Consider the following 55,241-nt stretch of genomic DNA (forward strand, 5'->3'; position numbering starts at 1 on the left):
TCGCAGCACAGCCCACACCGGCAGCGCCGGCACCGGCGGCGCCCGCCCCCGCGGCGGCCGCTCCCGGACCGCGTCCCGGCGCACCCGTGCCCGCCGCACCGGCACCGAAGCCGGCTCCCGCCGCTCCGGCCGCCCCCGTGGCACCGGCCGCGAGTGCCGCTCCGGCTCCCGCGCCGTCGGCTCCGGGTCCGAAGCCCGGTCCCAAGGCGCCGCGCGTTGCGAACAACCCGTACTCCTCGGCCCCGGCCGAGCGTCCCGCCCCGCGTCCGGCACCCGGTGCCCCGCGTCCCGGCGGACCGCGTCCGGCTCCCGGCCAGGGCGGTCCCCGTCCGGCTCCGGGCGCCCCGCGTCCCGCCGCAGGTCCGGGCGGACCGCGTCCGGCCCCGGGTCAGGGCGGTCCCCGTCCTAGCCCCGGCTCGATGCCTCCTCGCCCGAACCCGGGCGCGATGCCCGCACGTTCGGCACGTCCGGCCCCGGGCGCAGGTCGTCCCGGCGGCGGACGTCCGGGCGGACCGGGCGGACGTCCCGGTGGCGCCGGCGGTGGCGGTGGCTACCGCGGTGGCGGTGCCCCCGGTGCCGGTGCAGGTGCACCCGGTGCAGGTGGAGCTCCCGCCGGCGGTTTCCGCGGTCGCCCCGGTGGCGGCGGTGGCCGTCCCGGTCAGCGCGGCGCAGCAGCAGGTGCCTTCGGTCGTCCCGGCGGAGCAGTGCGCCGTGGCCGTAAGTCGAAGCGGGCGAAGCGCGCCGAGTACGAAAGCATGCAGGCGCCCGCAGTCGGCGGCGTCCGGCTGCCCCGCGGCAACGGCGAGACCATCCGTCTCGCTCGCGGCGCATCGCTGTCGGACTTCGCGGACAAGATCGATGCGAACCCCGCAGCACTCGTGCAGGCGCTGTTCAACCTCGGCGAGATGGTCACGGCCACCCAGTCGGTGAACGACGAGACCCTCGAGCTGCTCGGCGGCGAGATGAACTACGTCGTGCAGGTCGTCAGCCCGGAGGACGAGGACCGCGAGCTGCTCGACAGCTTCGACCTCACCTACGGCGAGGACGCGGGCACCGAGGAAGACCTCGAGTCCCGTCCGCCGGTGGTCACCGTCATGGGTCACGTCGACCACGGCAAGACCCGCCTGCTCGACACGATCCGTAAGGAGAACGTCGGCGAGGGCGAGGCCGGTGGCATCACCCAGCACATCGGTGCCTACCAGGTGCTCACGCACCTCAACGGCGAGGATCGTCTGGTCACCTTCATCGACACCCCGGGTCACGAGGCCTTCACGGCCATGCGTGCCCGTGGTGCGAAGGCCACCGACATCGCGATCCTGGTGGTCGCGGCCGACGACGGCGTCATGCCGCAGACGGTCGAGGCGATCAACCACGCCCAGGCGGCCGACGTGCCGATCGTGGTCGCGGTGAACAAGATCGACAAGGAAGGCGCGAACCCGGACAAGATCCGGCAGCAGCTGACCGAGTACGGACTGGTCGCCGAGGAGTACGGCGGAGAGACCATGTTCGTCGACATCTCGGCGAAGCAGGGCACCAACATCGATGCGCTGCTCGAGGCCGTGCTGCTCACCGCGGACGCCTCGCTGGACCTGCGGGCCAACCCGGACATGGACGCCCAGGGTGTCGCCATCGAGGCGCACCTCGACCGCGGCCGTGGCCCCGTTGCCACCGTGCTCATCCAGCGCGGAACGCTGCGGGTCGGCGACTCGATCGTGGCCGGCGACGCCTACGGACGCGTCCGTCGGATGGTCGACGAGCACGGCGACGACGTGCTCGAGGCGCTGCCCTCGCGTCCCGTCCAGGTGGTCGGCTTCACGTCGGTCCCCGGTGCAGGCGACAACCTGCTCGTGGTCGACGAGGACCGCATCGCCCGGCAGATCGCGGACCGTCGCAATGCGCGTAAGCGCAACGCGCTGGCCGCACGCAGCCGCAAGCGGATCAGCCTCGACGATCTCGATGCAGCGCTCAAGGAGACGAGTCAGCTCAACCTGATCCTCAAGGGCGACAACTCGGGCACCGTGGAGGCGCTCGAGGAGGCCCTGCTCGGCATCCAGATCGACGACGAGGTGCAGTTGCGCGTCATCGACCGCGGTGTCGGTGGCGTGACCGAGACGAACGTGAACCTGGCCTCGGCCTCGAACGCGATCATCATCGGCTTCAACGTCCGGGCCGAGGGCAAGGCAACGGAGCTGGCGAACCGCGAGGGCGTCGACATCCGGTACTACTCGGTGATCTACCAGGCCATCGACGAGATCGAGAAGGCCCTCAAGGGCATGCTCAAGCCGATCTACGAAGAGGTCGAGCTCGGCCGGGCGGAAATCCGTGCCATGTTCCGGTCCTCCAAGATCGGTAACATCGCGGGCTGCCTGGTCACCTCGGGCATCATGAAGCGCAACGCCAAGGCGCGCCTGATCCGTGACAACGTGGTTGTCGCGGAGACGGTCACCATCTCCTCGCTCAAGCGGGAGAAGGAAGACGCGACCGAGGTCCGCGAGGGTTACGAGTGCGGTCTGACGGTGACGTACAGCGACATCAAGGTCGGTGACGTGATCGAGGCGTACGAGCTGCGCGAGAAGCCGCGCGACTGACCGTCGCAGCGCCGTGAGGTGTGCGTCCCCGCGGGTCTTCGGACCCGCGGGGACGCACACCCCGCACAGGCCCGGTCCGACCGGCTGCCGCCGGAAGGGAGGCGCTGGTGTACCTGGGTGCGCTGGAACTGGACATCCTGCTCGGCGACGTGCGCTCCCTCAAGGAGAAGCGGTCGATCGTCAGACCCGTCATCACGGCACTGGCCAAGTACGGGGTGTCCGTCTCGGAGACCGGTGATCAGGACGTCTACCGCCGCTCGCTGATCGGGGTGGCCGTGGTCAGCCCGGACGTCGACCACCTCAACGGGGTGCTCGACACCTGCGAGCGTCACGTGGCGTCGCGGCCGGAACTGCAGTTGCTGGCCGTGCGACGCAGGATCTTCGGTCCAGAAGACTGAACGAGAACACACACATACTTCGGCGGCACTGCCGCCACGCACATCGGACGGCGACGCCGTCGGCACAACTTGACGGCACCGCCGTCGCGAAGAAGGGACATCCCGTCATGGCAGATCCGGCGAGGGCGCGGAAGCTGGCCAAGCGAATCTCTACGATCGTCGCGACGGCGATCGGGGGAGAGATCAAGGATCCCCGGCTGGACTACGTCACCATCACCGACGTGAAGGTGACCGCAGACCTGCACGACGCGACCGTGTACTACACGGTGCGCGGCGTCGATCTCAACACCGAGCCCGACATGGAAGGTGCGGCGGCCGGCCTGGCCAAGGCCGCCGGTTCGCTGCGGTCCAAGGTGGGCGCCGGCACCGGCGTGCGGTTCACACCGACCCTCGCGTTCGTCCCGGACACGGTGCCCGAGGCGGCGCGCCACATGGAGGAGCTGCTGGCCCGTGCACGGGCGGCGGACGACGAGGTCGCCCGGGCCCGCGAGAACGCGACCCCGGCCGGCGACGCCGATCCGTACAAGGAACCTCGCGTGGTCGACGAGGGTGACGACGCGGTCGACGAAGCCGAGTAGGGCCTTCGGTGACGACAGGACTTCGGGCATGACCGAGACCGTGCCGCCCGCCGCGGCCGGCGGCACCGAGACGGACTTCGAAGGCGCGCTCGCGCTGCTGTCCGAGGCGACGTCGGTGACCGTGCTGTGCCACGTCCACCCGGACGCGGACACCATCGGCAGCGGACTCGCGCTGGCCCAGGTGTTCAGCCGCCGGGGAACACCCGTCCAGGTCTCCTTCGCGCAGCCCGACGAGCTGCCGGAGTCGATGCGCGACCTGCCCGGGGTCGACCTGCTGGTCCGGCCGGACCAGGTCGCGGCCGAGGTGGACCTGGTGGTCACCGTCGACTGTGGCAGCCGCGGTCGGCTCGGCGTGCTCGGCAACCGTCTCGACGGTGCCCGCACCAGCCTGGTCCTCGACCACCACCGGTCCAACACCCGGTACGCCCAGTTCAACCTCGTGGACGACTCCGCGGAGTCGACGACGGCGATCCTGGCGCGTCTGTTCGACGCCTGGGGTGTGGAGATCGACGCGGACCTGGCGCACTGCCTGTACGCCGGACTGGTCACCGACACCGGTTCGTTCCGCTGGGTGCAGCCGGGCACCCACCGGTTGGCCGAGCGGCTGATCGACACCGGCATCGACTCCACCGCCATCGCGCGTCGGCTGCTCGACACCCACCCGTTCGGCTGGCTGCCGATGCTCTCGGCGGTGCTCGGCACGGCCCGGCTGGTGCCCGACGCCGTCGGCGGCCGTGGCCTGGTCTACGCGTTGGTGCGGAACGCCGACACGGCGGGCATGGGCGCCGAGGAGATCGAGAGCGTCATCGACATCGTCCGCACCACCGCGCAGGCGGAGGTGGCGTCGGTCCTCAAGGAGATCCGGCCCGGCGAGTGGTCGGTCTCGCTGCGCTCGAAGTCCGCGGTCGACGTGTCCGAGGTCGCCGAGGGGCTCGGCGGGGGCGGGCACCGCTTCGCATCGGGCTACACCGCGTTCGGCGACGCCGACGAGGTCGTCGCCGGGCTGCTTGCCGCGTTCGGGTGAACCGTCGCGTTGGCTGAACCGTCGTCGCGGCGCATCCTCGGGCTGGCCGTCCCCGCGTTGGGGGTACTGGCCGCCGAACCGCTGTACCTGCTCTTCGACATCGCGGTGGTGGGCCGGCTCGGCGCACTCCCGCTGGCCGGCCTCGCCGTCGGCGGGCTGATCCTGGCGATGCTCAGCACCCAGCTCACCTTCCTCTCCTACGGCACCACCGCGCGGGCCTCCCGTCGGCACGGCGCCGGCGACGAGCGCGGCGCGGTCGCCGAGGGGGTGCAGGCCACCTACCTGGCGGTCGGCATCGGCCTGGCGGTGGTGGCCGCCGTGTACGCCGTCGGGGGCCCGGTCACCTCGGCGATCGCCGGCGGCGGCGACATCGCCGCCGAGGCGCTGTCGTGGCTGCGGATCGCCGTCTTCGGCGCGCCGCTCATCCTGGTCGCGATGGCGGGCAACGGATGGATGCGCGGGGTGCAGAACACGCTGCGGCCGCTGCGGTTCGTGCTGGCCGGGCTGGGGCTCTCGGCGATTCTGTGCCCGGTCCTGGTGCACGGCCTGCTCGGCGCGCCGCGCTGGGAACTGGCCGGGTCCGCGGTGGCCAACGTGGCCGGCCAGACCGTGACCGCGGCCTGCTTCGTGGTGGCGCTGCTGCGCGAGCGGGTGCCGATGCGCCCGCACGCGTCGGTGATGCGCGCGCAGGTGGTGCTGGGCCGGGACCTGATCCTGCGCAGCCTGGCCTTCCAGGCCTGCTTCCTCTCCGCGGCGGCCGTCGCGGCCCGGTTCGGCGCCGCCGCCGTCGCGGCGCACCAGGTGGTGCTGCAGCTGTGGAACCTGGTGGCGCTCACGCTGGACTCGCTGGCGATCGCCGCGCAGACCCTGGTCGGGGCGGCGCTGGGGGCCGGCAACGCCGCGACCGCCCGGGAACTGGCCGGCCGGCTGACGCGGTGGTCCACGGTGTTCGCCCTGGCCCTGGCCGGCGTGTTCGTGCTGGCCCGCTCGGCGGTGCCGGGCCTGTTCACCGACGACCCGGCGGTGCTCGACCAGATCGGCACCATCTGGTGGATCTTCGCGGCGATGATCCCGGTCGCCGGTGTGGTCTTCGCCCTCGACGGGGTGCTGCTGGGCGCGGGCGACGCGGCGTTCCTGCGGAACGCGACGCTGGGCTGTGCGCTGGTCGGGTTCCTGCCGCCGATCTGGCTGTCGCTCGAGTACGACTGGGGTCTCACCGGAATCTGGGCGGGGCTTACGGTGTTCATGGTGCTGAGGATGCTGGCCGTCGTGTGGCGGACCGCGTCCGGGCACTGGACTGTGACCGGCGCCGACATACCGGCGGGAAGGCGGAACGAGTGACGCGCAAGTTGTGGGCGGTGAGCGACACCCACGTGGGGCATCGCGGGAACCGCCCGATCACCGAGGACCTGTACCCGGAGTCCCCGCAGGACTGGCTGATCCTGGCCGGTGACGTCTCCGAGAAGACCGACGACATCGCGTGGGCACTGAAGCTGGCGCGCAGCCGGTTCGAGAAGGTCATCTGGGTGCCGGGCAACCACGAACTGTGGACCACCGCCAAGGACCCCGTGCAGATCCACGGCGCCGCCCGCTACGAGTACCTGGTCAACATGTGCCGGGAACTCGACGTGGTGACCCCCGAGGACCCGTACCCGGTGTGGGAGGGGGAGGGCGGCCCGGCGACGCTGGTGCCGATGTTCCTGCTCTACGACTACTCGTTCCGGCCCGAGGGCACCACGAACAAGGCCGACGCCCTCGCCTTCGCGCGCGACAAGAACGTGGTCGCCAGCGACGAGTTCCTGCTCTCCAGCGAGCCGTACGCCACCCGCGAGGCGTGGTGCCACGCCCGGGTGGAGTCGACCAGGGCCCGACTTGACGAGCTCGACCTGAGCATCCCGACCGTGCTGATCAACCACTTCCCGCTGGTCCGCGAGCCCACCCGAGTGCTGTTCTACCCCGAGTTCTCGCTGTGGTGCGGCACCGAACTGACCGCGGACTGGCACACCCGCTACAACGCGATCTGCAGTGTCTACGGGCACCTGCACATCCCGCGCACCACCTACTACGACGGCGTCCGCTTCGAGGAGGTCTCGCTCGGGTACCCCCGCGAGTGGCAGAAGCGCGGGCTCCCGGAGCGGCTCCTGCGGCAGATCCTGCCCGTCCCGGAGTACCCGCCGGGAACCCTGAACAAGTGGGGTGGGCACTTCCACATCACCCCACAGCAGGAAGCGGAGTTCGAGGCGATGAAGGCGGCCCGGAAGTGATCGAGCAGATTCTGCCCACGGGGGTCGTCGCGGCCGAGTTGTTCGAGGACCCGCCCGGCCTGACGGTGCACCCGCAGGAGGAGGCGCTGATCGCGCGTGCGGTGGACAAGCGCCGCCGCGAGTTCACCAGCGCGCGGCACTGCGCCCGCGTCGCGCTCGGCAAGCTCGGCGTGGAGCCGGCACCGATCCTGCGCGGCGAACGGGGCGTGCCCCGGTTCCCGCGCGGGGTGGTCGGCAGCCTCACCCACTGCGACGGCTACCGCGCCGCGGTGCTCGGCTTCGCGATGCAGGTGCGCTCCGTCGGTATCGACGCGGAACCGCACGGGCCGCTGCCCGACGGCGTCCTCGACGCGGTGAGCCTGCCCGAGGAGCGCGCGGTCCTCGCCGCCCGGACCGACGGCTCGGTGCACTGGGACCGGCTGCTGTTCTGCGCCAAGGAGGCGACCTACAAGGCCTGGTTCCCGCTGACCGAGCGGTGGCTGGGCTTCGAGGACGCGCGGATCACCTTCGCGACCACCGAACCGACGAGCGACGGCGGCGCCCACGGCACGTTCCACTCCGAGCTGCTGGTACCCGGCCAGACCCTCGACGGGCCGCCGCTGGCGTCGCTCGACGGGCGCTGGCTGGTCTCCGACGGCCTGGTCATCACCGCGATCACCGTCCAGTAGGCTCGAAAATCGTGTCTTCTCACCGCAAACCGTCCTCCGGCCTCGATGGCGCCGGGCTGTTGGTCATCGACAAGGACGCCGGCGTCACCAGCCACGACGTCGTCGCACGCTGCCGCAAGATCCTCAACACCCGCAAGGTGGGCCACGCGGGGACGCTGGACCCGATGGCCACGGGCGTACTCGTGCTCGGCGTCGAGCGGGCCACCAAGCTGCTCGGACTGCTGGCGCTGACCACCAAGGCGTACACCGCGACGATCCGGCTGGGTCAGGCGATGACCACCGACGACGCGGAGGGCGAGGAGATCTCGCGGGCCGACGCGTCCGGGGTGACCGACGCGGAGATCGCCGCGGTGATGGCGACCCTGACCGGTGCCATCGAGCAGGTGCCGTCGAGTGTCAGCGCCATCAAGGTCGACGGCCAGCGCGCGCACAAGCTGATCCGGGCGGGGGAGGAGTTCGAGCTCAAGGCGCGTCCGGTGACCGTCGACCGCTTCGAGCTGACCGCGACCCGCCGCGGCGTCGACTCGATCGACCTGGACGTGGAGGTCGAGTGCTCCTCCGGGACCTACGTCCGGGCCCTCGCCCGCGACCTCGGCGCGGCGCTCGGCGTGGGCGGGCACCTGACCGCGCTGCGGCGCACCCGCGTCGGTCCGTTCACCCTCGAGCACGCCCGGACCCTCGAGCAGCTCGCCGAGGACCCGGCCGTCAGCCTGGACATCGACCACGCCGCGCAGACGGCGTTCGCGCACCGGCAGATCAGCACGGAGGAGGCCGAGGCGATCAGCCAGGGCCGCTGGCTCGAGCCGGTCGGCATCCCCGGCGTGTACGCGGCGATCGACCCCACCGGCCACACCATCGCGCTGCTGCAGGAACGCGGCCGTCGGGCCAGCTCGGTGATGGTGGTGCGGCCGGCGACCCTGCGCGGTCTCTGAGGCCTCCGCCGCGCCGGCACCCACCCATTCGCCGCGTCACACCCGCGTTGTACGTGGAACAGGTGGGTGATCCCGACAACGGGTGTGTGCCGTGTGCGGCGGGCGCCTACCCGCGGTTCTGGGGCCCCGATGCGAGGTTGCGGCGGTCGGACCGCCAGTCGAGCAGGAACCACACCAGCACCACCGCGTAGACGGCGGTCCACCAGCTGCCCTCGGCGATCCCCGACACCAGCAGGAACGCGAGCGCGGCCAGGAACACACCGCGGAAGAGCGACGCGCCGAGGGAGGGGCGGGCGTTCACTGCTCGACCAGCCAGATCGCCTCGGCGGCAGGGTTGCCGAGGTCGACCGTGCTGATCGTCGCCCCGTCGGCGCCGTCGCCGAGTCGCACGGAGACGGTGCCGGCGTAGTCGCGACGTTCGACGACGGTGATCGTCACGTCCAGCGCGATGCCGACGGAGTCGAAGTAGCGCAGCATCGCCGGATCGGAGTCGGAGATCCGCGCCACCGTGCCGTGCTCGCCGTCCGCGAAGTCGCTGAGCTGGCGGGCCGGCGGGGTGGGGATGGAGCCGTCACGGCTCGGGATGGGGTCGCCGTGCGGATCTCGTTCCGGGTGACCGAGTTTCGCGTCGATCCGGTCGACCATCAGCTCGGAGACTGCGTGCTCGAGGACCTCGGCCTCGTCGTGCACCTCGTCCCAGCCGTAGCCGAGTTCGTTGACGAGGTAGGTCTCGATCAGCCGGTGCCGGCGCACCATCGCGACGGCGGCGGCCCGGCCGGAGTCGGTCAGCGAGATCGAGCCGTAGCGGGCATGGTCCACCAGACCCTGGCCCGCCAGCTTGCGGATCGCCTCGGACACCGTCGAGGCGGACACCCCGATCCGTTCGGCCAGCATCTTGGTCGTGACCTGCTCACCCGACCATTCCGCGGCCGTCCAGATCACCTTCAGGTAGTCCTGTGCGACCGTCGTCAGGGTCTCGGTTCGATCGTTTCCGGTCGTCGGGTCCGGTTCACCACTGCGCTCGCCCACGATCATGAGCTTAGGCAATCGGCCGCGGGTCGCCCACTTCGCACCCGTGTACGGGAATCCGCGCGTGACGGCGTCGGAGGCGGGCCGTAGGCTGCCACTCGTGCAGAGATGGCGAGGTCTCGACGAGGTACCTGCCGATTGGGGCCGTTGCGTTCTCACTATCGGCGTTTTCGATGGCGTGCACCGAGGTCACGCGCAGCTGATCAGTCGTGCCGTGAAGGCCGCCAGCGAGCGCGGAGTCCCCAGTGTGGTCATGACTTTCGACCCCCACCCGATGGAGGTCGTGCGGCCGGGCAGTCACCCGGCGCAACTGACGACTTTGGCGCGCCGCGCGGAGCTCGCGGAGGAACTGGGCGTCGACGTGTTCTGCGTCATCCCCTTCACCCCCGAGTTCATGAAGCTGAGCCCCGAGCGGTACGCCCACGAGATCCTGGTGGAGCGGCTGCACGTGGCGGAGGTCGTGGTCGGCGAGAACTTCACCTTCGGGAAAAAGGCCGCGGGCACCGTGGACCTGCTGCGGCAGATCGGTTCCCGGTTCGGCTTCGCCGTCGACGGCGTCAACCTGCTGGCCGAGCACGCGGTGACTTTCTCGTCGACCTACATCCGCTCCTGCGTGGACGCCGGCGACGTCGCGGCCGCGGCGGAGGCACTGGGCCGGCCGCACCGCGTCGAGGGCGTGGTGGTGCACGGCGACGGCCGCGGCCGCCTGCTCGGCTTCCCGACCGCGAACATCGCGCCGCCGACGCACTCGGCGATCCCCGCCGACGGGGTGTACGCGGCGTGGTTCACCCTGCTGGGTCCCGGTCCGGTGGCCGGCACCGTCGAGTCGGGGGAGCGCTACCAGGCCGCCGTGTCGGTCGGCACCAACCCGACCTTCTCCGGTCGCACCCGCACCGTCGAGGCCTTCGTCCTCGACGCCGAGGCGGACCTGTACGGCCAGCACGTGGCGGTCGACTTCGTCGACCGGGTGCGCGGCATGGAGAAGTTCGACTCCGTCGACGCGCTGGTCGAGGAGATGGGCCGGGACGCCGAGAAGGTTCGCGAAATCCTCACCCGCGCGGACCTGCAGCAGCACGGCTGACGGTCCGGCCCGTAGCCCCTGGTAGGATGCTTCCTGGTGTGCGCTGCGGTCCGCGGTGGCCGCGCCGGCGTGGTGCGCCGCCCCTTTCCGGGGTGGCGGTCCTCGTTCCAGTTGCGCGGACGTCAGTGATCAGGAGATTCACAGTGGCTTTGACCACCGAAGAGAAGAAGACCGTTCTCGCAGAGTACGGCCTGCACGAGACCGACACCGGCTCGCCGGAGGCGCAGGTGGCCATGCTCACCAAGCGCATCGTCGACCTCACCGAGCACCTGAAGATGCACAAGCACGACCACCACTCCCGCCGCGGCCTCCTGCTGCTGGTCGGACGCCGTCGTCGTCTGCTCAAGTACATCCAGAAGGTGGACATCGCGCGTTACCGCTCGCTGATCGAGCGTCTGGGTCTGCGTCGCTAGTTTTCCGACGCGCCCTGCCGACCAGTGCGGCTTGACCGGTAGCCAGCGAGGCCACGCATAGAATGAGCCTCGCTGGCTACCTGCGTATGAGGGGGCCGCGGTTTCCGGTTCCACCGGTTGCGCCGCCCCGCCAGTTCCACCAAGAATTGCCAGCAGGACAGAGTTTCAGCAGCACAGAGTTTCAGAGCAACCAGGTTTCACCGCAGCACCGAGTTGCAGTAGGACCAGGATCCACGAGATCCAGCCGTACGCACCCGCCAGTCGTGGCGTCGGTCCTCGGTAGTGGCCACTCGGCAGGTCGTCAAACGTGACGACCGCCGGAGGGCTTCGATCGATGACCGCCTCCGCGCAGAGGGAACGCCCTCGCCCAAGGTGCGTCGTCGCCGCCGTCGATGGCAGCGACGATCACGCGGATACGGCAAAGACGAGAGGACGAGAAGAGAAAAGATGTCAGAAAACACCGCAGTAGAGGTCGACGAAGGCGTGTTCGAATCCACCGCCGTCATCGACAACGGGAGCTACGGCACCCGCACCATCCGTTTCGAGACCGGCCGCCTCGCGCAGCAGGCCGCCGGCGCCGTCGTCGCCTACCTGGACGACGAGACCATGCTGCTGTCGGCCACCACGGCCAGCAAGCACCCCAAGGAGCACTTCGACTTCTTCCCCCTCACGGTGGACGTCGAGGAGCGCATGTACGCCGCGGGCCGCATCCCCGGCTCGTTCTTCCGTCGTGAGGGTCGCCCCTCCACCGACGCGATCCTGACCTGCCGCCTGATCGACCGGCCGCTGCGCCCGTCCTTCGTCGACGGTCTGCGCAACGAGATCCAGGTCGTCGTCACGGTCCTGAGCCTGGACCCGAAGGACCTCTACGACGTGGTCGCGATCAACGCCGCCTCGGCGTCGACGCAGATCGCGGGCCTGCCGTTCTCCGGTCCGGTCGGCGGCGTGCGTGTCGCGCTGCTCACCTCGGACGAGAACAAGGCCGGCCAGTGGGTCGCCTTCCCGACCGTCGAGCAGCTCGAGAACGCCGTCTTCGACATGGTCGTCGCCGGCCGCGTCGTCTCCGGTTCCGGTGACAACGCCGACGTCGCGATCATGATGGTCGAGGCCGAGGCCCCCGCACACGTAATCAGCCTGATCGAGGGCGGCGCGCAGGCGCCGACCGAGGCGATCGTCGCGCAGGGCCTCGAGGCCGCCAAGCCGTTCATCGCCCGCCTGTGCGCCGCACAGCAGGCGCTGGCCGCCAAGGCCGCCAAGCCGACCGGCGAGTACCCGGTCTTCCCGGCGTACCAGGACGACGTCTTCGCCGCCGTCGAGGCCGCCGCGTCCGCAAAGCTGACCGCCGCGCTGTCCATCGCCGGCAAGCAGGAGCGCGACGACAAGACCGACGAGGTCAAGGTCGAGGTCCTCGAGCTGGTCGCCCCGAACTTCGAGGGTCGCGAGAAGGAGATCGGCGCGGCGTTCCGCTCGCTGACCAAGAAGCTGGTCCGCCAGCGGATCCTCAAGGACCACTTCCGCATCGACGGCCGTGGCATCACCGACATCCGGTCGCTCTCGGCCGAGGTCGCCGTGATCCCGCGGGCGCACGGCTCGGCGCTGTTCGAGCGTGGCGAGACCCAGATCATGGGCGTCACCACCCTGGACATGGTCAAGATGGCGCAGCAGATCGACTCGCTGGGCCCCGAGACCAGCAAGCGTTACATGCACCACTACAACTTCCCGCCGTACTCCACCGGTGAGACGGGCCGCGTCGGTTCGCCGAAGCGTCGCGAGATCGGCCACGGCGCCCTCGCCGAGCGCGCCCTGATGCCGGTGCTGCCGAGCCAGGACGAGTTCCCGTACGCGATCCGTCAGGTCTCCGAGGCGCTCAGCTCCAACGGTTCCACCTCGATGGGCTCCGTCTGCGCCTCGACGCTGTCGCTGCTCAACGCCGGTGTGCCGCTGAAGGCCCCGGTCGCCGGCATCGCGATGGGCCTGGTCTCCGACCAGGTCGACGGCGAGACCCGGTACGTGGCGCTGACCGACATCCTCGGCGCCGAGGATGCCTTCGGCGACATGGACTTCAAGGTCGCGGGTACCAAGGACTTCGTGACGGCCCTGCAGCTGGACACCAAGCTCGACGGCATCCCGTCCAAGGTCCTGGCGGGCGCGCTCTCGCAGGCGCACGACGCCCGCACCACCATCCTGGAGGTCATGGCCGAGGCCATCGACACCCCGGACGAGATGAGCCCGTTCGCCCCGCGCGTCACGGCCATCAAGGTGCCCGTCGACAAGATCGGCGAGGTCATCGGCCCCAAGGGCAAGATGATCAACTCGATCACCGAGCAGACCGGTGCCAACATCTCCATCGAGGACGACGGCACCGTGTTCGTCGGCGCCACCGATGGTCCGTCTGCGCAGGCCGCGATCGACATGATCAACGCCATCGCCAACCCGCAGCTGCCCAAGGTCGGCGAGCGTTTCCTCGGCACGGTCGTCAAGACCACCGCCTTCGGCGCGTTCGTCTCCCTGCTCCCGGGCCGTGACGGGCTGGTGCACATCTCGAAGCTGGGCAACGGCAAGCGGATTGCCAAGGTCGAGGACGTCGTGAACGTCGGCTCCAAGATCCGGGTCGAGATCGCGGACATCGACAACCGCGGCAAGATCTCGCTCGTCCCGGTCGAGGACGACGCCGCCGCGGCGGCGGACGCCCCGGCCGCCGAGGGCACCGACTCGGAGTAGTCGCGCCCCGCGTCAACACATGTCAGACCCGGCGCCCCCGCACACTTCGTGCGGGGGCGCCGGTGCGTCCGGGTGCACCCGCAGCCGGACGGAGCGCACTGCACCGGCGCCGGTCGTGACGGCCGCGCTGTGTACTCTGTGATGCTCTACGCCCACACAGCTCAGAGGAACCGCTGACCACATACATGGCCGACATCGAACACCACCGCACCACCGCGTCGACCCGGAAAGTGGGAGCTCGCACCGAGGACTCCGGCGTCCGCCGCACCGTTCTCCCCGGTGGCCTCCGCGTCGTCACCGAGTACATGCCCGGGGTGCGCTCCGCATCGGTCGGCGTCTGGGTGGGGGTCGGCTCCCGCGACGAGAAGCCCACCGTGGCCGGCGCCGCGCACTTCCTCGAACACCTGCTGTTCAAGTCGACACCCACCCGCAGCGCGCTCGAGATCGCCCAGGTGGTCGACGGCATCGGCGGCGAACTCAACGCCTTCACCTCCCGCGAACACACCTGCTTCTACGCGCACGTCCTCGACGAGGACCTGGCGCTGGCGGTGGACCTGGTCAGCGACGTGGTGCTGCGGGGGCGGTGCCTGTCCGACGACGTCGACGTCGAGCGCCAGGTGGTGCTCGAGGAGATCTCGATGCGCGACGACGACCCCGAGGACCTGCTCGGCGACGAGTTCCTCACCGCGCTGTTCGGCGACCACCCGGTGGGCCGGCCGGTGATCGGCAGCACCGAGTCGATCGAGTCGATGACCCGCGCCCAGGTGCACTCGTTCCACGTCCGCCGGTACACCCCGGAGCGGATGGTGGTGGCCGTCGCGGGCAACGTCGACCACGACGAGACCGTGGAACTGGTGCGGCGCAGCTTCGCCGGGCACCTGAACGACAGCGCCGTGCCCGCCCCACGACGCGAGGGCACCCTGCGGCTGCGCACCGCGCCGGAGCTGACCCTGCTCAACCGGGACAGCGAACAGGCCCACCTGTGCCTCGGCGTGCGTGGCTACGGCCGGCACCAAGGGCACCGCTGGGCGCTGTCGGTCCTGAACACCGCGGTCGGTGGTGGCCTGAGTTCCCGTCTGTTCCAAGAGGTTCGGGAATCGCGCGGGCTGGCGTACTCGGTGTACTCGAGCGTCGACACCTTCGCGGACACCGGTGCGTTCTCGGTGTACGCGGGCTGCCAGCCCGACAACCTGGCCGAGGTGACCACACTGATCCGCGGGGTGCTGGCGGACGTCGCCGCAAACGGCATCACCGACGCCGAGTGCGCGCGGGCCAAGGGCTCGATCCGCGGCGGCATGGTGCTGGGCCTGGAGGACTCCGGGTCGCGGATGCACCGGATCGGCCGCAGCGAACTGAACTACGGCACCCACCGCACCATCAGCGAGACCCTCGCCCGGATCGACGCGGTGACCACCGAGGAAGTGCGGGCCATAGCCGCGGAACTCCTGTCCCGGCCGTTCGCGGCCTCCGTGGTGGGCCCCTACCGGCGTAAGCGGGACCTGCCGGCGGTCGTGCGCGGGATCGTCTGAGTGTCGGTGAGCGTGCCGGGCCGCCGGTCGTGGCCGCTGCTGGCGGCCTTCGCGGTCACCCTCGTGATGCTGTTCTCGCCGGGGTCCACGGTGCCGAGTGGGCCGCCGAACTCCGACAAGCTCACGCACTTCCTGATGTTCGCGGTACTGGTCTTCGCGGCCCGGTACGCCCGCCACCGGGTGCTCGCCGTCGCGTTGTGGGCGGCGGCGTACGCCGTGGTGAGCGAGGTGCTGCAGGGCCTGCTGCCGATCCATCGCAGCGCCTCGGTGTGGGATGCGGCGGCCGACCTGCTCGGCGTGACAGTGGGCCTGCTGCTCTTCTGGGCATGGCGGCGTTGGGCGCGGCGCGCGGATCCGGCCCGGACACCCGACGAGGGTTGAGCCAGGCGGATCTGCGGTGCGGCCGGCCTGTGCGGATCTCGTCCGCTCGCAGGATCCTGTGATCTGGGTTACGTTGCCGAAGTAGCAGATTTGGGTGCCTGGTGAATCGCGGCCCGCGCCACGACGACTCCAACAGAAGAGGGTGGCGCATGTCGCGCACGCACGCCGGGACCGTGATCCGCTGGGCGGGAACGATGTTGATCGCGCTGGGCGCGTTGACACTTGCCGCCGGTCCCGCCGTCGCCGGTTCGGAGCCCGCGGCACCGCCACCCGGTGCGAACGTCTGGGACTGCAGGCCCACCGCCGATCATCCGCGCCCCGTCGTCCTGTTGCACGGCACCATGAGCAACCAGAGCAGCTGGGACGGGCTTTCACCCGAACTGGCGGCACGCGGGTACTGCGTCTTCGCCCTGAACTACGGTCAGGACCCGACCAGCATGCTCGGCTCGAGGGGCATGTACGCCACCGGTGACATCCCGACGTCGGCCAGGGAGGTCGGTGCGTTCGTCGGTCGCGTCCTCGAGAGCACCGGTGCCGATCAGGTGGACGTGGTCGCACATTCGCAGGGCGGGGTGGTCGCCCGCCAGTACCTCGCGTTCGAGGGCGGTGCGAACGCCGAGCACCCGGCGCACAACAAGGTGCGCAAGCTGGTCACGCTGGGCGCGACCAACCACGGGACCACGATGTCGGGCATGGCCGATCTGGCGAAGCAGTTCCCGCCGATCGTCGAAATGGCCGACAAGATCGCGGGCAAGGCCTCGGTCCAGCAGGTCGTGGGCAGCCCGGTGATCGCCGCGCTGAATGCGGGCGGCGACACGATGCCGGGGATCGACTACACGGTCGTCGCGACCCGCGACGACATGATCTCCACGCCTCCGGAAGCAACGTTCCTCACCGCAGGCCCTGGGGCCACGGTCAAGAATCTGTGGGTCCAGGACCTGTGTGCCGCTGACCGCTCCGACCACATCGCGCTCGCCACGTCCCCGACCGCCGGCTACATCGTCAAGCAGGCGCTCGACCCGACCTTCACCGCGGACCCATGCACCGGCAATTAGTGCTCGCGGCTCGGGAATGCGGTGACCCTGGACGAGGTGCGGCCGTGGGCCTGGATGCCCGTTCGTCGATCTCGCCACTGGCGCCGGCAGCCGAGGCCAGCGTGATCGTCTTCGAGTGACGGCTAAAGGGTGATGGTGGTCGTGTCCTGGACCTTCAGGGCGGTATTGGAACCGGTGAAGTCGATCTTGAGGGTGTAGTCGCCCTTCGCGGGAGCGTCGACGAGGAACACCGCCCAGGCACCTTCGACGTTGTTACTTGAACTGACCCTGCTCGCGTACCACGGGCTTCTGACATCTGCAGGGAGGGTCTGGCCGGTGGGTGTTGTCAGCGTGACGGTTCCACGGTCCGCCGTGTAGCTGAGGATTCCGCCAGGGCAGTCGACGCAATCGGCCCTGAACTCGATCCAGAGCTCGTACTTGTCCTTCTCCCCGGGCTGGTAGCTCGGCCACAGAAACGCCTTGGTCAGTTGGACCTTGACCGCACCACCAAGCGTTTGCCCGACCGGGATGCCCCTGGGCTCGATGCTCGTGACCGTGCCGTCCTCGGCGAACGGAATCTTGGTCTGGTTGCTGTCGGTATCGCCGTAGACGAGCGTCGCGGCGTCGAGCAGCTTCGTGGGATCGGCCGTGCTGCCGACCGCCTTGACCGAGGCCTTCGCGGTCCCGGACGCCTTTCCGAATCCCGCCACCGTCTGGTCCTCGAACTTGACGTCGACGACGGAGCCGTTCACGTCGAGGTAGGCATCCTCGGGTGGGGGTGCCTTCACACCGACCAGGTTCTCGTAGCTCAGCTCGAGGTCCACCTCCGTGGTCGAGCCCTGGGACGTGGCGGTGGTGGACTGGGGTGTCGCCGTGGCCTTGTCGACTGTGATCGCGAACCCGCCGAACCAGCCGGTCTTGTCGACCGTGACATCGGCAGCATCCGCCGACCCTGTCGCGTCCGCCTTGGTTGCCGTGGTTTTCGACGAGTGCGTGCCGGACGCGGTGGTGTCATTTGCCGCAGGAGTGCCGGGGTTGTCGCTCGAACACCCGGCCGTCGCCARCGCGATGCACGCGGCGATGGCCAACGCACACTTCCAGGAAGATCTCATGTCGCTTCCTCTCGTGCGTTCTCGCTGTCCACGGCACACACGACATCTCGTGCGGGGTCGGCCGCACCTGACTGTGCCGCTGTTGGAGATGCACATGATCGGGGCGGCCGCGCACGTCAGCAGCCGACCGGGACGTGGTGGGCGACGCCATGTGACGCGCACGGGGCGGATCGGACATGGTTCGACGTCGCAGACCAGTTGGAGCGGAATGAATCCGCATCGAGGAATTATCGCAGTGAGGGCAAGTGCTGTCACGAGTAGTCGGTCGCGGTGACGCCCCCGGCGCCCGCGTAGGCTTTGCTCTCGTACGCGAGGCTCTCGTACGCGAGTGGATGGAGATGAATCAAGTGACCTCAGCGCCAATCCGGGTCGGAGTCCTGGGTGCCAATGGCAAGGTCGGCCGGGCTATCTGCGAGGCCGTCGAGCAGGCGGCGGACCTGGAACTCGTCGCGACCGTCGACCAGGGCGACCCGATCGAGACGTTCGTCGACACCCGCACCCAGGTCGTCGTCGACTTCACCCACCCCGACGTGGTGATGGACAACCTGAAGTTCCTGGTGGCCAACCGGATTCACGCCGTCGTCGGCACCACCGGCTTCGACGACGCACGCCTGGCGCAGGTGCGCGGCTGGCTCGACGAGAACCCGACGACGGGCGTGCTGATCGCGCCGAACTTCGCGATCGGCGCCGTGCTGTCGATGCGGTTCGCCGAGCAGGCAGCCCGCTTCTTCGACTCCGTCGAGGTCATCGAGCTGCACCACCCGCACAAGGCTGACGCGCCGTCCGGCACCGCTTACCGCACGGCCGCGCTGATCGCGGCGGCACGGGCGAAGGCCGGCGTCGGACTCAGCCCGGACGCCACCAGCACCGAACTCGAGGGCGCCCGCGGCGCCGACGTGGACGGGGTGCGCGTGCACTCTGTGCGCCTGGCCGGCCTCGTCGCGCACCAGGAGATCCTGCTGGGCACCCAGGGCGAGACCCTGACGATCCGGCACGACTCGATCGACCGGAACTCGTTTGCGCCCGGCGTGCTGCTCGGCGTGCGGGAGATCGGCTCCCGGCCAGGCCTCACCGTCGGACTCGACCCGCTTCTCGACCTGTGAAGGCCGGCTCAACCAAGGTCGTCGTCACAATCGCGGCGATCGTCGTCGCGCTCTCGTTCTACTTCGTGCTGCTCGGCCAGCGTGGCCTCGCGCTGGTCCAGGACGGGCGGGCGGTCCCGGTCGTGCTGGGCATCGCGGTGCTGATCCTTCCGGTGCTCGGCGTGTGGATGGTCTTCGCCACCGTCCGGTCCGGACTGCAGCACCAGCACCTCGCCACCCGGATCCGGGAGGAGGGTCTCGAACTGGACATCTCGGAGCTGCCGAAGCGGCCCTCCGGCCGGGTCGACCGCGACGCCGCGGATGCGTTGTTCGCGCAGGTCAAGACCGAGTGGGAGGCCGACCCGGACAACTGGCGGAACTCGTACCGGTTGGCCCGCGCCTACGACTACGCGGGCGACCGCGGCCGGGCCCGGGACACCATGAAGCGGGCCGTCGCGCTCGAAGCGCTGGAGCGGGACAGCTAGCGACGCGGCACCCGGCATCGGTCGGCAGGCGTCGATAGCCTGGTGGCGATGCGACGCGCGAATACCGACGAGAGGTGCCGCAATGGAGACTCCGGATTTGGTGAACGAGGTGCGGACCGATCCTTCCGCATCACGCGTCTTCGGGGAGCCGTACGAGACGGTCGACGGGGCGACGATCGTCACCGTCGCGAGGATTCGGGGTGGTGGCCGCGGATTCACCGCGACGCCGGTCGGCGCGTTCGTCGTCCACGACGGAAAGGTCTCCTGGGAGGCGGCCGTCGACGAGACCCGGGTCGGGCTGCTCGCCGTGTCCATCGGACTGGCGGCGACGGTGATCGCCACGTTGGCGGTGCTGCGGCGGCCGCCGTGGCCCGACCTGTCGCGTCGAGGGTCGTTCGGATCCAACAGGTCTCGGCCGTGACGTGAGTAGTCTGCTGGGGTGACCGAAGCCCCCGTCGTCGGTGAGCGCACCCTGCTCGTCGTGCACCACACCCCCTCGCCGCCCACCCGGGAACTGCTCGAGGCGGTGCTCGCGGGTGCGCACGACCCCGACATCGAGGGCGTGACGGTCCGCTCGGTACCGGCACTCGGAGCCACCGTGCCCGACGTGCTGGCGGCGGACGGCTACCTGTTCGGCACCAGCGCGAACTTCGGGTACATGTCCGGCGCGCTCAAGCACTTCTTCGACACGGTCTACTACCCGTGCCTGGACGCGGTGGCGGGCCGGCCGTTCGGACTGTGGGTGCACGGCAACAACGACACCGCGGGGGCGGTCCGCTCGGTCGACAAGATCGTCGCCGGGCTGGCGCTGACCCAGGTCGCACAGACGGTGGAGATCACCGGCGGGGTCGACGCCGCGGCGCGGGAGCGGTGCTACGAGCTGGGCGCGACGGTCGCGGTGACGCTCGCGGAAGGCTGACGCCACAGACGGGCTCGCGAAGTTGCCGTGGCGCTGTCGTTCAGCCAGCCGTCGCGCCCGGACGCTCCAACCGGCCGTCGGTGTGCCTGGCGAAGCGGCCCTCGGTGCGGGGGTGCACCACGTCGTCGCGCTCCCACGGCCAGCCGCCGAAGCGGGTGCGCTGGTACTCGTCGTAGGCCTCGATCAGCTCGTCCCGGGTGTTCATCACAAAAGGCCCGTGCTGTGCGACCGGCTCGTCGATGGGCACGCCCTGCAGTAGCAGGAGCTTTGCGCCGGAGGCCCCGGTCTCGACCAGCGTCGTGCCGGTTCCGGCCTGGGCGAAGCCGAACCCGGCCCCGACGTCGAGCCCCGCGACCATCGCGTGAGACCCGCCGCCGTAGACGTACAGCACCCGCTGGGCCTGGTCGGCCGACTGGGCGGGCAGCTCGACACGCGCGTGCGGGTCGAGTTCCAGCAGCCAGACGGCGACGTCGGAGGCCGGGTCGGCGGCCCAGGACCCGACGGGCGGCGCGAGGGGGTCGACGGCGTCGCCCTGTTCGGTGAGGTAGCGCCCGGCGATCACCTTGACGCGGGCCTCGCCGCCACCGGGGCCCGCGACCCGGACGACGGGGATGTCTTCGTTCCAGAGCATCCGGAACTCGGGCTCCACCATCTTCGATGCGGCGGGCAGGTTCAGCCAGATCTGGAAGAGTTCGAACGGGTTGTCCGCGTCCGTCTCGAGCAGCGGGAACATCTCGGAGTGGGAGATGCCGCGGCCGGCGGTCAGCCACTGCACGTCGCCGGGCCCGAAACGGGCGGCGGCGCCGGTGGAGTCGGCGTGATCGACGTACCCGCCCGACAGGATGGTGATGGTCTCGAAGCCCCGGTGCGGATGCGCGGGGAAGCCGGGCACGGACTGGCCGTGGTACATGTTCCAGCCGGACGGGTGGCCGAAGTCGCTGCCCAGGGGGCGGCCGTCCAGTCCCGTCGCCGGGGTCATGTCCTCGTTGCCGGCCGGGTAGTGGTCCACGTGCCAGTTGGCGAACAGGAAGGGCGGCGCGCCCTGCCAGGGCTGGCCGAGCCGGAAGACCTGTCCGCGATCGCTGGATGCCTCCATGGAGTTCCCCTTTCGTTCGCCGCGGTTGGGCTGCCGCTGCTCAGACTGCACAACCGAATCGTCCGAATCGCTATTCCGATTGAGATGGGCCCGGCGGGCGACCGATAGGGTCGGCGGCGAATCCCGCAGCTGCCACGACGAAGGAGGCGCCGGTCCCGTGTCCGTGCTCGTGCTGGCAATGCTGTGCGTCGGTTTCGCGTCGATCATCGGTGGCGCCACGGGTTTTGGGACCGCGCTGATCGCCGCCCCGCTCATGTTGCTGGCCGGCGTCGGGGTGACCGAGGTCGTCGTGGTCAACCTGGTCGTCGGACTGGTGACGAGGATCGCGGTCGTCATCCAGTTGCGGGCCCACATCGAATGGCGGCGCGTCGGGTGGATGGGGGGCGCCAGTCTGCCGGGGTCCTGGCTGGGTGTGCTGACGGTGGCGCTGCTGCCCGTCGCCTACCTCAAACCGGCGGTGGGCGCGCTCACGGTGCTCTGCGGGCTGGCGCTGGCGATCCAGCCGTCCGGCGGCACCCGGCCGCCGTCGCGGCCGGCCCTGTCGGCCGCGGGGTTCGTCAGCGGCTACTTCGGCGCCACGACCTCGCTGAACGGGCCGCCCGTGGTGCTGCTGCTCAGCCGCGCCAGGCTGCCCCCGATGAGTTTCATCGCGGACCTGGCCGGGTTCTTCGTCATCACCAACACCCTCTCGCTGGCGTTGCTGTGGCTCTACTCCGACACGGACCCGACCACCAACTGGCCGATGCTCCTCGGCTGTTCGGCCGTGGGACTCGCCGGCAACGCGCTCGGCATCGGGATCGCGAAGAGGCTGTCCGTCGGGAGCTTCCGGTGGGCCGTGGTCGTGCTGGTGACGGCGGCGGGGATGCTCACGATCGTGACGGCGTAGGACGTCGTCCACGGGCGGGGGAGCGGCAACGCGGCGCCCCGGCGCCCGGCTCAGGCCGGGTCGTGGCCGTCCACGGCGATGTCGACGAGTTCGTTGTAGAACGCGATGCGTCCGGCGATCGCGGCGACCGCCGGGTACGGGCGCGGGTAGGACCAGGCGACGCCCTCCGCTCCCGGCGCGTCCCAGTACTCCTCGGCGTCCCCCTTGTACGGGCAGTGGGTGCGGCGAGACCTGGCGGTGAGCTTGCCGAGGTCGACGTCCTCGCGGGGCAGGTAGTAGCGGGTGGGCAGTCCGGTCTCGAAAAGCAGTACCGGACTGGAAGTTTCGGCCAGCACGACGCCATCGAGCGCGACGGTGACGTGCCGGGAACTCGGCAGCGCGTCGACCCGCGCATGAGGATCGCGGGGGTGGCCGGAGACTTCCTCGTCCTCCTCCAGCCAGCGGTCGAGCAGGCCCGGTTCCCAGGAGCACACGATGTGGTCCGCGAGGGCGGGGTCGTCACGAACCCAGGCGACGGCGCGGAGCGTCCGGCCGTCCCCGGTCTCGAGGTCGAACCACTCGCTGACCGGACCGTGCGGCCCGAAGAACGGGTGCGGGGAGGCGGGTTCCGAGCCCGGTCGCAGCAGGTCCGTCCGGACGTCCTCGCGGGGGTAGGCATACGACGGCACCGGGAAGGCGTCTTCCCAGAAGAGCCGCGGCGCAAAGCTGCTGACGACGACGGTGTCGCCCGTCAGTCCGCGTACCCACCTGTCGCTGGGTTCCACCCGCATGTGACCAGGCTAGTCCCGCGCGCCGCCGGCCGCGACGGCCGACGCGACGGCGGTCTCGCGCCGTCGCGTCGTGGCCGGGTCCGTCAGAAGCTCTCGGCGAACTTCGTCAGGCCCTTGGAGGCGGTGTCGATCGCCGTCTTCTGCGCCTTCTTGACGATGAAGCCGGGCAGCGGGATCTTCGGGTCGATGGTCAGCTCGAACTTGACCCGGGTGCCGCCGTCGATCGGCGTCAGTGTGTAGGAGCCGTCCTGCTTGTTCTGCTGACCACTCTCGACGAGGGTCCAGGACATGTGGTTCTCGCCGTCCCAGGCGTAGTCCACGACCTGCTCGTCGCTGATGCCCACGACGGAGACGACCATCCGGACGCGGTGCGGACGGCCGTCGGGGTAGGTGCTCTCGATCGTGACGGACTTGTGGGCGGAGGACCACTCGCCGAGTCGGTCGACCGCCACGATCGCGGCCATGACGGTGGCCGGATCGGCCTTGATGTCGAATTCCTTGCTTCCGGACACGGCCATCGGGTCTACCCCATATCTGTGATTGCGAACGGGTCGAATGGTGCTCGAGCGTGGCGTCATTAGACCACTCCACTGTTCGCGGTCGGGGGACCGACGGCCCCCGGGGATCAACGGTCGCTGTGCCGGCCCTTGCGGGTCTGGTCGCGCAGCGCGCCCTGTACGGCCTGCCCGACCCAGGAGTTCAGCGACATCCCGTTCTGGGCGGCGGCGTCCTCGGCGCGGGCCTTCATCTGCTCGACCAGTCGCAGGGTCACCCGGGAGATGTCCCCGGTCACGTCGTCGAAGGTGGGTCCGGTCCCGCTGCCGCCCTCCGGGCCCGCGTCGTCGGGTGCGCCGGTGTCGGCGGTGGCGGGGCGGGTGATCTCGACGGCGGCGTCGGTGCCGTCGAACTTCACGTGCACGGTGCGGTCGCCGAGTTCGGCCGACACCTCGGTCGCGAGGTCGGACAGGGCGGCCAGCAGCATCAGCCGGGCCGAGTTCTCGGCGGCGCCGGCGAGGGCCTCGGCGATCCGGCGGGTGTTCTCGTCACCGAGCGCCGCCGCGGCGATCAGGTCGGTACGCAGCGTCTGGGTGTAGTCCGAGAGGTTCATGCCGTCAGTGTGACGTCACAGATGACGTCAGTCAACCATCTTGTGACGTCACACTGACGGAGGGCGATGTCAGACGAGCAGCTTGGCCTTCAGGGCCGCGATGTCGTTGTCGGTCAACCCGAGCCCCTGGTGCACGTAGTTGTCGAAGCTGCCGTACTTCGCCTCGGCGGTGGCAAACGAGGTGTCCAGCCACTCCTGCTTGACGCCGGCGGCGCCGAGCGAGCCGGTGATCGACGAACCGCTCTCGTCGACGTACTCGTTCGTCAGCATGTAGTCCGCATTCACGGTGGCCCGGTCCACGCCGAGGATGGTCAGCAGCACGGCGGTGGTCCAGCCGGTCCGGTCCTTGCCCTGGCTGCAGTGGTAGAGCACGGCGCCGTCGGTCTCGCGGATGTCGCGCAGCACCGAGGCGAACGCCTCGCTGGCGCCGGGGGCCTCGATGAAGGCGACGTAGGCCAAGCTGAGGTCCGCCGCCGTGCTGGGCGATGCCTTGCCGAGCACGTCGTACCAGTTCGACGTCGCCCCGGCGGGCAGCTTGTCCGGCTGCAGGGCCCGCTCGTAGACCGTGCGCAGGTCGTCGACGACCTTGACGTTCAGGCCCTCCAGCTTGGCGAGGTCGGCCGGGGTCAGCTTGTTGAGTGCGTCCGTGCGGAAGACCATGTTGGTCCTGACGGTCTTGCCGTCGACGGTTTCGTAGCCACCCACGTCGCGGGCGTTCGGGGCGCCCTCGAGGTGCAGTGAGTGGTCGGTGGCCGCCGCGACGACCGCGGGCGGGGCGGCCAGGGCGACGCCGACGGGTCCGCCGACGAAGAGTGCGGCGCCGGCGGTGAGCGCGGCGGCCGCGCGTACGACGCGCAAGCGGGTAGGGGTGTGGGTCATAGGGCGCTCCATCTCGAGAACGGATACCGATCCGCGGCTGCGGGTTCGGCTGACGCTATGTACACCCAGTTGATACACCGTCAAGGTAAACGGTGGATGGCGAATGAGCAGACTTGCTCGCCCGTTGAGGCTGGTGGGGACTATGGTGCGGGTGGGTGGAGCCCGGTGGGCATGGACCGAGGAAGGGTGTGCGGTGCGGCAAGCGGTGTCCCTGAAGGTGCAGCTCATTGCGAAGACGGAGTTCGTCCCGCCGCCGGACGTGCCCTGGGACACCGACGCGGCAGGCGGCGAGGCGCTGGTCGAGTTCGCCGGTCGGGCCTGCTACCAGAGTTGGTCCAAGCCGAACCCGCGCACGGCGACCAACGAGGGCTACCTGCGGCACCTGCTCGAGGTGGGGAACTTCTCCGTGCTCGAACACGGCAGCGTCAGCTTCTACATCACCGGCATCTCCCGCTCCTGCACGCACGAGTTGATCCGGCACCGGCACCTGTCCTACTCGCAGCTGTCCCAGCGCTCGGTCCCCGAGCGGGACGCGAAGGTGGTGCCGCCGCCCGCGATCGTCGGTGACCCCGAACTCGAGGCGTTGTTCGAGGCCGCCACGGATGCCAGCCGGGCCGCCTATGCGGACCTGCTCGACGCGCTCGATGCCAAGCTTGCGCACGTGCCGAACGGGTCGGTGCGCGCTCGCCAGGCCCGGCAGGCGGCGCGCTCGGTGCTCCCGAACGCCACCGAGACTCGCATCGTGGTCACCGGAAACTACCGGGCGTGGCGGCACTTCGTGTCGATGCGTGCCACCGAGCATGCCGACGTGGAGATCCGTGAGGTGGCCGTCGAGTGCCTGCGGCAGCTTTCGGTTGCGGCTCCAAACGTGTTCGGGGACTTCACGATTGCCGAACTTCCGGACGGTACCGAGGTGGCGGTCAGCGAGTTCGACCAGCAGTCCTGACCCGGCGGCACGCGTCGCGCCGCCGCGGTGTGCAATCCAGGCCGGGCCACCGGGTAACCTTCTGACCATGATCAACGGTGATTCCGCCCCAGTCGAGCGTCCGTTCGGCACGATCCTGACCGCTATGGCGACCCCCTTTGCCGCGGACGGCAAGCTCGACGTGGATGCCGGTGTCCGGTTGGCGACGCACCTCGTCGACGGCGGCTGCGACGGCCTCGTGCTCGCGGGTACCACCGGCGAATCGCCCACCACCACCGAGAACGAGAAGCTCGAGCTGATGCGCGCGGTGATCGCCGCGGTCGGTGACCGCGCCAAGATCGTCGCCGGCGCCGGCAGCAACGACACGGCGCACAGCGTCGAGCTCGCCCGCGACGCCGCCCGGGCCGGTGCCCAGGGTCTGCTCGTGGTGACCCCGTACTACTCCAAGCCGCCGCAGTCCGGCCTGCTGGCGCACTTCACCGCCGTCGCCGACGCGACCGACCTGCCGGTGATGCTCTACGACATTCCGGGCCGCTCCGTCGTGCCGATCGAGACCGAGACCATCTACCGGCTGGCCGAGCACCCCCGGATCCTCGCGGTCAAGGACGCCAAGGGCGACCTCAACGCGGGTGCCGAGCTGATCGCCCAGACCGACCTGCTGTTCTACTCCGGCGACGACCAGCTGAACCTGCCGTGGCTCTCGGTCGGCGCGGTCGGATTCGTCAGTGTCATCGGGCACCTCGCGCCCGGCCGACTGCGTGCGATGCTCGACGCCTTCGAGTCCGGTGACATCGCGAAGGCCCGCGAGATCAACGTTGGACTGATGCCGCTCTACCGTGCGGCGAACCGTCTGGGTGGTGTGTCGGCGAGCAAGGCCGGCCTGCGCCTGCAGGGTATCGACGTCGGGGACCCGCGCTTGCCGCAGGTCCCACCCACTCCTGAACAACTCGAGGGCCTCACGGCCGACCTGCGTGCAGCGGAGGTTCTTTCATGACCCGTCCTACTCGTCGACGTAGCGCCAGCCGTCAGGCAGGCCCGCCGTCTCAAGCAGCGCCCGAGGCTCCCAAGGCCGAGGCGCCGAAGACCCAGGCTCCCAAGGCCGAGGCTCCGAAGGCTGAGGCCCCGAAGTCCCAGGCCCCCAAGGCCGAAGCCCCGAAGTCTCAGGCCGCCAAGGCCGAGGCGCCGAAGGGCGACGCCCCGAAGTCCGGCTCGCGCCAGCGCAAGTCCGACTCGTCCCGCTCGCGTGGCGGCGGAGGCGGCGGCAACCGGCCGCAGCGTCAGCGGAGCTCCGGCGGCCAGCGGCCCGACGGCCGGGCGGGAGTCGATCCCACCGAGCGGCTCGGACTGCCGCYGAAGGCGCCGCACAACGGCCTGCGGGTCGTCGCGCTGGGCGGCATCGGCGAGATCGGCCGCAACATGACGGTCTTCGAGCACAAGGGCAAGATCCTCATCGTCGACTGCGGTGTCCTCTTCCCCGAGGACCAGCAGCCCGGTGTCGACCTGATCCTCCCGGACTTCGCGCACATCGAGGACCGGATGGCGGACGTCGAGGCCGTGGTGCTCACGCACGGCCACGAGGACCACATCGGCGCGATCCCGTTCCTGCTGCGCCTGCGCCCGGACCTGCCGGTCATCGGCTCGAAGTTCACCCTGGCGCTGGTCGCCGCGAAGTGCCGCGAGCACCGGCAGCGGCCGAACCTGATCGAGGTCACCGAGGGTCAGCGCACCACGCACGGCCCGTTCGAGTGCGAGTACTTCGCCGTCAACCACTCGATTCCGGACGCCATCGCCATCGCGATCCGCACCGATGCCGGCATCGTGCTGCACACCGGTGACATCAAGCTCGACCAGCTGCCGCTCGACGGCCGCCTGACCGACCTCGCCGGCTTCTCGCGGCTCGGCGACGAGGGCGTCGACCTGTTCCTGGTGGACTCCACCAACGCCGAGGTGCCCGGCTTCGTCACTCCCGAGCGGGAGATCGGCGGCGTCCTGGACAACGTCATCGGCAAGGCCAAGCAGCGCGTCATCGTCGCGTCGTTCGCCAGCCACGTGCACCGCATCCAGCAGGTGGTGGACGTCGCGGTGCGGTACAACCGCCGGATCGCGTTCGTCGGCCGGTCCATGGTCCGCAACATGCAGATCGCCCAGGACCTCGGCTACCTCCGCGTCCCGGACGGCGTCGTCGTCGACGTCGACACCGCGGCGAACCTGCCCGACGACCGGTTGGTGCTCATCTCCACCGGCTCGCAGGGCGAACCGCTCTCCGCGCTGTCCCGGATGGCCCGCGGCGAGCACCGGCAGATCAACGTCCGCGCGAACGACCTCGTGGTCCTCGCGTCGTCGCTGATCCCCGGCAACGAGAACTCGGTGTTCGCGGTGGTCAACGGCCTCGCCAAGCGCGGTGCCACCGTCGTCACCCAGCAGAGCGCCAAGGTGCACGTGTCCGGCCACGCCTCGGCGGGTGAGCTGCTCTACCTCTACAACGCGGTGCGCCCCACCAACGCCATGCCCGTGCACGGCGAGTGGCGGCACCTGCGGGCCAACGCGGCGCTGGCCAAGGCCACGGGTGTCCCGGAGGAGCGAATCGTGCTCGCCGAGGACGGCGTCGTGGTGGACATGGTCGACGGTCTCGCGGAGATCGTGGGCCGGGTCCCGGTCGGCATGGTCTACGTGGACGGGAACTCCGTCGGCGACGTCGGCGACTCGACCCTCTCGGACCGCCTGGTGCTCGGCGAGGGCGGCTTCATCGCGATCTCGCTGGCCGTCGACATCCACACCGGCAAGCCCGTCAGCACCCCCGAGGTGTCGGGCCGCGGTTTCTCCGACGACCCGGCCGCCCTCAAGGAGGCCGCCGTGCTGGTGGAGTCCGAACTGGCCCGGCTCGCGCAGGAGGGCATCACCGACACCCATCGGATCGCGCAGGCCGTCCGTCGCGTCGTCGGCCGCTGGGTGGCGGACAAGTACCGTCGCCGCCCGATGATCATCCCGACGGTGATCGGCGTCTGACACAGAAGTTCGAACCGCTGGTCGGAGCGCGGCACGCCTGTTACTCGTGTTGCGGAATGGTCCCGATGGGGCCGGAGCGACTAACCTGACAGGCATGGCAGGTAAGACCGGCACCCGATCCACGCAGACCCCGACGACCTCAGGGCGCGCCACAGCGCCGCGAGGATCGTCGGGGTCTGCGTCGTCGAGGGCCGGCTCGACGAGGGGCGGGGGAGCGAAGCCGCGGTCCGGCGGTCGCACCACCAAGACCGTCACCACCCCGCGCAAGCCGACCGCGCCGCGCACCACGCGCAGCAACGCCACCGCTCGCAAGCCCTCGTCGAAGTCCGCCCGCGGACCGTTGCAGGTGGTCGGGAGCGGCCTGAGCAGCGGCTGGACCATGGTCGCCCGCGGTGTCGGCGCCACCACCCGTACCGTCGGCAGAGCCGCCGACATCGAGCACGGCCACCGCCGCGACGGCATCGCGCTCGGCCTGATCGCGGTCAGCGTCGTCATCGCCGCCGCCATGTGGTTCGCGGCCGGGGGACCGGTCGGCGGCTGGATCGAGACGGGGGTCCGGGCACTGTTCGGAGGCGCCGGCGCGGTGCTGCCGCTCGTCGGCATCGGGGTCGCGGTGGCGTTGATGCGCACTGAGCCCAAGCCCGAGGTGCGGCCGCGACTGGTGCTCGGGTCGCTGCTGATCGGGCTGCCCCTGCTCGGGATCTACCACGTCATCAGAGGTACCCCGACCGACGCGTCGGGTCGCGCGGAGGGCGCCGGCTTCGTCGGGTACGTCGTCGGCGGGCCGCTGACCGACGGACTGACCATGTGGTTGTCCGTCCCGCTGCTGCTGCTCGCGCTGGGCTTCGGTGTCCTGCTGATCACCGGGACCACCGTCCGGGAGGTCCCGGAACGGCTGCGCACCATGCTGGGCACGGGCCACGACCACGGCGACGAGTACGAACCGTACGACGACGAGACCCACGACGCCGACGGGGACGACGCCGACTACGGGCACGACGACCTCGACGACCTGCGCACCCTGCGGCCGACCCGCCGGCACCCGCGCTCCCGCAAGGACCCCGCGGACTACGACCCGGAGCTGTTCGACGCCGACGGCTACCCCGTCGACGACGCGGCCGCCGCCCCGCCGGCCGGCAACTACCCGGTCGAGGAGACCGCCGACGACGCCTTCACCGAGGTCATCGCGGCGGCGCCGATCGCGCCTGCCCCGGCCGCGGTGCGCCCGCGTCCGGCGCCGAAGGTGGCGCCGACGCCCCCGAAGCCGCGGCCCGCGCCGGAACCGGAGGACGACGAGCCGGAGATGACGGTCGCCGACCGCGTCATCGAGGGCGACTACACGCTGCCGCCGACCGACCTGCTGATCGAGGGCGACCCGCCGAAGACCGGCAGCGCCGCGAACGACGCGATGATCGAGGCCATCACCGAGGTGCTCGACCAGTTCAAGATCGACGCGGCCGTCACCGGTTTCACCCGCGGCCCGACGGTCACCCGCTACGAGGTGGAGCTCGGCCCCGGCGTCAAGGTCGAGAAGATCACCGCGCTGGCCCGCAACATCGCGTACGCCGTCGCGACCGACAACGTGCGCCTGCTCGCCCCGATCCCCGGCAAGTCCGCGGTCGGCATCGAGGTGCCCAACACGGACCGCGAGATGGTCCGGCTCGCCGACGTGCTCGCCGCGCCGTCCACCCGCAAGGACCACCACCCGCTGGTGATCGGCCTGGGCAAGGACATCGAGGGCAACTTCGTCAGCGCCAACCTGGCGAAGATGCCGCACCTTCTGGTGGCCGGCTCCACCGGTTCCGGTAAGTCGAGCTTCGTGAACTCGATGCTGGTCTCGCTGCTGGCCCGCGCCACCCCGGACGAGGTCCGGATGATCCTGATCGACCCGAAGATGGTGGAACTGACCCCGTACGAGGGCATCCCGCACCTGATCACGCCGATCATCACCCAGCCGAAGAAGGCCGCGGCGGCGTTGGCGTGGTTGGTCGAGGAGATGGAGCAGCGCTACCAGGACATGCAGGCCAACAAGGTCCGGCACGTCGACGACTTCAACAAGAAGGTCCGGTCTGGGGAGATCACGGCGCCGCTGGGCAGCGAGCGTGTCTACCGGCCGTACCCGTACATCCTCGCGATCGTGGACGAGCTCGCCGACCTCATGATGACCGCCCCGCGCGACGTCGAAGAGGCGATCGTGCGGATCACCCAGAAGGCCCGGGCCGCGGGCATCCACCTGGTGCTGGCCACCCAGCGCCCCTCGGTGGACGTGGTGACCGGCCTGATCAAGACCAACGTGCCCTCGCGGCTGGCCTTCGCGACGTCGTCGCTGACCGACTCGCGGGTCATCCTGGACCAGCCGGGCGCGGAGAAGCTGATCGGCATGGGCGACGCGCTGTTCCTGCCGATGGGCGCCGGCAAGCCGACCCGGCTGCAGGGCGCGTTCATCACCGACGAAGAGATCTCCGCGATCGTCGACTTCGCCAAGACCCAGGCGGATCCCGAGTACACCGACGGCGTCACCGCGTCGAAGGCGGCGGACAAGAAGGACGTCGACCCCGACATCGGCGGCGACATGGACGTGCTGCTGCAGGCGGTGGAGCTGGTGGTCACCAGCCAGTTCGGGTCCACCTCGATGTTGCAGCGCAAGCTGCGGGTGGGTTTCGCCAAGGCTGGGCGCCTGATGGACTTGATGGAGACCCGCGGGGTGGTCGGCCCGTCCGAGGGGTCCAAGGCCCGCGACGTGCTGATCAAGCCCGACGAACTGGAGGGGCTGATGTGGTCGATCCGCGGCGGCGACCCGGAGGCCTCCGCCGAGGACGAGTGACGGCGGCCTCGGGTGTGAATTCCGGTGTCCGTTTTGTGGTTGAATGAAACGCCTTGGAGGGGAGTATCCCCACCCCTGTGGCAATCCCGTCAACACGATCGGCTCCGATGCCGGTCCGGGGTTGCCGGTCGACCTACGTCGGCGGGAGAGACCTCCGGTGTCTTGAGCATGACTACCGGAGGATGGTAAGAGATGCACATCTCACCCCTGGTCTGGGTCATCACCTGTGCGGTGATCCTGGGCCTGTTCGTCTTCGACTTCTTTGCGCACGTGCGCACCCCACACGCGCCGACGTTCCGCGAGTCCGCGTTCTGGTCCGCGGTCTACATCGGCATCGCGCTGCTGTTCGGCGTCGTGGTGATCTGGATCTGGGGCGGGACCTACGGCGGTGAGTACTTCGCCGGCTACGTGACCGAGAAGGCCCTGTCGGTCGACAACCTCTTCGTCTTCGTGATCATCATGTCGACCTTCGCGGTCCCGCGGGAGTACCAGCAGAAGGTGCTGCTCATCGGCATCGTGATGGCACTGGTGATGCGCGGTGCCTTCATCGCCGTCGGCGCCGCCGCGATCGACGCCTACAGCTGGGTCTTCTACCTGTTCGGCTTCTTCCTGGTCTACACCGCGATCAAGCTGGTCAAGGACTCCGGCCACGAGGCGGAGATCGAGGAGGAGCGCGAGAGCCGGATCATCCGGATCGCCAAGAAGCTCCTGCCGACCACCGACGAGTACGACGGCGACAAGCTGACCACCAAGATCGACGGCAAGCGAGTGGTCACCCCGCTGCTGCTGGCACTGGTCGCGATCGGCTTCACGGACGTGCTCTTCGCGCTGGACTCGATCCCCGCGATCTACGGTCTCACCAGCGAGGCCTACATCGTGTTCACCGCCAACGCCTTCGCCCTGATGGGCCTGCGTCAGCTGTACTTCCTGATCGGCGGGCTGCTCGAGCGGCTGGTCTACCTGTCCTACGGCCTGTCCATCATCCTGGCGTTCATCGGTGTGAAGCTGGTGCTGCACGCGCTGCACGAGAACACGCTGCCGTTCATCAACGGCGGCGAGCACGTCGCGGTGCCGGAGATCAGCACCGGGACGTCGCTGCTGGTGATCCTCGGCGTCCTGATCGTCACGACCGTGGCGAGCCTGCTCAAGACCCGCAGCACCAACGCCGCCGCGAAGGCCTGACGGCCGCGCCGGTGCTCCCGGCGCCGCACCGATGCACGGCCGGGCCGGTCCCTGGAAGGGTCCGGCCCGGCCGTCGTGCTTCTGGAGTGCTGTGTTTCTGAAGTGCTGTGTTTCTGGAGTACTTGGGGTTCAGCCGTCGCTGAGCAGGCCCATCACCGGGGTCCACTCGGTGAAGCGGGCGGCGTCGACGAGTCCGGCCCGCGCGAACGGGTCCTGGGTGAACAGTTCCCGGACGGCGGCCTCGTCGGCGGCGTCCGCGATGATCAGCGCGCCGCTGCCGTCCGCGTACGGGCCGGTGCTGACCACGGCGCCGGCGGCGACGAGTTCGGCGAGCCAACCGCGGTGGTCCGGCCGCACCTCGTCGCGGCGGTCGGACGTGGCGGCGCTATAGGTGTACTCGACGGCGAACAGGGGCATCGAAGTCTCGCTTTCGGGGTGGGGTCGGTCCGGTCAGAGGGTGAGCAGCAGGCGGGTGTTGCCGAGCGTGTTCGGCTTGACGTAGCTCAGGTCCAGGAACTCGGCGACGCCGGTGTCGTAGGACCGGCACATCTCGGCGAACACCTCGGCGGTGACCGGCGTGCCCTCGATCTCCAGGAATCCGTGCCTGCCGAAGAAGTCGACCTCGAAGGTGAGCACAAACACCCGCTCGAGTTCGAGCTGGCGCGCCACCTCGATCAGCTGCGCCACCACCAGGTGCCCGGCGCCGCGGCCCTTGGCCTTCGGGTCGACCGCGACGGTGCGGATCTCGCCGAGGTCGGACCAGAGCACATGCAGTGCGCCGCAACCGATCACCTCGCCGTCGACCTCCACGACCCAGAACTCCTGGACCGCCTCGTAGAGGGTGACGAGGTTCTTCTCGAGCAGGATTCGGCCCGCGTAGATGTCGATCAGGCGCTTGATCTCCGGGACGTCGGAGGTGCGGGCGCGGCGGACGATAGGTTTGTCCGGATCGGAAACGAGGGGGCCTGAAGTCATGTGCTGCACATTAGTCGGCGCGGTAAACGATATTCTGGGCCGTGTGCCGCTCCGACCTGCTTTCGCCCGCCTCGACGTCCCCCTGGGCGCGGGGGAGTTTCCCGACACCGGGCGGGTGTTCGGGTGACCGCGAAGCCCCACGACGCCACCGACGGTGTCGTGGCGTCCGGATCTGAGGCTCCGGCGCACGAGCAGCCGGTGCCGTTGGTCAACATCGCCAACGTCCTGACCGTGCTGCGGATCCTGCTGGTCCCGGTCTTCCTGGCGGCCCTGTTCGTCGACGACGGCCAGTCGACGACCTGGCGGATCATCGCCACCGTCATCTTCGCGGTCGCCGCCATCACCGATCGGATCGACGGCCAGCTGGCCCGGAAGTACGGGCTGGTCACCGATTTCGGGAAGCTCGCCGACCCGATCGCGGACAAGGCGCTGATCGGCGCCGCGCTGGTGGGCCTGTCCGTGCTGGGCGAACTGAGCTGGTGGGTGACCGGCGTGATCGCGGCCCGCGAGCTGGGTGTCACGCTGCTGCGCTTCGCGGTGCTGCGGCACGGAGTCATCCCGGCCAGCCGCGGCGGCAAGGCGAAGACGCTGGTGCAGTCGTTCGCGATCGGGATGTACCTGCTGCCGCTGCCCGACGGCTGGGCGACCGCCAGCGCGGTGCTGATGGGGCTGGCGGTGCTGCTCACCGTCGTCACCGGCCTCGACTACGTGATCCAGTCCGTCCGGCTGCGGGCCGGCGTCCACACCCACCACCCGCCGCGGTGAGCTTCCCGCCGGCCGATCCGCTGCTGTCCGGCACCCGCGCGGCGGAACTGGTGTCGACCCTGACCGCTCGCGGACAGACTTTGGCCACCGCGGAGTCGTTGACTGCGGGCTTGCTGGCCGCCGCGGTCGCGGGCGTGCCGGGGGCCAGCCTGGTCCTGCGCGGGGGACTGGTGGTCTACGCGACCGACCTGAAGTCGACGCTCGCGGGCGTCGACCCCGCCGTCCTCGACGCGGACGGCCCGGTCGCGGAGCGCACCGCCGAGGGGCTGGCACAGGGCGCGCGGGCCCGTTGCGGTGCCGACTGGGGCGTCGGACTGACCGGTGTTGCCGGACCGGACGAACAGGACGGACAGCCGGTGGGTACGGTCTACCTGGGGATTGCCGGACCCGACGGGGTCGACGTGACCCGGTTGACGTTGCCCGGTGACCGATGGGCGATCCGCACCGCTGCGGTCGCGTCGGCGGTGTCCGGGCTCCTCGATCGCATGAGTGTCACCGCCCCGCGATAGGGTCGGGAACCAATTCGGGACAGTTGGACGTTTACCCAACAGTCGGGTCGGAAGAAGGAGGAGCCAGATGACGGTCCTGTTGCGTGAAGCAATCGGCGACAGTCTGCGGCGCACGCGGGTGTCGCAGAGCCGTACCCTGCGTGAAGTCTCGAGCTCCGCCAGGGTCAGCCTCGGGTACCTCTCCGAGGTGGAACGGGGTCGCAAGGAGGCGTCCAGCGAGTTGCTGGCCGCCATCTGCTCGGCCCTCGAGGTTCCGCTGTCGGAGGTGCTCTACGACGTCAGCGAGTCGCTGTCGGACGGCGGCACCGACCGCGCCGCACGGGTGCACCAGCGCGCCGATGCCGGCGCCCCGCGTGTCGGCGTGAGCCCCACGGTGCTGGACGGTCCGGCCCGGATCGCGGAGGACACCCGCATGGTGATCCCCGCGCCGAAGGCACGGGCCCTCGCGGCGGCCTAGTCGTTTGCTCGGCTGTCGCCGCATCGTGAACCGGGGCGGTGGTTTGGCCCGGCGAAGCTCCGCTGCGGGCCCTGGCATTGTAGATTCGTTACCGACCACCAGCTTTCGAACCGGCAGGGACGACGAGCAGGTAGGGCACAGCCCTAGAACCGGTGCGTGACGGTCGCGCATCGGGTCGCGCACCGCGCGGCGCATCAGATGGAGGCGGGATCAATCCATGGCTAATCCGTTCGTCAAGGGGTGGAAGTACCTGATGGCGCTCTTCAACTCGAAGATCGAGGAGAAGGCCGACCCGAAGGTGCAGATTCAACAGGCCATCGAGGACGCCCAGCGCCAGCACCAGGCCCTGTCCCAGCAGGCTGCGTCGGTGATCGGTAACCAGCGTCAGCTGGAGATGAAGCTCAGCCGCCAGCTCGACGAGGTGGAGAAGCTCAACGCGAACGCCCGGCAGGCCGTCACGCTCGCCGACCAGGCCGCCACCGCCGGCGACGTGGAGAAGGCAACGCAGTACACCAACGCCGCCGAGGCGTTCGCCGCCCAGCTCGTGACCGCCGAGCAGGGTGTCGAGGACCTCAAGGTGCTGCACGACCAGTCGCTGCAGGCCGCCGCGCAGGCGAAGAAGGCCGTCGAGCAGAACGCGATGGCCCTGCAGGCCAAGGTCGCCGAGCGCACCAAGCTGCTCAGCCAGCTCGAGCAGGCCAAGATGCAGGAGAAGGTCAGCGAGTCGCTGCGCTCGATGGACAGCACCCTGTCCGCGCCCGGCAACACCCCCAGCCTCGACGCCGTGCGCGACAAGATCGAACGTCGCTACGCCGACGCGCTGGGCTCCGCGGAGCTCGCCGGCAACTCGGTGCAGGGTCGGATGATGGAGGTCGAGCAGGCCAGCATCCAGATGGCCGGGCACAGCCGCCTCGAGCAGATCCGTGCGTCCATGAAGGGCGACGCGCTGCCCTCCGGTGGCGCCGTCGCACCGACCGCCGCGCCGGCCACCCCCGCCGCGCCGGCCACCCCCGTCGCCAAGCCGGAGGCAGCGGGACCGAACGCCCAGTAGCTCGGACCACGCGGCAGCGCGGACACCGTAACGACGAGGGCCGACCGGACACTGTCCGGTCGGCCCTCGTCGTCGTGTCGAACCGGCGGGTCGAGGGTGTCTGCTGTCGGCGAACAGCGGCCCTGCGTCCGCCGACCGGTGGAAGGCTAGGGTCATGGCTGCAGCGGACCGCACCGTCGTCGACCTCGCCGCCCGGCGGCGCGACCGGCGGGGCCCCGCCCGCGCCGACGCCCCGGCGCCGCTGTTGCGCACGGTGTACGGCGAGATCCTGCGCGACGAGCGCCGCGACCAGGACCGCACCCTCGACGAGGTCGCGCGCGCGGTCGGAATGTCCAAGCAGTACCTGTCCGAGGTCGAGCGCGGGCGCAAGGAGCCGTCGTCGGAGATGCTGCACTCGGTGTGCGGCGCGCTCGGCCTGCCGCTCGAGCACCTGCTGGCCCGTGGCGTGCGGCGACTGGCCGTCACGCGACGGGCCGGAACGGGCGCACCGTCCGGCCCGCCGCAGGAGCGGAGCCCGCAGGTCGAACTGCTGGCCGCGTAGACGCTCTCACCCGGCGTCGCGGGTGACGATCACCTGGTCGGCCAGGCCGTAGTCGAGTGCCTCCTGCGCGGTGAAGATCCGGTCCCGGTCGGTGTCCTTGCGCAGCCGCGCCGCGTCCTGGCCGGTGTGTGCGCTGAGGATCTCCTCGGTCTGCGACCGGATCCGCAGCACCTCCGCGGCCTGCAGCGCGAGGTCCGAGATGGAGCCCTGTCCCTGGGTCGAGGGCTGGTGCAGCAGGACACGGGAGTGTGCGAGCACATACCGCCTGCCGGGCGCGCCCGCGGCGAGCAGGACAGCCGCCGCCGACGCAGCCTGACCCATGCAGTAGGTCGCGACCTGTGGGCGCAGGAACTGCATGGTGTCGTAGACCGCCAGCATCGCGGTGGTCGATCCCCCCGGGGAGTTGATGTACAACCCGATCTCCCGGTCCGGTGCCTCCGCCTCGAGGTGCAGTAGTTGCGCCATCACGACGTTCGCGACGCCGTCGTCGATCTCGGTACCCAGGAAGATGATTCGCTCGTTGAGCAGGCGGCTGAACACGTCGAAGGACCGTTCGCCCGCCGGTGTCCGCTCGATGACGTTGGGAATCGTGTACTGGGACATCACTGCAGCCCCATCCGTCCGGCGGTCGCGAAGGGCGCGATCTGAGCGAAGGAACCGACGACCGCGTCGACGATCCCGTAGTCGCGGGCCTGCTCCGGGGTGAACCAGCGGTCGCGATCACTGTCGGCGGCGATCTCCTCGACCGGGCGGCCGGTCTCCGCCGCGAGGATCTCCTCCGACTGCCGCTTCATGTACTCCCAGTTGTCCGCCTGAATGGCAATGTCCATCGCGGTGCCGCCGATCCCGGCGGACGGCTGGTGCATCATGATTCGGCTGTGCGCCAGGCTGATCCGCTTGCCGTGCGTACCCGAGGCGAGCAGCACCTGGCCCATGCTCGCGGCGAAGCCGAGGGCCACGGTCACCACGTCGTTGGGGATCAGCTTCATGGTGTCGTAGATGGCCAGACCGGCCAGCACGGACCCGCCGGGTGAGTTGATGTAGAGGACGACGTCGCGGTCGGCGTCGGCCGTGGCGAGCAGCACCAGTTCGGCGCACACCCGCTCGGCCATCTCGTCGTTCACCTCCCCGGTGAGCAGCAGGGTGCGCTGGCGGAAGAGTCGGTCGGTGAGTTGGTCGCGGTAGTCCAGGGGCGATTTCTCGATCATGCATCCCGTTGTATCGGGCGGATGTGGATGCGAATCGATTTGTCTGCCAAGGGCAGACGAGGCCGCGCCCAGCGCGTCGGATGTCGAGGCCCTCGGATATTGACTGGCGTCGTTCGATCCGTCCGTGGTGTTGTGGGGCATGGAGAATCACGTTCGACCGATGCGGGCGCCAGACCTCGACCGCGCAGCGGGCGTCCTGGCGGACGCATTCACCGGCTACCCGTGGACCGACTGGTGCGTGGCGGCCGATTCCCACACCGAACGGCTCGCGGGGCTACAGCGCATCTACCTCGAACACATGGCGCTGCCGTACGGCGCGGCCTACATCGACGCGTCGGGCAGCGGCGTGGTCGCGTTCGTTCCGCCGGACATGCCGGAACCGACCGAGAGCGTCGTCTCGAAGATCGTCGAGCTGCACGGTGACCGGGTCGGGCGACTGGTCGAGGCCGAGAATCAGCTGTCGAGGCTCCCGGCCGAACCCGACGCCTGGACCCTGGCGACCGCCGGAGTCGCCCGTGCCGGTCAGGGCGCCGGACTGGGCGGAGCGTTGTTGAAAGCCGGTCTGGCGGAACTGGACCGGCACGAGCGCGCCTGCAGCCTCGACACCTCGACCGACCGGAACCTGCCCCTCTACGAACGCCACGGGTTCGTGGTCACCGGCCACATCACGCTCGCCGGCGGGCCGGACGTGTGGAGGATGCACCGACAGGCCGCACATCGGGCCTAGTCGCGTCGGGCTGGTCGCCGGGCATGGAGCGTGTCTCGTAACAGATCGCGCCCGGTCACCTCATGGGTTGGCGGGGGACAGCCATTCACACCTCCAACAGCTCGTGACACGGATGCCTTGCGTTCACCGATTCGTCGCCGAGTAATGGCATCGTTCGACCGCCCACCGAGGACGAGAGAAGGCGACAGAGATGCGCGAATCCATGCGACGCAGGCGTTTTACCTATCTAGGCGCACTCGCGCTGTCCGTGATCGCGGCATTCGCAATCGCGCAGCCGGCGGCCGCGGCGCCGCGGCAGTCACCCCCACAAGATCTTTGGACCGTGCCGACCCGGCCGGCTTCCGACTTCACAATCCTCGTGGCCTACAGCTTCGGCAACCGGATCCCTGCCGGCGTGGATCCGACGCGAACGGTGGGGCAGCCAGGTCCGGTCAACGAGGCTCTGGCGGACGCCATCGTCGCGACCCGCGGAACTCGGACGGTGCCGATCTACGCGCAGACCGAAATCGCGTCCGTGCTGCGCGGCAAGTACGGGTTGACCGACGTCATTGAAATTGGCCCGGATCAGGCACCGGACGGCACGCTCGTCTATCTGTCGACCGATGGAGTCGCGAAGAAGGTCGCGTCGTTGCGCGGCCCGCGCGCCGGCGATGACGTTGTCGGCGTCATCGCGTTCAGCGACCACCAGTGGCGTTCGGTCTATACGACTGTCGCGGCGGGGTTCCACGCCTACGGCCCGGGCGGGATGGCGATGCCCGCGACCTACGACCCGTTGTCCGGACAAGACTGGACCCGCAGCCGGGAAAGCTATCTGCCCCGCGACATTGCGGGGCGGGTCGCGTTGCTACCGCAGCTGGTCTCCGCGAGCTAGCCAGGGAGTGTCTCTAGTCGTCGACCCCACGCGCCGCGAGGGCCTCGCCCATCGCGTCCGCGGTCCGCAGCGCCCCGATCACCACCGGGACGGCCAGTGCCCGCAGCGAGAACCCGAGCCCGCGGGCCTTGCGGGCCTCGGTCACGTCGGAGACCAAGCCGGCGAGCAGCGGGATGCAGCGCAGGGTCATCGCCAGCACCAGGCCCACCCGGTCCGGGTTGACGCCGAAGCGCCGCAACGGCGCCAGGAGGCGCTGCACGGCGTCGAGCATGTCGATCACCCGCGTGGTCAGCGTGACGAGCGCCGCGGCCGCCACGGACAGCAGCAGCACCCCGCACACCACCAGCGCGCGGCGCCAGCCCGTGAAGACCACCTGGAAGGCGCCGACGAACAGCAGCATCCACAGCACCGGGCGCAGTTGGCTCAGCGCCACCCGGACCGGGATCCGGGCCACCGCGTACGCGGCGGTCAGCACTGCCGCGGCGGGAGCCAGGTGCCAGGGCTCGCGGACCGCGGCCGTCACCGCGACCAGTCCCACCAGCAGTCCCGCGAGCTTCGCGCCCGCGGGCAACCGGTGCAGCACCGACCCGGCCGGGTGGTAGAGGCCGAGCGTGGTCATCCGATGAGGCGGCGGTAGAAGGCGATCGACTCGCCCGGCAGGCCGTCCGCGACCACTGCGCCTGCGTCGACGACCAGCACCCGGTCGAAGTCGGCGAGCAGGTCGAGTTGATGGGTCACCGCGACCACCTGCTGAGGCAGCGCTGCCAACGTCTGTGCCACCACCCGGGTGTTGCGCAGGTCCAGCAGCGTGGTCGGTTCGTCGGCGACGATCACCTCCGGTTCGGTGACCATGATCGCCGCGAGCGCGAGCATCTGCTTCTGGCCGCCGGAGAGCAGGTGGGTCGGATGCTCGGCGTGTCCGGCCAGACCGAAGTTCTCGAGCACCGCGCTCACCCGCGCGGCCCGCTCGGCCTGCGGCACCGACGTCCGGCGCAACGAGAACGCGATGTCCTCGGCGACCGTCGGCATGATGATCTGGTGATCGGGGTCGGTGAAGACGAACCCGACCTTGCGCCGGACCTTGCGGCCCTCGCGCGCGGTGTCGAGTCCGTCCACGGTGACCCGGCCGCCGCTGGGCAGCACCAGGCCGTTGATCATCCGGGCGAGCGTGGACTTGCCGCTGCCGTTGGCGCCGACGATCCCGATCCGGCGCTCGGTGAGGCTGAGGCTGACGTCCGCGAGCACCGCACGATCGCCGTAACGGTGGGAGACGGACTCGAAGCGGATCTCGGTCATGCGAGGTGGGTCAGGCGGGGTCGGCGACGGGGGCGTACGTCGTCGACCGCGGCGCCAACAGCGCCGGGTACGCGCGGTGCACCTGCACCGCGACCAGCGCCGCCACGACGGCCTTGACCGCGTCGCCCGGCAGGAACGTGACGTTGGTGCTCAGCGCCTGCCAGAGGGTCAGGTCGGTGCGCAGCATCAGGCCGGCGATGCCGAACCCGTAGAGCACGACGATGCCGCCGAGGAGGTTGATCGCGGTCCCGACCACGACGTTGTAGCGCGGCAGCATCTTGACGGTGAGCCAGCCGATCACCGCGACCGTGGGGATCCAGCCGATCAGGAAGCCGGCGGTCGGCCCGGCCAGGGAGGTCAGCGAGGTGCGGCCACCGGCCAGCACGGGCAGCGCCAGGCCCAGCACGATCACGGTGAGCACCGCCAGCACGCCCTTGCGGGGTCCCAGCAGCGCGCCGGCGAGCATGACGCCGAGCGTCTGCAGGGTGATCGGGACGCCGGAACCGCCGACGGTGATGGTGCCGGGCAGGCCCAGCGCGATGATCAGCGCGGCGAACACCGCCACCTGTGCGAGGTCACGCGCGGTGAAGGTCGGGGCGCCAGGGGTGCTGGTGGACACGGCGAAATGCTCCTCAGGAAAGGGTGGGGTAACCCGGCGAGCTTAGTTCACCGGCCGGTTGCCCAGGTCACGTCGTATTCGGGGGCACCCGCCGCAGGCGCCCCCGACCGGCCTGGGGGATCACCCTGATCTTTCCCTGATCTTGCGTCTGAGCTGGTGCTTTTCTCGTCGAGGCCTGCGAGGCTGAACGCATCGGGCCGTCGGTGCGGCGGCCGGAGCGAGTGAACGGAGAACCCTGGTGTTCTGGAAGATCGTAGGAATCGTCGCCCTGGTCTGGATCGCGTTGGCGGTGGTCGGCGCGCTGGTGAAGGGGCTGTTCTGGGTGCTGGTCGTCGGCGCCGTGGTGTTCGGGCTGTACCTGCTGTTCAAGGCGATGTCGGGCAGCGACGCGCACGACATCGACCGGATCTGACCCGCCGGGCCCGCGAGATGCTCGGTGACCGCTGCGGGTGCCCGCGACTACGGGCATCCTGAACCGATGGAGCCGATTCCCGAGGACTGGCAGCGTGGCGTCGTGATCGTCGCCCACCCCGACGACATCGAGTACGGGTGCGCCGCGGCGGTGGCCCGGTGGACCGCACAGGGCAAGGACGTCCGGTACGTCCTCGCGACCAGCGGCGAGGCCGGCATCGACGGGCTCGCGCCGGACGAGTGTCGCCGGCTGCGCGAGGACGAGGAGCGGCGCTCGGCCGCGGTCGTCGGGGTCAGCGAGGTCGAGTTCCTCGGCCACCCCGACGGCCGACTGCGGGCGGACCTGGCGCTGCGGGCCTCGCTCGCCGCGGCCATCCGGCGGCACCGCCCGGAGTTCGTGGCCACCATGAACTTTCGTGAGACGTGGGCGCCCGGCCACCTGAACAGCGCCGACCACCGCGCGCTCGGGATCTCGGTGCTGGACGCGGTGTCCGACGCCGCCAACGCGTGGATCTTCCCCGAGCTGACCGAGTCGCCGTGGGCGGGGGTGCGCTGGGTCGCGGTGAACGTCATGGTCGGGGCCACCCACGCCGTCGACGTCACCGAGACCGTGGCGTCGGCGGTCGCCTCGCTGACCGAACACCGGCGGTACCTCGAAGCTCTGAGCGCGACCCCGGTGGCGGAGCAGGCCGCGAACCAGATCGAGATGGCCACCGCGCCGAAGGACGGTTTCCCGGCGCAACGGGCGGTGGCCTTCGAGCTGTACTGCTACTGACCGCCCGGTCCGCCGTGCAGCGGCGCCCCGACGATCGCCCGGCCGGCGTTCGGCACCGCCTCGATGTCGAGCGGCAGCGGGTCCAGCCGCTCGCCGTCCGCGTAGGGCGTGATGACGGACCCGCCGATGCCGTCGCGCGGCGCCTCCAGCCGGATCTTGCGTGAACGGAACGTCTGCACCTCGTCGAGGTCGACATGGGTGCCCTTGTAGACGGTCGGGAACAACCGGATCAGCTTGAGCCGGCTGCCGGCGGTCACCACGGTGACGTCGAGCAGTCCGTCGTCGAAACGGGCGTTCGGGGTGATCAGCATGCCGCCCCCGTACGAGGTGCCGTTGCCGACCGTCACCATCGCGGCGTCCAGCTCGATCGTCTGGTCGTCGAGCACGATCCGGTAGGGGATCGGCCGCAGCTGCGCCAGCTCGACGAGCATCGCGGCGTTGTAGCGCATCGGGCCGCGGGGCCACCGCATCCGGTTCGCCCGGTCGGTGACCAGCGAGTCGAAGCCGCTCGAGAGCACCGTGCCGAACCAGCGGTCGCCGGCGCGGCCGAGGTCGAGGGTGGCCACCTCGCCGTGCGCGATCACGTCGGCGGCCGCGACCGGGTCGTCGACGGGGATGTGCAGCTGACGCGCGTGGTCGTTGCCGGTGCCGCCCGGGATGATGCCCAGCGGCACACCGGTTTCGGCCAGTGCCTGCCACGCGATGCTGATCAGTCCGTCGCCGCCGGCGGCGACCAGTGCGTCGGTGCCGGCGGCGACCGCCTTGCGGGCCAGGGTGAGCGCCTCGGCGGCGTCGCGGCCCTCGATCTCGGTCACGGTGACGCCGAGTTCGCGCAGGCGGGCCACGGCCGTGGCCGCGGCCTCCGGGGCATGTCCGTTGCCCGCGGCAGGGTTGGTGAGGACGGTGACCGATCGTGTCATGGCAGCAGCTTGCCAGGGTTGAGGATGCCGGTGGGGTCGAGTGCGTCCTTGACCGCCCGCAGCACCTTGCCGCCCAGCTCGCCGATCTCGTCCAGCATCCACGGCTGGTGGTCGCGCCCGACGGCGTGGTGGTGGGTGATGGTGCCGCCCGCGGCCACGATGGCGTCGCCGGCGGCCTTCTTCGCGACCGCCCACTGCGCGAGGGGATCGGCGGCCTGCGCGCAGACGACCGTGAAGTACAGCGACGCGCCGGTGGGGTAGGTGTGCGAGATGTGGCACATCACCAGCGGCGAGGTGCCCTGCCCGGCGAGCGATTCGGTGAGGGCGCCGGTGACCGCGCCGCGCAGGTTCGACAGGTTGGACCAGGTGGTGGCGGTCTCGAGCGTCTCGACGATGGCGCCGGCGTTGAGCAGGGCGTCGCGCAGGTACGGCGCGTCGAACCGGCCGTGCTCCCAGTCCCGGGCCGGCTGCTCGCCGAGGGCGGTGCCTCCCGCGGCGGTGAGCACCGCGGTGGCCTCGGCGTAGCGCGACTGCACGTGCGCGGCGGTGCCCTCGAAGGTGGTGACGGACAGGCAGCCCGCGGTGGGGCTCTCGCCGCCGACCTTGGAAGCCAGGGCCAGGTTGAGACCGGTCTCGGCCTCGTCGGACAGGCGCATGACGGTCGGCGCGGCGCCGCTCTGGATCACCGTGCGCAGCGCGGCGGCGCCGGTCTCGAAGTCGGGGAACGACCAGGCCTGGTAGGCGGTGGTCTCGGGGACGGGGTGCACCCGGACCGCGACGGAGGTGATGATCCCGAGGACGCCCTCGGACCCGACGAACAGTTGACGCAGGTCGGGGCCCGCAGCGGAGCCCGGGCCGCGCCCCAGCTCGAGGGTGCCGGACGGGGTGGCGACGGTGATCCGCTCGACCATGTCGTCGAACCGGCCGTAGCCGGCGGAGGCCTGCCCGGAGGACCGCGTCGCGGCGAACCCGCCGATGGTGGCGAACTGGAAGCTCTGCGGGAAGTGTCCGAGCGAGAAGCCGTGCGCACCGAGCAGTGCCTCCGCCTGCGGGCCGGTGACGCCTGCCTCGAGGACGGCGATCCCGGAGACCGCGTCGAGGCTCACCAGCGCGTCGAGGCGGCGCAGGTCGAGCGCGAGCACCTCGGCGAAGTCGCCGCGGACCGGGTCGACGCCGCCGACCACGCTGGTGCCGCCGCCGAAGGGGACGGCCGCGACGGACTGGTCCGCGCACCATTGCAGCAGGGCCACGACCTCGTCGTGCGAACCGGGCAGGACCACCGCGTCGGGGGCGTCCTGAGGCTGGGTGTCCTTGCGGCGCAACAGGTCCGGGGTGCTCTTGCCGCCGGCGTGGCGCAGTCGGGTCGCGTCGTCGGTGCGAACCTGCTCGGCGCCGAGGAGCGACTCGAGCGCGTCCCGGTGCGCGGGCGTCAGCGCGGTGGGCCGGAGCACGGCGTCGGACTCGGCGGGCGGCGGCGCTTGCTCGGCGGACACCCCGAGCGCTGCCTGCAGCAGGGAGACGACCTGCGGGGAGAGTTGCTTACGGAACTCGCCGACACCCCACGCGTCCCACTCCATGGTGGGAGCCGCGGTGTCGGGGCGGGCGAGTGGCGACTGCGAACGAGGCGCTGTGGTGTCGGTCATGCGTTACAGTGTTACATACGATGTCTATCCGTAACGAAGATTCCGGCGTCCGTGATGCCACGCCCAGTGTCGACGATCTGATCCTCGACGCGGCCCGGACCTGCGTGCTCGAGTTCGGCCTGCGACGGACCACCCTCGCCGAGATCGCCCGTCGCGCCGGCGTCAGCCGCCCGACCGTCTACCGGCGCTGGCCCGACACCCGGGCCGTGGTCGGAGACCTGCTGACCCGGGAGATCCGGCAGGCGCTGCCCGAGATGTCCGGCCCGCACGGCGCCCGCGAGCAGTTGGTGAACGGCGTCGTCGAGGTGGCGGAGAAGGTGCGCACCCACCCGCTGTTCGTGAAGATCGTCCGTTCGGACCCGGAACTGCTGGTCCCGTACATCGTCGACCGGCTCGGCGCCAGCCAGCGGGCCATCATCGACGTGCTCACCCCCGTGGTCGACGCCGGTCAGCGCGACGGTTCGATCCGCGCCGGCGATCCCGCGGGGCTCGCGACCATGGTGCTGCTGATCGCGCAGTCCGCCGTCCAGTCCGCCGGCATCGTCGCCGACGTGCTCTCGCCCGACGCCCTGGTCGACGAACTGCGCCTGGCCGTCGACGCCTACCTCACCCCCCGCTAGCCGCCCGCACCAAGAGGAGCTCACCGTGCATCCCTACTCCCTGTCCGCGCTCAACGCGGACCGACGCTCCCGCGACCTCGCCGCCCTCGGCGACCGTCCCGAGGTCGACGTGCTGGTGATCGGCGGCGGCGTCACCGGCGTCGGCGCCGCGCTCGACGCCGCCGCCCGCGGGCTGCGGGTGCTGCTGGTGGAGCGTCACGACCTGGCCTTCGGCACCAGCCGGTGGAGTTCGAAGCTGGTGCACGGCGGGCTGCGTTACCTGGCGACCGGCAACGTCGGGATCGCGCGCGAGAGCGCCGTCGAGCGGGGCATCCTGATGACCCGAACGGCCCCGCACCTGGTCCGGGCGATGCCGCAGCTGGTGCCGCTGCTGCCCTCCGTCGGCGTGTTCGAGAAGTCGCTGGTGCGAACGGGGTTCCTAGCCGGTGACCTGTTGCGGGCGACCGCCCGGACGCCGTCGTCGGTGCTGCCGCGGTCGCGCCGGGTCTCCGCGGACCGGGCCGCGGAGATGGCCCCCGCGGTCCGGCGGGAGGGTCTGCGCGGCGGGCTGCTGGCCTACGACGGCCAGCTCGTCGACGACTCCCGGCTGGTGGTCGCGCTGGCCCGGACCGCGGCCCTGCGCGGCGCCACCGTCCTGACCCGGGTGGGGGCCTACGACGTGACCGGCGGCTCGGCGCGGCTGCGCGACGAGCTGACCGGCGAGGAGCTGACCGTCCGGGCCAAGGCCGTCGTCAACGCGGCCGGCGTGTGGGCGGGGCAGATCGACCCCGAGATCCGGCTCAAGCCCAGCCGCGGCACCCACCTGGTGCTCTCGGCCGAGGCGCTCGGCAACCCGACCGCGGCGTTGACGGTGCCGATTCCGGGGGAGACCAACCGATTCGTCTTCGCGCTGCCCGCGCAGCTCGGCCGGGTGTACCTGGGACTGACCGACGAGGCCGTCGAGGGCGAGATCCCCGACGTGCCGACGGCCTCCGATTTCGAGGTCGACTTCCTGCTGGACACCGTGAACACCGCGCTGGGCACCCCGCTGACCCGCGACGACGTGCTCGCCACCTACTCGGGGCTGCGGCCGCTGCTGGACACCGGCGAGGGCTCCACCGCCGACCTCTCGCGCAACCACGCGGTGCTGCGCTCCGCGAACGGGGTGATCAGCGTGGTCGGCGGCAAGCTCACCACCTACCGGAAGATGGCGCAGGACGCCGTCGACCTGGCGGTGCGTGAGAGCGGGCTCGAGGCCGGGCCGTGTCTGACCGCGGACCTGCCGCTGGTGGGGTCCGGCCCCGCGCCCGGCGCCGGTCCGGTGCCGCGGGACCTCCCCGCATCGTTGACGCTCCGGTACGGGGCCGAGTCGGCGGCGGTGGCCCGCGCCGGGGAGCTGACACCGGTGGCCGAGGGCATCGACGTCACCCGGGCAGAGCTGGCGTTTGCGGTGAGCCACGAGGGCGCCCTCGACGCAGACGACCTGCTGGACCGCAGGACCCGGATCGGTCTGGTGCCCGCCGACCGGGAGCGGGCGCTGGCCGCGGCGACGGMGGCGTTGGCGCGCAGCTGATTTCCCGGTCGTGGGGGCGTCGGGCGACAAATTTCGTCGGGCGCACAATTTAGGACTGATCCTGTCCGCAATCGCTCGTAGCGTGGTCCCTACCGACATGAAGGAAGGGACCACACCGTGACCATCTCATCGCAGCCCGAACTGACCGGCGAGCGCGCCGACATCCTCTCGATCCTCGCCGACCAGCGCCGGACGTTCCTCATCGCCTACCGCGGGCTCGACGACGCCGGCGCGCGCACCCGCTCGACGGCCAGCGAGCTGACCCTGGCCGCGCTGCTCAAGCACGTGGCGGGCACCGAACGGAACTGGCTCGAGACGCTGCTCGAACGCGACGAGAACGCCGAGTTCGACATGGCCACCGCGACCGAGAGTTGGACGGTAGCCGAGAACGACACGGTCGAATCGCTGCTCGCGCAGTACGACGCCGTCGCCGCCGCGACCGAGGCGGCGGTGGCGTCGCTGCCCGACCTGGACCTGCTGGTGCCGTTGCCGACCGCGCCGTGGGCCCCGGAACGCGAGTGGTGGACGGCGAGAAGGCTGCTGCTGCACGTCATCCGGGAGACCGCGCACCACTCGGGGCACGCGGACATCATCCGCGAGTCGCTGGACGGCGCGAACACCACGATGCAGATGGGCGCGGACGCCGGCATGGAGTTCTGACCCACCGGCGGGAGCGCGGTTTCGCCCGGCGGGACCGGGTCCCGCCGGGGTAACGTCGGGCCTTGTGAGTATTCGACTCGGATACCAGATGCCCAACTTCAGCTATGCGAAGCCGGTCGTGGAGCTGTTCCCCACCGTCGTCGCCCAGGCCCGGGAGGCGGAGGCCGCGGGCTTCGACACCGCCTTCGTGATGGACCACTTCTACCAGTTGCCCGGTATCGGGGAACCGGACGAGCCGATGCTCGAGGCCTACACCGCGCTGGCCGGCCTGGCGGCGTCGACCTCGAGCATCCAGCTCTCCGCGCTGGTCACCGGTAACACCTACCGCAACCCGGCGATGCTGGCCAAGACCGTCACCACCCTGGACGTGGTCAGCGGCGGGCGTGCGGTGCTCGGCATCGGAGCCGGCTGGTTCGAGCTCGAACACCGCCAGTTCGGTTACGAGTTCGGCACTTTCACCGAGCGGTTCGAGCGGCTCGGGGAGGCCCTGGAGATCATCGTGCCGATGCTGCGCGGGCAGCGGCCGACCTTCGAGGGCAAGTGGTACCGGACCGAGGGTGCGATCAACGAGCCCCGCGTCCGCGACGACCTGCCGGTGTTGCTCGGTGGCGGCGGCGAGAAGAAGACCTTCGGCTACGCGGCCCACTACGCCGACCACCTGAACATCATCTGCAACGCCTCGGAGCTGCCGCGCAAGCTCGACGCGCTGGCCCAGCGCTGCGAGGAGGCGGGCCGCGACCGCGGCACCCTCGAGACGAGCTTCCTCGCGTTCGTGACGATCGACGAGGACGGTGACCGCGCGCGGCAGCTGCACCATGACCTCATGCTCTCCCGCGGCGTCGACCTGTCGACGCTGTCGGCGGAGGACCGGGCCGCCGCCACCGACCGGCAGTTCGTCGGCAGCCCGGACGAGGTGGCCGAACAGATTCAGACCCGGGTCCTCGACCACGGCGTCGACGGGATCGTGATCAACCTCGTCGCCAACGGCGAGGAGCCGGGGATCGTGGAGTTGGCGGGCGCGGCCCTGCGCCCACTGGTGACCGACTGACCACCGGGGGTGTGGTGACGTGACGCCCGGGCCCGGGTCCGACGGGCAGGACGAACGGTTCCGTCGGCTGACGACGCCGCGGTCGGCGGCGGTCGCCGGCATCCTCTTCGGGGTCCTCTTCGGGACCAGCCTGGTGCTGATGCGCACCGCGCTACCGGCCGATCCGTTCGCCGTGACCGCCTGGACGGGGAGCGCCGCCTCGCGAATGGCCGCCGCCCTGGTGCTGGCGCCGTTCGCGGGCATCGCGTTCCTGTGGTTCATCGGCGTCGTCCGCGACCGCCTCGGCGACCTCGAGGACCGGTTCTTCGCCACGGTGTTCCTCGGCAGCGGACTGCTGTTCCTGGCCATGGCCTTCGTCTCGACGGCGGTGGCCGGCGGGATCCTCGCGATGTCCCGGCATGGCGGAGGCTCCGAGGCCGAGATCGTCTACTTCGGCCGCGAGGTGATGCTGCAGGTCAGCAACGTCTACGCGGTGCGGATGGCCGGGGTGTTCATGATCTCGCTCGGCACGATCTGGCTGCGCACCGGCCTGATGCCGCGCTGGTTGGTGATGACGACCTACCTGCTGTCGCTGACCCTGCTGCTCGTGGTCAGCCTCAGCCTCTGGGTGACGCTGGTGTTCCCCGCGTGGGTCGTGGTGATCAGCGCCTTCATCCTCGCCGCCCGCCGGCCCGGCCCGACATCGGACGGCTGACGGCGCAGGCCTTTGCCCCCGCGGTCGCGGCCCGTCCGCCGCACTGGTGACGGGCCGCCCGCGGGCACTGTGGCACCCTGGGCGGATGCGAGTCGCCGTTGTCGCCGGGCCCGATGCCGGCCATGCCTTTCCCGCCATCGCACTGTGCCTGAAACTGCTTGCCGCGGGCGAGGATCCGGTGCTGTTCACCGGTGACCGATGGCTCGAGCAGGCGCGGGCGGCGGGGATCAGCGCACGCAAGCTCAAGGGGCTCGCGCCGCGCCCCGAGGACGACGACCTGGACGCCGGTCAGCGGATCCACTCCCGGGCCGCGCACATCTCCACCGAGATCCTCCCGGACCTGAGTGCCATGCTGCCGGACCTGGTGGTCTCGGACATCCTCACCGCGGGCGGCGGGATGGCCGCCGAACGGCTCGACGTGCCGTGGGTGGAACTGTCCCCGCACCCGCTCTACGCTCCCTCGAAGGGGCTGCCGCCGATCGGCAGCGGCCTGGCGCCGGGGGAGGGGCTGCGCGGGCAGGCCCGCGACGCGCTGATGCGCGCGGCGACCGGGCGTTCGATCAAGCAGGGCCAGCGGCAGCGCTCGGCGGCCCGGGTGAGCATCGGCCTGCCCGCCGTCGACCCCGGCCCGGTGGCGCGGCTGATCGCGACGATGCCGGCGCTGGAGGTGCCGCGGCCGGACTGGCCGGAGGACGCGCACGTGGTGGGGCCGCTGCTGTGGGAGCCGACCGCCGAGGTGCTGGACCCGCCGCCCGGCGACGACCCGCTGGTGATGATCGCGCCGTCGACCGCGTTCACCGGGGCCGAGGGCATGCTCGAGACCGCACTGGCCGGGCTCGACGGCGCCGGGGTGCGGGTCGTCGCGTCGATGCTCGACGCCCCGCCGGCCGACCTGCCGTCCTGGGCTCGGGCCGGGTTGGGACGCCAGGACGTGATGCTCGGCCAGGCCGCCGCGGTGGTGTGCGGCGCGGGCCACGGCATGCTGGCGAAGGCGTTGATGGCGGGGGTGCCGGTGGCGGCCGTGCCCGGCGGCGGTGACCAGTGGGAACTGGCCAACCGGGCGGCCCGGCAGGGCAGCGCGGTGGTGGTGCGCCCGCTGACCGCACAGACCCTGCGGGAGGCGGTGCTGCGGGTGCTGGACGAGCCCGGCTTCGCGGAGTCGGCGCGACGTGCCTCCGACGGGCTCGCCGAGGTGGCGGACCCGGTGGCGGTGTGCGTGGCGGCGGCGCAGGGGCGCTAGCGTGGTGTGGTGAGACTGACCGAGTTCAACGAGCTGGTGCACGGCCAGTTCGGGCGCCTGTACGGCGAATCCCTGCTGGTGGACCACGTGCTGACCAGCCTGGGCGGCGTGACCGCGGCGCAGGCGATCGAGGCGGGTCAGGAACCGCGGGACGTGTGGCGCGCACTGTGCGCGGACTTCGAGGTGCCGCGTTCGCGCTGGTGACGGCGATGCCGCCGGGAGTCGCAACGCGTCCAGGCGGTTCGAAAGTTGACTCGAACAGATGTTCCCTTATGCTGAGTGGGTTCTGTTCGGTGGCCTCGCGGCGGTCCGCGGCGCCGGTGGTCTTCCGCCGGGTTCGGGCCCGACCCGAGACCGGACCTACGCGAGGTTGTCGGTACCCCGCTCTAACGTAACGGCATCACGGAACACAGATCGCCGACGAGCCCGGATCTTCATCCCGGACCACCGGACGAGACGCTGACTAAGGAGAACTCGATGGCACCTCAGGCAAACGATCGCGACAAGGCGCTCGAGCTCGCGCTGGCGCAGATCGACAAGAACTTCGGCAAGGGTTCGGTGATGCGCCTCGGTGAGGAGTCCCGCCAGCCCATCGCGGTGATCCCCACCGGCTCCATTGCGCTGGACATAGCGCTGGGCATCGGTGGTCTGCCCCGCGGCCGGGTCGTGGAGATCTACGGCCCGGAGTCCTCGGGTAAGACCACGGTGGCACTGCACGCGGTCGCCAACGCCCAGGCCAACGGCGGCATCGCCGCCTTCATCGACGCCGAGCACGCGCTCGACCCGGACTACGCCGCCAAGCTGGGCGTGGACACCGACGCGCTGCTGGTCTCCCAGCCGGACACCGGTGAGCAGGCCCTGGAGATCACGGACATGCTGATCCGCTCCGGCGCGCTCGACATCCTGGTCGTCGACTCCGTGGCGGCCCTGGTGCCCCGCGCCGAGATCGAGGGCGAGATGGGTGACAGCCACGTCGGCCTGCAGGCCCGGCTGATGAGCCAGGCGCTGCGCAAGATCACCGGCGCAATGAACAACTCCGGCACCACCGTCATCTTCATCAACCAGCTGCGCGAGAAGATCGGTGTGATGTTCGGCTCCCCGGAGACCACCACCGGCGGTAAGGCGCTCAAGTTCTACGCGTCGGTGCGCATGGACATCCGCCGCATCGAGACGCTCAAGGACGGCAGCGACGCGGTCGGCAACCGCACCCGCGTCAAGGTGGTCAAGAACAAGGTGGCGCCGCCGTTCAAGCAGGCCGAGTTCGACATTCTCTACGGTCACGGCATCAGCAAGGAGGGGTCGCTGATCGACATGGGTGTCGAGCACGGCTTCATCCGGAAGTCGGGTTCCTGGTTCACCTACGAGGGTGACCAGCTGGGCCAGGGCAAGGAGAACGCCCGCAAGTTCCTGCTGGAGAACACCGACATCCGCGACGAGATCGAGAAGAAGATCAAGGAGAAGCTGGGCATCGGCGCGGACGTGACCGCGTCCGACAAGGACGCGGACCCGGTCGACTTCTAGGTCGCCGCCGATGCGTTCCGGTGATCCGGTGACCGCGCCGCCGGCCCAGCAGGAGGTGCAGGCCAAGGACCTGTGCCTGCGCCTCCTGACTGACCGGCCCCGCAGTCGCGCGGAACTGTCGAAGAAGCTCGCGGACAAGGGTTACGACGAGGGCGTCAGCGCCCGGGTCCTCGACCGGCTGACCGAGGTCGGACTGGTCGACGACGCCGCGTTCGCCGAGCAGTGGGTGCGCTCCCGGCACGTGTTCTCCGGCAAGGGGAAGCGGGCGCTGGCGATGGAGCTGCGCACCAAGGGCGTGGCCCCGGAGGTCGCCGCGGTCGCCCTCGACCAGATCGACGGCGACGACGAGCGCGAGCGCGCGGTCGAACTGGTCCGGCGCAAGCTGCGCACCACGTCGCTGGACTTCGAGGTGGACGGGCCCGGCGGTCGCAGCAGCGAACGCGACCGGGTGGTCCGCCGGCTGGTGTCGATGCTCGCGCGCCGCGGCTACCCGCAGGGCATGGCGTTCGACGTGGTGAAGACCGAACTGGCCCAGGCCGGTACGGACACCGACGGACTCGGTGCGGACTAACCAGACGGACTGGTGGGACTGACCCGACGGCCTCGGTGTGGACTGGCCCGAAGGGGACTGGCGCGGCGGCCTCGCTGGGAGGCCGCCGGTCAGGCGGGCCGCTTGTCGGTGAAGGTCATCACGTCGTCGATGCCGGGCACCCCGTCGATCACATCGGCGTCCAGCGGCGCGATCGGCGGGCGTCCGCCCTTGCGTCCGGTCCGCAGGCGCTTCTCGAGCCAGGTCGCGAAGTAGGACAGCCCGAAGTTGATGATGATCATGATGATGCCGACCACGACCAGGGCCGCGAAGAAGTTGCGGTAGTACGAGGCCGCCTGCTGGCCGCTGCGGACGATCTCGACGTAGCCGATCTGGTAGCCGAGCGCGGAGTCCTTCAACGCCACCACCATCTGCGACACCAGCGCCGGCAGCATGGACGTGATCGCCTGCGGCAACAGCACGAGCCGCATGGTCTGACCCTTGCGCATGCCCATCGCGACCGCGGCCTCGGTCTGTCCCTTCGGCAGCGAGTAGATGCCCGCGCGGAGGATCTCCGCGATGACCGACCCGTTGTAGAGCGTCAGGCCGACGACCACGGCGGCGAGCGCGAGCTCGCCCGAGGGGAACACGCCGTACTGCGCGAACGCCTGGTAGGCGAAGATCATCAGGATCAGCACCGGGATCGCCCGGAAGAACTCGACGAACGCCCCGGACACCCACCGCACCCAGCGGTGGTCGGAGAGCCGGCCGACGCCGAGGACGGCGCCGAGGATGAGCGCGAACACCAGCGAGAGCCCGGCCGCGACCAGGGTGCCCTTCAGGCCAGGCAGCAGGTACGTGGTCCAGGTGTAGTGGTTGAGGAACGGCGACCACTTGTCCGCCTCGAACTGCCCGTTCTCCGCCAGCACGCGCAGCACGTACAGGCTGACGACGACCAGCACGAGTCCGAATGCGATCGCCGTGATCCGGTTCCTGATCCGGGCCCGCGGGCCGGGGATGTCGAAGAGGACGCTCGCCTGATCGGTCATCGCTTCACCGCCAGTCGCTTGCCGAGGTAGCCGAAGAGGAACCCGATCGGCAGCGTCAGGACCATGAAGCCGATCGCGAAGATTGCGAACACCACGAACAACTGATCCGCCTCGTTCTCGATCATCGTCTTCATCAACAGGGACGCCTCGGCGACACCGATCGCAGAGGCGATGGTGGTGTTCTTGGTCAGTGCGATCAGCACGCTGCCGAGCGGAGCGACGACCGCACGAAAGGCCTGCGGCAGCACGACCAGCCGGATGCCCTGGCTGAACGAGAGCCCCAGCGAGCGGAAGGCCTCAGCCTGCCCGACCGGGACCGTGTTGATGCCCGAGCGCAGTGACTCGCACACGAAAGCCGAGGTGTAGACGATGAATCCGAGCACCGCCAGCCGGAAGTTGTTGGTGTCGATGAACGCCGGGTCGCCCTCCGGGGCGAACGCCACACCCAGGTTCTGGTACAGCCCGATCGAGGTGAACACGATGATCAGGGTGAGCGGGGTGTTGCGGACGATGTTCACGTACGCCGTCCCGGTTGCCCGGAGGATCGGCACGGGGGAGACCCGCATCGACGCGAGCAGGGTGCCCCAGACGAGGGAGCCGATGGCGGACCAGAACGTGAGTTGGATCGTCATCCAGAATGCGCTGA

Annotated in this window: 61 protein-coding genes (1 of these 61 running past the window's edge); 42 read left to right on the plus strand and 19 right to left on the minus strand. The window is 70.4% G+C overall.

What is annotated here, in order from left to right; all coding sequences use genetic code 11:
• The 8 genes from infB to truB form a co-directional block, all read left to right on the plus strand.
• Positions 1-2,588, plus strand: a 2,588-nt coding sequence (gene infB, locus AC1DU4_RS13210; protein ID WP_477840484.1) for a translation initiation factor IF-2, incomplete at its 5' end; no start/stop codon positions are given.
• 107 nt (positions 2,589-2,695) lie between these two features.
• On the plus strand, positions 2,696-2,986 hold the full coding sequence (locus AC1DU4_RS13215) for a DUF503 domain-containing protein (RefSeq protein WP_477840486.1): 291 nt from the start codon (positions 2,696-2,698) through the stop codon (positions 2,984-2,986).
• A gap of 107 nt (positions 2,987-3,093) precedes the next feature.
• Positions 3,094-3,564: a 30S ribosome-binding factor RbfA gene (gene rbfA / locus AC1DU4_RS13220; protein WP_072844184.1), complete on the plus strand. Its 471-nt coding sequence runs from the start codon at positions 3,094-3,096 to the stop codon at positions 3,562-3,564.
• Between the two features lie 28 nt (positions 3,565-3,592).
• Positions 3,593-4,588, plus strand: a complete 996-nt coding sequence (locus AC1DU4_RS13225) for a DHH family phosphoesterase (RefSeq protein WP_477840488.1) — start codon at positions 3,593-3,595, stop codon at positions 4,586-4,588.
• A 9-nt stretch (positions 4,589-4,597) separates the two neighbouring features.
• Positions 4,598-5,929: an MATE family efflux transporter gene (locus tag AC1DU4_RS13230; RefSeq protein WP_477840490.1), complete on the plus strand. Its 1,332-nt coding sequence runs from the start codon at positions 4,598-4,600 to the stop codon at positions 5,927-5,929.
• On the plus strand, positions 5,926-6,852 hold the full coding sequence (locus AC1DU4_RS13235; RefSeq protein ID WP_072844178.1) for a metallophosphoesterase family protein: 927 nt from the start codon (positions 5,926-5,928) through the stop codon (positions 6,850-6,852). The genes AC1DU4_RS13230 and AC1DU4_RS13235 overlap by 4 nt, the downstream gene beginning before the upstream one ends.
• On the plus strand, positions 6,849-7,520 hold the full coding sequence (gene npt, locus AC1DU4_RS13240) for a 4'-phosphopantetheinyl transferase Npt (protein WP_477840493.1): 672 nt from the start codon (positions 6,849-6,851) through the stop codon (positions 7,518-7,520). Before AC1DU4_RS13235 ends, npt begins: the two co-directional genes overlap by 4 nt.
• Before the next feature lie 11 nt (positions 7,521-7,531).
• Positions 7,532-8,452 carry a tRNA pseudouridine(55) synthase TruB gene (gene truB, locus AC1DU4_RS13245; protein WP_477840495.1) on the plus strand — a complete coding sequence of 307 codons (921 nt, stop codon included), beginning with the start codon at positions 7,532-7,534 and terminating at the stop codon, positions 8,450-8,452.
• 106 nt (positions 8,453-8,558) lie between these two features.
• On the opposite strand, the gene AC1DU4_RS13250 is transcribed toward truB, so the two are convergent.
• Together AC1DU4_RS13250 and AC1DU4_RS13255 are read right to left on the minus strand one after the other, a co-directional pair.
• Complete coding sequence (locus AC1DU4_RS13250; protein ID WP_477840497.1) at positions 8,559-8,753, minus strand: hypothetical protein; 195 nt, start codon at positions 8,751-8,753, stop codon at positions 8,559-8,561.
• Positions 8,750-9,487, minus strand: coding sequence for a metal-dependent transcriptional regulator (locus AC1DU4_RS13255; RefSeq protein WP_072844171.1), 738 nt, complete (start codon positions 9,485-9,487; stop codon positions 8,750-8,752). Before AC1DU4_RS13255 ends, AC1DU4_RS13250 begins: the two co-directional genes overlap by 4 nt.
• A gap of 94 nt (positions 9,488-9,581) precedes the next feature.
• On the opposite strand from AC1DU4_RS13255, the gene AC1DU4_RS13260 reads away from it, so the two are divergent.
• The 6 genes from AC1DU4_RS13260 to AC1DU4_RS13285 all read left to right on the plus strand — a co-directional run bounded on the left by AC1DU4_RS13260 (position 9,582) and on the right by AC1DU4_RS13285 (position 16,661).
• Positions 9,582-10,562, plus strand: a complete 981-nt coding sequence (locus tag AC1DU4_RS13260) for a bifunctional riboflavin kinase/FAD synthetase (RefSeq protein ID WP_477840499.1) — start codon at positions 9,582-9,584, stop codon at positions 10,560-10,562.
• A gap of 143 nt (positions 10,563-10,705) precedes the next feature.
• Positions 10,706-10,975, plus strand: coding sequence for a 30S ribosomal protein S15 (gene rpsO, locus AC1DU4_RS13265; protein WP_072844169.1), 270 nt, complete (start codon positions 10,706-10,708; stop codon positions 10,973-10,975).
• Positions 10,976-11,422: 447 nt separating this feature from the next.
• A complete protein-coding gene (locus AC1DU4_RS13270) occupies positions 11,423-13,696 on the plus strand; it encodes a polyribonucleotide nucleotidyltransferase (RefSeq protein WP_072844167.1) in 2,274 nt (757 codons plus the stop codon).
• 185 nt (positions 13,697-13,881) lie between these two features.
• A complete protein-coding gene (locus tag AC1DU4_RS13275; protein ID WP_477840502.1) occupies positions 13,882-15,225 on the plus strand; it encodes a M16 family metallopeptidase in 1,344 nt (447 codons plus the stop codon).
• A 12-nt stretch (positions 15,226-15,237) separates the two neighbouring features.
• The gene (locus tag AC1DU4_RS13280; RefSeq protein WP_477840580.1) at positions 15,238-15,606 is read left to right on the plus strand and encodes a VanZ family protein; all 369 of its coding nucleotides are present in this window, start codon (positions 15,238-15,240) and stop codon (positions 15,604-15,606) included.
• Positions 15,607-15,755: 149 nt separating this feature from the next.
• Positions 15,756-16,661: a lipase family alpha/beta hydrolase gene (locus AC1DU4_RS13285; protein ID WP_477840504.1), complete on the plus strand. Its 906-nt coding sequence runs from the start codon at positions 15,756-15,758 to the stop codon at positions 16,659-16,661.
• A 122-nt stretch (positions 16,662-16,783) separates the two neighbouring features.
• On the opposite strand, the gene AC1DU4_RS13290 is transcribed toward AC1DU4_RS13285, so the two are convergent.
• Positions 16,784-17,752: a hypothetical protein gene (locus AC1DU4_RS13290; protein WP_477840506.1), complete on the minus strand. Its 969-nt coding sequence runs from the start codon at positions 17,750-17,752 to the stop codon at positions 16,784-16,786.
• Positions 17,753-18,090: 338 nt separating this feature from the next.
• Between AC1DU4_RS13290 and dapB the strand changes: the two genes are divergently transcribed.
• The 4 genes from dapB to AC1DU4_RS13310 all read left to right on the plus strand — a co-directional run bounded on the left by dapB (position 18,091) and on the right by AC1DU4_RS13310 (position 20,238).
• A complete protein-coding gene (gene dapB, locus AC1DU4_RS13295; protein WP_072844277.1) occupies positions 18,091-18,855 on the plus strand; it encodes a 4-hydroxy-tetrahydrodipicolinate reductase in 765 nt (254 codons plus the stop codon).
• On the plus strand, positions 18,852-19,319 hold the full coding sequence (locus AC1DU4_RS13300; RefSeq protein WP_477840508.1) for a hypothetical protein: 468 nt from the start codon (positions 18,852-18,854) through the stop codon (positions 19,317-19,319). Before dapB ends, AC1DU4_RS13300 begins: the two co-directional genes overlap by 4 nt.
• A gap of 82 nt (positions 19,320-19,401) precedes the next feature.
• Positions 19,402-19,740: a hypothetical protein gene (locus AC1DU4_RS13305; RefSeq protein WP_477840510.1), complete on the plus strand. Its 339-nt coding sequence runs from the start codon at positions 19,402-19,404 to the stop codon at positions 19,738-19,740.
• 18 nt (positions 19,741-19,758) lie between these two features.
• A complete protein-coding gene (locus AC1DU4_RS13310) occupies positions 19,759-20,238 on the plus strand; it encodes a flavodoxin family protein (protein ID WP_477840511.1) in 480 nt (159 codons plus the stop codon).
• Between the two features lie 40 nt (positions 20,239-20,278).
• On the opposite strand, the gene AC1DU4_RS13315 is transcribed toward AC1DU4_RS13310, so the two are convergent.
• Entirely contained in the window at positions 20,279-21,334 is a 1,056-nt protein-coding gene (locus AC1DU4_RS13315; protein ID WP_477840513.1) for a pirin family protein, read from the minus strand.
• Positions 21,335-21,491: 157 nt separating this feature from the next.
• On the opposite strand from AC1DU4_RS13315, the gene AC1DU4_RS13320 reads away from it, so the two are divergent.
• On the plus strand, positions 21,492-22,220 hold the full coding sequence (locus AC1DU4_RS13320) for a sulfite exporter TauE/SafE family protein (RefSeq protein ID WP_477840515.1): 729 nt from the start codon (positions 21,492-21,494) through the stop codon (positions 22,218-22,220).
• 50 nt (positions 22,221-22,270) lie between these two features.
• Here the strand turns inward: AC1DU4_RS13320 and AC1DU4_RS13325 are convergent, their stop codons facing one another.
• The 4 genes from AC1DU4_RS13325 to AC1DU4_RS13340 all read right to left on the minus strand — a co-directional run bounded on the left by AC1DU4_RS13325 (position 22,271) and on the right by AC1DU4_RS13340 (position 24,977).
• The gene (locus AC1DU4_RS13325) at positions 22,271-22,990 is read right to left on the minus strand and encodes a DUF427 domain-containing protein (protein ID WP_477840517.1); all 720 of its coding nucleotides are present in this window, start codon (positions 22,988-22,990) and stop codon (positions 22,271-22,273) included.
• Between the two features lie 83 nt (positions 22,991-23,073).
• A complete protein-coding gene (locus AC1DU4_RS13330; protein ID WP_477840519.1) occupies positions 23,074-23,508 on the minus strand; it encodes an SRPBCC family protein in 435 nt (144 codons plus the stop codon).
• A 107-nt stretch (positions 23,509-23,615) separates the two neighbouring features.
• Entirely contained in the window at positions 23,616-24,098 is a 483-nt protein-coding gene (locus AC1DU4_RS13335; RefSeq protein ID WP_477840521.1) for a hypothetical protein, read from the minus strand.
• 69 nt (positions 24,099-24,167) lie between these two features.
• Positions 24,168-24,977 (minus strand): tyrosine-protein phosphatase, encoded by an 810-nt coding sequence (locus AC1DU4_RS13340; RefSeq protein ID WP_477840523.1) that lies wholly within the window; start codon positions 24,975-24,977, stop codon positions 24,168-24,170.
• 193 nt (positions 24,978-25,170) lie between these two features.
• Here AC1DU4_RS13340 and thyX point away from each other — a divergent pair, with 193 nt between their 5' ends.
• The 5 genes from thyX (at position 25,171) to AC1DU4_RS13365 (ending at position 32,914) form a co-directional block, all read left to right on the plus strand.
• The gene (thyX, locus tag AC1DU4_RS13345) at positions 25,171-25,923 is read left to right on the plus strand and encodes an FAD-dependent thymidylate synthase (protein WP_477840525.1); all 753 of its coding nucleotides are present in this window, start codon (positions 25,171-25,173) and stop codon (positions 25,921-25,923) included.
• A 67-nt stretch (positions 25,924-25,990) separates the two neighbouring features.
• Entirely contained in the window at positions 25,991-26,896 is a 906-nt protein-coding gene (gene dapA, locus AC1DU4_RS13350) for a 4-hydroxy-tetrahydrodipicolinate synthase (protein WP_477840527.1), read from the plus strand.
• On the plus strand, positions 26,893-28,908 hold the full coding sequence (locus AC1DU4_RS13355) for a ribonuclease J (protein WP_477840529.1): 2,016 nt from the start codon (positions 26,893-26,895) through the stop codon (positions 28,906-28,908). The genes dapA and AC1DU4_RS13355 overlap by 4 nt, the downstream gene beginning before the upstream one ends.
• Positions 28,909-29,002: 94 nt before the next feature.
• Entirely contained in the window at positions 29,003-31,732 is a 2,730-nt protein-coding gene (locus tag AC1DU4_RS13360; protein WP_477840531.1) for a DNA translocase FtsK, read from the plus strand.
• 192 nt (positions 31,733-31,924) lie between these two features.
• The gene (locus AC1DU4_RS13365; RefSeq protein ID WP_477840533.1) at positions 31,925-32,914 is read left to right on the plus strand and encodes a TerC family protein; all 990 of its coding nucleotides are present in this window, start codon (positions 31,925-31,927) and stop codon (positions 32,912-32,914) included.
• A gap of 129 nt (positions 32,915-33,043) precedes the next feature.
• Here AC1DU4_RS13365 and AC1DU4_RS13370 read toward each other — a convergent pair whose 3' ends face one another.
• Complete coding sequence (locus AC1DU4_RS13370; RefSeq protein WP_477840535.1) at positions 33,044-33,331, minus strand: YciI family protein; 288 nt, start codon at positions 33,329-33,331, stop codon at positions 33,044-33,046.
• Between the two features lie 33 nt (positions 33,332-33,364).
• Positions 33,365-33,889, minus strand: coding sequence for an amino-acid N-acetyltransferase (locus AC1DU4_RS13375; RefSeq protein ID WP_072844138.1), 525 nt, complete (start codon positions 33,887-33,889; stop codon positions 33,365-33,367).
• A 123-nt stretch (positions 33,890-34,012) separates the two neighbouring features.
• Here AC1DU4_RS13375 and pgsA point away from each other — a divergent pair, with 123 nt between their 5' ends.
• The 5 genes from pgsA (at position 34,013) to AC1DU4_RS13400 (ending at position 37,212) form a co-directional block, all read left to right on the plus strand.
• Positions 34,013-34,654, plus strand: coding sequence for a CDP-diacylglycerol--glycerol-3-phosphate 3-phosphatidyltransferase (pgsA, locus tag AC1DU4_RS13380; RefSeq protein ID WP_477840538.1), 642 nt, complete (start codon positions 34,013-34,015; stop codon positions 34,652-34,654).
• The gene (locus AC1DU4_RS13385) at positions 34,651-35,163 is read left to right on the plus strand and encodes a CinA family protein (RefSeq protein ID WP_072844136.1); all 513 of its coding nucleotides are present in this window, start codon (positions 34,651-34,653) and stop codon (positions 35,161-35,163) included. The genes pgsA and AC1DU4_RS13385 overlap by 4 nt, the downstream gene beginning before the upstream one ends.
• Positions 35,164-35,230: 67 nt before the next feature.
• Positions 35,231-35,620, plus strand: coding sequence for a helix-turn-helix domain-containing protein (locus AC1DU4_RS13390; RefSeq protein ID WP_477840540.1), 390 nt, complete (start codon positions 35,231-35,233; stop codon positions 35,618-35,620).
• Positions 35,621-35,837: 217 nt separating this feature from the next.
• The gene (locus AC1DU4_RS13395; RefSeq protein WP_477840542.1) at positions 35,838-36,671 is read left to right on the plus strand and encodes a PspA/IM30 family protein; all 834 of its coding nucleotides are present in this window, start codon (positions 35,838-35,840) and stop codon (positions 36,669-36,671) included.
• Positions 36,672-36,825: 154 nt separating this feature from the next.
• On the plus strand, positions 36,826-37,212 hold the full coding sequence (locus AC1DU4_RS13400) for a helix-turn-helix domain-containing protein (RefSeq protein ID WP_477840544.1): 387 nt from the start codon (positions 36,826-36,828) through the stop codon (positions 37,210-37,212).
• Positions 37,213-37,218: 6 nt separating this feature from the next.
• Here AC1DU4_RS13400 and AC1DU4_RS13405 read toward each other — a convergent pair whose 3' ends face one another.
• Together AC1DU4_RS13405 and AC1DU4_RS13410 are read right to left on the minus strand one after the other, a co-directional pair.
• Positions 37,219-37,815: an ATP-dependent Clp protease proteolytic subunit gene (locus AC1DU4_RS13405; RefSeq protein WP_072844128.1), complete on the minus strand. Its 597-nt coding sequence runs from the start codon at positions 37,813-37,815 to the stop codon at positions 37,219-37,221.
• Positions 37,815-38,420 (minus strand): ClpP family protease, encoded by a 606-nt coding sequence (locus AC1DU4_RS13410; RefSeq protein WP_072844127.1) that lies wholly within the window; start codon positions 38,418-38,420, stop codon positions 37,815-37,817. The genes AC1DU4_RS13405 and AC1DU4_RS13410 overlap by 1 nt, the downstream gene beginning before the upstream one ends.
• Before the next feature lie 160 nt (positions 38,421-38,580).
• Here AC1DU4_RS13410 and AC1DU4_RS13415 point away from each other — a divergent pair, with 160 nt between their 5' ends.
• Together AC1DU4_RS13415 and AC1DU4_RS13420 are read left to right on the plus strand one after the other, a co-directional pair.
• Complete coding sequence (locus tag AC1DU4_RS13415) at positions 38,581-39,147, plus strand: GNAT family N-acetyltransferase (protein ID WP_477840546.1); 567 nt, start codon at positions 38,581-38,583, stop codon at positions 39,145-39,147.
• Between the two features lie 190 nt (positions 39,148-39,337).
• Positions 39,338-40,018 (plus strand): hypothetical protein, encoded by a 681-nt coding sequence (locus AC1DU4_RS13420; protein ID WP_477840548.1) that lies wholly within the window; start codon positions 39,338-39,340, stop codon positions 40,016-40,018.
• Between the two features lie 13 nt (positions 40,019-40,031).
• Here AC1DU4_RS13420 and AC1DU4_RS13425 read toward each other — a convergent pair whose 3' ends face one another.
• The 3 genes from AC1DU4_RS13425 to AC1DU4_RS13435 are packed head-to-tail and all read right to left on the minus strand — an operon-like array spanning position 40,032 to position 41,933.
• Positions 40,032-40,637: an energy-coupling factor transporter transmembrane component T family protein gene (locus AC1DU4_RS13425; RefSeq protein WP_477840549.1), complete on the minus strand. Its 606-nt coding sequence runs from the start codon at positions 40,635-40,637 to the stop codon at positions 40,032-40,034.
• Positions 40,634-41,314, minus strand: a complete 681-nt coding sequence (locus tag AC1DU4_RS13430) for an energy-coupling factor ABC transporter ATP-binding protein (RefSeq protein WP_072844122.1) — start codon at positions 41,312-41,314, stop codon at positions 40,634-40,636. The genes AC1DU4_RS13425 and AC1DU4_RS13430 overlap by 4 nt, the downstream gene beginning before the upstream one ends.
• Before the next feature lie 10 nt (positions 41,315-41,324).
• Positions 41,325-41,933, minus strand: coding sequence for a biotin transporter BioY (locus AC1DU4_RS13435; protein WP_477840551.1), 609 nt, complete (start codon positions 41,931-41,933; stop codon positions 41,325-41,327).
• A 238-nt stretch (positions 41,934-42,171) separates the two neighbouring features.
• Between AC1DU4_RS13435 and AC1DU4_RS13440 the strand changes: the two genes are divergently transcribed.
• On the plus strand, positions 42,172-42,345 hold the full coding sequence (locus tag AC1DU4_RS13440; RefSeq protein WP_169888214.1) for a hypothetical protein: 174 nt from the start codon (positions 42,172-42,174) through the stop codon (positions 42,343-42,345).
• Between the two features lie 66 nt (positions 42,346-42,411).
• Positions 42,412-43,119: a PIG-L deacetylase family protein gene (locus AC1DU4_RS13445; protein WP_477840553.1), complete on the plus strand. Its 708-nt coding sequence runs from the start codon at positions 42,412-42,414 to the stop codon at positions 43,117-43,119.
• On the opposite strand, the gene AC1DU4_RS13450 is transcribed toward AC1DU4_RS13445, so the two are convergent.
• Together AC1DU4_RS13450 and AC1DU4_RS13455 are read right to left on the minus strand one after the other, a co-directional pair.
• Positions 43,113-44,039, minus strand: coding sequence for a diacylglycerol kinase (locus tag AC1DU4_RS13450; RefSeq protein WP_477840555.1), 927 nt, complete (start codon positions 44,037-44,039; stop codon positions 43,113-43,115). The two genes, AC1DU4_RS13445 and AC1DU4_RS13450, sit on opposite strands and share 7 nt — an antisense overlap.
• Complete coding sequence (locus AC1DU4_RS13455; protein WP_477840582.1) at positions 44,036-45,616, minus strand: FAD-binding oxidoreductase; 1,581 nt, start codon at positions 45,614-45,616, stop codon at positions 44,036-44,038. Before AC1DU4_RS13455 ends, AC1DU4_RS13450 begins: the two co-directional genes overlap by 4 nt.
• Before the next feature lie 86 nt (positions 45,617-45,702).
• Here AC1DU4_RS13455 and AC1DU4_RS13460 point away from each other — a divergent pair, with 86 nt between their 5' ends.
• The 9 genes from AC1DU4_RS13460 (at position 45,703) to recX (ending at position 53,588) form a co-directional block, all read left to right on the plus strand.
• Positions 45,703-46,302: a TetR/AcrR family transcriptional regulator gene (locus AC1DU4_RS13460; RefSeq protein ID WP_477840557.1), complete on the plus strand. Its 600-nt coding sequence runs from the start codon at positions 45,703-45,705 to the stop codon at positions 46,300-46,302.
• Positions 46,303-46,327: 25 nt separating this feature from the next.
• Positions 46,328-47,854, plus strand: a complete 1,527-nt coding sequence (locus AC1DU4_RS13465) for a glycerol-3-phosphate dehydrogenase/oxidase (protein WP_477840559.1) — start codon at positions 46,328-46,330, stop codon at positions 47,852-47,854.
• A gap of 117 nt (positions 47,855-47,971) precedes the next feature.
• Complete coding sequence (locus tag AC1DU4_RS13470) at positions 47,972-48,514, plus strand: DinB family protein (RefSeq protein ID WP_477840561.1); 543 nt, start codon at positions 47,972-47,974, stop codon at positions 48,512-48,514.
• A gap of 64 nt (positions 48,515-48,578) precedes the next feature.
• Positions 48,579-49,562: an LLM class F420-dependent oxidoreductase gene (locus tag AC1DU4_RS13475; RefSeq protein WP_477840563.1), complete on the plus strand. Its 984-nt coding sequence runs from the start codon at positions 48,579-48,581 to the stop codon at positions 49,560-49,562.
• Between the two features lie 19 nt (positions 49,563-49,581).
• A complete protein-coding gene (locus AC1DU4_RS13480) occupies positions 49,582-50,256 on the plus strand; it encodes a hypothetical protein (protein ID WP_477840565.1) in 675 nt (224 codons plus the stop codon).
• Positions 50,257-50,341: 85 nt separating this feature from the next.
• The gene (locus tag AC1DU4_RS13485) at positions 50,342-51,496 is read left to right on the plus strand and encodes a glycosyltransferase (protein WP_072844105.1); all 1,155 of its coding nucleotides are present in this window, start codon (positions 50,342-50,344) and stop codon (positions 51,494-51,496) included.
• Positions 51,497-51,505: 9 nt separating this feature from the next.
• Positions 51,506-51,700 carry a DUF3046 domain-containing protein gene (locus tag AC1DU4_RS13490; RefSeq protein ID WP_477840567.1) on the plus strand — a complete coding sequence of 65 codons (195 nt, stop codon included), beginning with the start codon at positions 51,506-51,508 and terminating at the stop codon, positions 51,698-51,700.
• 273 nt (positions 51,701-51,973) lie between these two features.
• A complete protein-coding gene (recA, locus tag AC1DU4_RS13495; protein ID WP_072844104.1) occupies positions 51,974-53,017 on the plus strand; it encodes a recombinase RecA in 1,044 nt (347 codons plus the stop codon).
• A gap of 10 nt (positions 53,018-53,027) precedes the next feature.
• A complete protein-coding gene (gene recX, locus AC1DU4_RS13500) occupies positions 53,028-53,588 on the plus strand; it encodes a recombination regulator RecX (protein ID WP_477840570.1) in 561 nt (186 codons plus the stop codon).
• 89 nt (positions 53,589-53,677) lie between these two features.
• Here the strand turns inward: recX and AC1DU4_RS13505 are convergent, their stop codons facing one another.
• Positions 53,678-54,595 (minus strand): amino acid ABC transporter permease, encoded by a 918-nt coding sequence (locus AC1DU4_RS13505; RefSeq protein ID WP_477840572.1) that lies wholly within the window; start codon positions 54,593-54,595, stop codon positions 53,678-53,680.
• Positions 54,592-55,241, minus strand: partial view of an amino acid ABC transporter permease gene (locus AC1DU4_RS13510; protein ID WP_072844267.1) — the 3' portion only. Its footprint extends 37 nt past the window's final position; 650 of the gene's 687 nt are visible here — the last part of the coding sequence; its start codon lies beyond the right edge, outside the window; it ends in the stop codon at positions 54,592-54,594. The genes AC1DU4_RS13505 and AC1DU4_RS13510 overlap by 4 nt, the downstream gene beginning before the upstream one ends.

It is taken from the genome of Rhodococcus sp. P4_F5, from assembly GCF_056401315.1.

Excerpts from the sequence above, each read along its gene's own strand:
- AC1DU4_RS13275 (WP_477840502.1), top strand. The coding sequence starts at position 13,882 with ATGGCCGACATCGAACACCACCGCACCACCGCGTCGACCCGGAAAGTG.
- AC1DU4_RS13430 (WP_072844122.1), bottom strand. The coding sequence starts at position 41,314 with ATGACCGAGATCCGCTTCGAGTCCGTCTCCCACCGTTACGGCGATCGT.
- dapA (WP_477840527.1), top strand. The coding sequence starts at position 25,991 with ATGATCAACGGTGATTCCGCCCCAGTCGAGCGTCCGTTCGGCACGATC.
- AC1DU4_RS13255 (WP_072844171.1), bottom strand. The coding sequence starts at position 9,487 with ATGATCGTGGGCGAGCGCAGTGGTGAACCGGACCCGACGACCGGAAAC.
- AC1DU4_RS13390 (WP_477840540.1), top strand. The coding sequence starts at position 35,231 with ATGACGGTCCTGTTGCGTGAAGCAATCGGCGACAGTCTGCGGCGCACG.
- AC1DU4_RS13415 (WP_477840546.1), top strand. The coding sequence starts at position 38,581 with ATGCGGGCGCCAGACCTCGACCGCGCAGCGGGCGTCCTGGCGGACGCA.
- AC1DU4_RS13405 (WP_072844128.1), bottom strand. The coding sequence starts at position 37,815 with ATGTCCCAGTACACGATTCCCAACGTCATCGAGCGGACACCGGCGGGC.
- AC1DU4_RS13225 (WP_477840488.1), top strand. The coding sequence starts at position 3,593 with ATGACCGAGACCGTGCCGCCCGCCGCGGCCGGCGGCACCGAGACGGAC.
- AC1DU4_RS13505 (WP_477840572.1), bottom strand. The coding sequence starts at position 54,595 with ATGACCGATCAGGCGAGCGTCCTCTTCGACATCCCCGGCCCGCGGGCC.
- AC1DU4_RS13340 (WP_477840523.1), bottom strand. The coding sequence starts at position 24,977 with ATGACCCACACCCCTACCCGCTTGCGCGTCGTACGCGCGGCCGCCGCG.
- AC1DU4_RS13460 (WP_477840557.1), top strand. The coding sequence starts at position 45,703 with ATGTCTATCCGTAACGAAGATTCCGGCGTCCGTGATGCCACGCCCAGT.
- AC1DU4_RS13360 (WP_477840531.1), top strand. The coding sequence starts at position 29,003 with ATGGCAGGTAAGACCGGCACCCGATCCACGCAGACCCCGACGACCTCA.
- AC1DU4_RS13370 (WP_477840535.1), bottom strand. The coding sequence starts at position 33,331 with ATGCCCCTGTTCGCCGTCGAGTACACCTATAGCGCCGCCACGTCCGAC.
- AC1DU4_RS13425 (WP_477840549.1), bottom strand. The coding sequence starts at position 40,637 with ATGACCACGCTCGGCCTCTACCACCCGGCCGGGTCGGTGCTGCACCGG.
- AC1DU4_RS13375 (WP_072844138.1), bottom strand. The coding sequence starts at position 33,889 with ATGACTTCAGGCCCCCTCGTTTCCGATCCGGACAAACCTATCGTCCGC.
- AC1DU4_RS13305 (WP_477840510.1), top strand. The coding sequence starts at position 19,402 with ATGGAGACTCCGGATTTGGTGAACGAGGTGCGGACCGATCCTTCCGCA.
- AC1DU4_RS13410 (WP_072844127.1), bottom strand. The coding sequence starts at position 38,420 with ATGATCGAGAAATCGCCCCTGGACTACCGCGACCAACTCACCGACCGA.
- AC1DU4_RS13365 (WP_477840533.1), top strand. The coding sequence starts at position 31,925 with ATGCACATCTCACCCCTGGTCTGGGTCATCACCTGTGCGGTGATCCTG.
- AC1DU4_RS13445 (WP_477840553.1), top strand. The coding sequence starts at position 42,412 with ATGGAGCCGATTCCCGAGGACTGGCAGCGTGGCGTCGTGATCGTCGCC.
- AC1DU4_RS13325 (WP_477840517.1), bottom strand. The coding sequence starts at position 22,990 with ATGCGGGTGGAACCCAGCGACAGGTGGGTACGCGGACTGACGGGCGAC.
- AC1DU4_RS13270 (WP_072844167.1), top strand. The coding sequence starts at position 11,423 with ATGTCAGAAAACACCGCAGTAGAGGTCGACGAAGGCGTGTTCGAATCC.
- dapB (WP_072844277.1), top strand. The coding sequence starts at position 18,091 with ATGAATCAAGTGACCTCAGCGCCAATCCGGGTCGGAGTCCTGGGTGCC.
- AC1DU4_RS13335 (WP_477840521.1), bottom strand. The coding sequence starts at position 24,098 with ATGAACCTCTCGGACTACACCCAGACGCTGCGTACCGACCTGATCGCC.
- AC1DU4_RS13485 (WP_072844105.1), top strand. The coding sequence starts at position 50,342 with ATGCGAGTCGCCGTTGTCGCCGGGCCCGATGCCGGCCATGCCTTTCCC.
- AC1DU4_RS13395 (WP_477840542.1), top strand. The coding sequence starts at position 35,838 with ATGGCTAATCCGTTCGTCAAGGGGTGGAAGTACCTGATGGCGCTCTTC.
- AC1DU4_RS13330 (WP_477840519.1), bottom strand. The coding sequence starts at position 23,508 with ATGGCCGTGTCCGGAAGCAAGGAATTCGACATCAAGGCCGATCCGGCC.
- AC1DU4_RS13455 (WP_477840582.1), bottom strand. The coding sequence starts at position 45,616 with ATGGAGTGGGACGCGTGGGGTGTCGGCGAGTTCCGTAAGCAACTCTCC.
- AC1DU4_RS13285 (WP_477840504.1), top strand. The coding sequence starts at position 15,756 with ATGTCGCGCACGCACGCCGGGACCGTGATCCGCTGGGCGGGAACGATG.
- recA (WP_072844104.1), top strand. The coding sequence starts at position 51,974 with ATGGCACCTCAGGCAAACGATCGCGACAAGGCGCTCGAGCTCGCGCTG.
- AC1DU4_RS13400 (WP_477840544.1), top strand. The coding sequence starts at position 36,826 with ATGGCTGCAGCGGACCGCACCGTCGTCGACCTCGCCGCCCGGCGGCGC.
- AC1DU4_RS13420 (WP_477840548.1), top strand. The coding sequence starts at position 39,338 with ATGCGCGAATCCATGCGACGCAGGCGTTTTACCTATCTAGGCGCACTC.
- recX (WP_477840570.1), top strand. The coding sequence starts at position 53,028 with ATGCGTTCCGGTGATCCGGTGACCGCGCCGCCGGCCCAGCAGGAGGTG.
- AC1DU4_RS13315 (WP_477840513.1), bottom strand. The coding sequence starts at position 21,334 with ATGGAGGCATCCAGCGATCGCGGACAGGTCTTCCGGCTCGGCCAGCCC.
- AC1DU4_RS13450 (WP_477840555.1), bottom strand. The coding sequence starts at position 44,039 with ATGACACGATCGGTCACCGTCCTCACCAACCCTGCCGCGGGCAACGGA.
- rbfA (WP_072844184.1), top strand. The coding sequence starts at position 3,094 with ATGGCAGATCCGGCGAGGGCGCGGAAGCTGGCCAAGCGAATCTCTACG.